The organism is Allobosea sp. (assembly GCF_035999205.1).
Classification (GTDB): domain Bacteria; phylum Pseudomonadota; class Alphaproteobacteria; order Rhizobiales; family Beijerinckiaceae; genus Allobosea.
In genome coordinates, this window is sequence record NZ_DASYHA010000025.1 from 903598 (window position 1) to 957783 (window position 54186).

The following is a 54186-nucleotide window of genomic DNA, read 5'->3' on the forward strand; positions in this document are numbered from 1 at the left end:
ACGACGCGCTGAAGAACGCCGAACTCGCCATGGCCCATGCCAAGCGCCAGGGCGGCAACAAGATCGAAGTCTTCGTGCCGGCGATGCGGACCGATCGCAACGACCGGCTGGCGCTCGAAAGCGACCTGCGCCGCGCTATCGAACGCGGCGAGATCCAGGTGATGTACCAGCCGATTGTGAGGCTGGAGGACCGCACCATCGCGGGCTTCGAGGCGCTGGTGCGCTGGGACCATCCGCGCGAAGGCCGGCTGATGCCGCAGGATTTCCTCGCCATCGCCGAGGAGACTGGGCTGATCGTCGATCTCGGCGTCTACGTGATGGACCGCACGGCGCGCGAGCTGGAGGCCTGGCAGGCGGCGCTCGAGGTCGATCCGCCGATCTTCGCCAGCGTCAACGTCTCGAGCCGGCAGCTGCTGCGCCATGACCTGCTGCATGACGTGAAGACGGTCCTGTCGCGCCGGCGTATCCTGCCGGGCACGCTGAAGCTCGAGATCACCGAGAGCCTGGTGATGGAGAACCCGGAATATGCGGCGCAGATGCTGTCGCGCATCCGGGACCTTGGCGCCGGCCTCTCGCTCGACGATTTCGGCACGGGCTATTCCTCGCTGTCCTATCTGCAGCGCTTCCCCTTCGACACGATCAAGATCGACCAGAGCTTCGTGCGCCAGATGGGCAGCGGCAAGCCGCCGGTCATCCTGCGCTCGATCGTCCAGCTCGCAGCGGATCTGCGAATGGATGTCGTGGCCGAAGGAGCCGAGAGCGAGTCGGATGCGATCGAGCTCTATCAGCTCGGCTGCCAATACGCGCAGGGCTACATCTTCGGCCAGCCGATGAGCGCCGCCGAAGCGCGCCGGCTGATGGGAGCGACCGCGGCGAGTTCAAGCGAGGCGGCTTGAGTCCTTCCCTCTCGGGAGCGAAGGACTAGGCGTGCCCGGCTTCGCTCGACAGGAAGGCGGGATCGATGCCGATCTTGTGCAGGGCGCGGCTGTATTTCGTGTCGATGCCGTCATCGAACAGCAGGCCGTGGTCGGCCGCGCAATGCAGCCAGCCATTCGCCTGGATCTCGGATTCGAGTTGGCCGGCGCCCCAGCCGGCATAGCCCAGCGCCAGGACGGCATTCTCCGGCCCGCTGCCGATCGCGATGGCACGCAGGATGTCGAGCGTCGCCGTGAGGCAGATGCCGTCGTCGATCGGCAGCGTCGCGGATTCCAGGAAGAAATCGGCCGAATGCAGCACAAAGCCGCGCTTGGTCTCGACCGGACCGCCGCGCAGCACCTGCAGGCGCTCGGCCTGGCTCGGCAGGCGGATCAGCTCCTCCGAGGGGATCACGTCGAGCTGGACCAGGAGATCGGGAAAGCGGGTATCGGCGGCCGGCTTGTTGACGATGATGCCCATCGCCCCATCTTCGGAATGGGCGCAGACATAGACCACGCTGCGGCTGAAGCGCGAGTCGGCCATGCCGGGCATCGCGATCAGGCACTGCCCATCGAGGTAGCTGCGTCCGCTGACACGCTGATTTGAGCCGATCTTCATGGAGCCATGCTAGATCACTTTGGCCCATGCTGTGAACAGCTGTCTGCGTCGGAAAATCGACCACCGCCATTGCGCCTCAATGCTGCGCCAACCTGCCTGCGGGCAGGCCCCTCACGCGATTGTTCGGCCGGCTGCGATGGTTTTGTTCGCAATTTCCAACGGGAGCGCATAAATCTCGACCGTGAAACATGTACTTTCCCTCCTGGCCTTGGTCTCAGCGCTGCTGAGCGCCCCTACGCATGCCCAGGAGGCCGCAACGTCGCCCTGGTCGAAGGGCGATCATGCGTCGTTGCGCCTGATCGCCGGAGCGACCGCGGCCTCCGGCAAGCAGCGCGTCGGCGTCGAGATCGTGATGGCGCCTGGTTACAAGACCTATTGGCGCAGCCCCGGCGATTTCGGCGTGCCACCGGTCTTCGACTGGGGCGGTTCGACCAACATCGGAGGGCTGGACGTGCGCTGGCCCGCGCCGGAACGCTTCCAGGACGTGAACGGCCACTCCATCGGCTATGTCGGCGAGGTGGTGATCCCGGTCTCGGTGCAGCCGGTCGATCCGAACAAGCCGGTCATGCTCGTGCTGAAGCTCGACTATGCCGTCTGCGACAAGATCTGCGTGCCGGTGAAGGGCGAGGCAAGGCTCTGGCTGGAACCGGGCGTGACCTCGGTCACCTCGCCGCGCCTCGAGAGCTTCGAGGCGCGCGTGCCCGCGCCGGCGAAGCTCGGCGCCCGCAAGGACAAGATCGCGCTGCTCGAGGCCAAGCTGGACGAAGGTGCCATCGAGCCAGGCCTGCGCCTCGTGCTGCAGGCTCCGCCCGAGGGCAAGATCGAGGACGTCTTCATCGAAGGCGCGGGCATGTGGTCGTTCGGCAAGCCGACGCTGAGCCAACAGCCCGACGGGACGACCGTCGCCCTGCTGCGCATCATCGATCAGCCCAAGGGCGTGGCCGGGCCGGTGCCCTTCATCATCACCGTGCGCGGCAAGCCCGGCGCGATCGAGGCACGGCTCGAACTCGACATCCCGGCGGCCAAGCCCTAATCCGTGAGCCGGGCGGCAGGCTGCCGCAGGCTTCACGGAGAACAGGCACGATGACCATCAAGGTGGGTGACAAGCTTCCGCAGGCGACGTTCCGGCTCATGACCGCTGACGGACCGGCCGCCAAGACCACGGACGACCTGTTCAAGGGCAAGAAGATCGTGCTGTTCGCCGTTCCCGGCGCCTTCACGCCGACCTGCCACAAGAACCATCTGCCCGGCTATCTCGCCAAGGCCAGCGACATCAAGGCCAAGGGCGTCGATGCGATCATGGTGACCAGCACCAACGACGTGTTCGTCATGGATGCCTGGTCGAAGGCGACCGGCGCGGCCGGCGTGATCGAGTTCCTGTCGGACGGCAATGCCGATTTCGCCAAGGAGATCGGCCTCTCGCTCGACGGCTCGGGCTTCGGCCTGGGAACCCGCTCGCAGCGTTACTCGATGATCGTCGATGACGGCGTCGTGACCGCGCTCAATGTCGAGGAAGCCGCGGGCAAGGCCGAGGCCTCCGGCGCCGAGGCGTTGCTGGCCCAGCTCTGAGCAGGCCGCGTTCCGATTCACGGCCCGCGTCTCCCTCCGGGGCGGCGCGGGGTTTTTTTTTGATTGGGGAATGTCGGGAAAGGGCCGGAAGCCGAAATTCACTTCGTTCCCCTCTCAAGTCCGCGCGTGCCAGCAAGCCGACCTTGGAAGATCACCCGAAACCGGACATTCGTCCTTGAGCCGCCGAAAGCCGGCTCCGGAACTGTTTCAGAAATCAAGCTGGGCCGCGCCACCACAGCACAGGAAGCCGTGAGCGAAGGTCAACGTGCAGGCGCGGGCGGTCGATTTTTAGGTTGCCCCCTGCAAGCCCATTCCTGTCGCCGGCCAGGCAGCCGGCGCCGGGCTAAGGTTGCGGCTGCAGTAAGAACTGCGCGACAGCGCGAGCGGCGACCAGATGTCCGTGCGCATTCCAATGCGCGTCTGAGGGAAATTCGAAACGCTGGCGTTGCTTGGCCCAGTCGGCAGCAAAGACCGGGTGCAGATCGAGAAACGGCAGCCCTTGAGCCCTAGCTGTGTCCGCAGCAATCGCGTTGAGAGCAAGTGCCGGGCTGGCGACCACGCCTGCCTGGATGGCGCCACGATCTCCGTCCATCACGAGATGCAGCGACGCACCCGCCCCGCGCGCCAAGGCTGAGAGCCGGGCAAAGGCGTGCTGCGTTGCGACGCGGATATCCGCTTCGCGAGACAGCACTTTGCCGACATCGATATTGGCGGCATAGCGCGGATCGGACGCGCGCGCGGGGCCGAGAAAAAAGTCCGCCAAGGTTTGCGGTCGCACCTGCCAGCGATACAGAAAGTACCGCGCGATCGCGGTGCGTCGTAGAAATTCCAGCGCGCCCGGGCGCCAGGGATCCGGCGGCAGTTCACCAAGAAACCTACCGTCGGCGATGTTGAATTTCAGGAAGCTCGAGGTATAGCGCCCAGGTCGCAACACGAAGCTCTCATCGAAATCATTGTGCACCAGGAGCACGACGATCCGGTCGGGCCGGAAGCGCGCGACCTCGCGCTCGACCATTTGCACGTATTGGCTGAGGGGTGCGCCTGCAATGGCGAAGCGGTAGGTCTCGACCGGACGCTCGCCCGACATCGTCTGCGCGACGCCTTCGACGAAACTCATGCCCACCGGAACCTGCAGCGCCTCGACGAAGCTGTCGCCGACAAAGGCAATGCGGGGGACGCCCGGCCGGCGCTCCGTCGTATAGTCGGCGAGCGGTGAGTTCCAGCCCTGGGCGTTGATCGAAAACGGGGCCGCGATTTCGTCCCGCACCCGCCAGATTCCGGTTTGGCCAGGTGCGTAGCGAACCACATCGTTGACGACGGCGTTGCGCGGCACGTCGCTGCCCGGCAGCACGATCCGGAAGACGACGAATTCGCAAATCGCAAGGAAGATTAGCGTGCTCGCGACAGCAAGCCCAAGGTTGAGCATAGCTTCGCGCAGCCGGCGGGGTCGGGCTGGCGTCACGACGTCAGTCGAGTTCGAAAGCGGACTTGTAGTCATGCACCAGTCCCGGATCCTGCAACTCCTTGCGGAGCAGACAATTGCCGACGATCAGCATCTCGATGTCCGAGCCCATGAAGCAGCGGAACGCGTCCTCTGGCGTGCAGACGATCGGCTCGCCGCGCACGTTGAAGCTGGTGTTGACGAGCACGCCGCAGCCGGTCGCCGCTTTGAAGGCACTGAGAAGGCCATGGAAGCGCGGGTTTGTCTCGGCATGCACGGTCTGGAGCCGCGCCGAGTAATCAACATGCGTCACCGCCGGAATGTCCGAGCGAACGACATTGAGCTTTTCGATCCCAAACAACGCCTGCTCGTCCGGCGTCATCGGGTGTCGGCGCGCCTCGACGAGGTTGGCGACGAGCAGCATGTATGGCGATGGGCCCTCATGCTCGAACCACCTGGAGACGTCCTCCGCAAGCACGGCCGGTGCGAAGGGCCGGAACGATTCGCGGTATTTGACGCGTAAATTCAGGGTCTTCTGCATGACAGGGCTGCGTGGGTCGCCCAGAATAGAGCGGTTGCCGAGCGAGCGGGGACCAAACTCCATCCTACCCTGGAACCAGCCGACGGCTTGGCCTTCGCCGAGGGCCGCCGCGGTCCTGGCGAGAAGCTCGTCCTCGCTGAGCGTCTCGAAGACGGCTCCGGCGGCTCTAAGGCGCGCTTCGGTATCCGACTGGCCGTATGCAGGGCCAAGATAGGCGCCGGACATGGCATCGAGCGTTTTCGACGGTTCGCGTGCTCCGCCAAACTGGAGGTGATGCGTCGCAAGCGCGGCCCCCAGCGCGCCACCGGCGTCTCCCGCCGCGGGCTGAACCCAAAGGTTCTTGAAACGCCCGTCGCGCAGAATCTTTCCGTTCGCGACGCAGTTCAGCGCGACTCCGCCGGCGAGGCAAAGGTTCTGCTCGCCGGTCTCAATCGACAGCGCGCGCGTCATCTTAAGGATGATCTCTTCCGCGACGGCCTGGATCGAGGCGGCGATATCCATGTGGAAAGGGCGCAGCAGAGATTCGCCCCTGCGCGCGGGTTCCCCGAACAGCGCCTCGAAACGGGCATTGGTCATGGTCAACCCGCCCATATAGTCGAAGTAGGTCTGGTCCAGCCGGAAGCTGCCATCCTCCTTCAGGTCCACGAGCCGGTCGAGAATGGTCTGCGCAAAGCGCGGTACGCCATAGGGAGCAAGCCCCATCAGCTTGTATTCGCCGGAATTGACCTTGAAGCCGGCATAATGCGTGAAGGCCGAATAGAGCAGCCCCAGCGAATGCGGGAAGTGCAGTTCCTTGACAATATCCAGGGCTGCTCCGTTGCCGAGTGCAACCGACGTCGTTGGCCACTCGCCGACGCCGTCGAGGGTCAGGACCAGTGCGCGTTCAAAAGGCGAGGGATAGAACGCGCTCGATGCATGGCTCAGATGGTGCTCGCAGAAATGCAGCCGCACCGGATCGAAGCCCCCATCGATGGCTTTGAGCTCGTCGGAAAGCAGGCGCTTCTGGAAGAGCTTCTCGCGCAGCCAGAGCGGCATGGCGGTGAGGAACTGTCGAAAGCCAGCAGGCGCAATCGAAAGATAGGTTTCGAGCAGCCGTTCGAACTTCAGGAACGGCTTTTCATAGAACACGACGGCATCGAGTTCAGAGAGACTGGCTTTCGCCTCCGCAAGACAGTAGCGAACGGCGTTCGCTGGAAAGGCGGCGTCATGCTTGACCCGCGTAAAGCGCTCTTCCTGTGCTGCGGCAAAAGGCCGGCCGTCGACCACGAGCGCCGCGGCCGAGTCATGGTAGTAGGCCGACAGCCCCAGAATGCGCATCGGCGACCCTAGAACAGGGTATAGACAAAGGGTGCGATCGCTGAGCCTTTGGTCAGGACGAGGAGACCACCCAGGAGCGCCATCAGCAATACGATTGGCATCAGCCAGTACTTCTTGCGCGCGAGCAAGAACTCGCTGAGTTCGCTCAAAAAAGACATTGCTGCGGGTTCCTCAATATTGCTTCGTCATCGGGCCTGGCGCCGTCTCCCGAGAGAGCCAGTAGCTCGCCGTCGTCCGGTCGGGCCGAAGCGGGATCGGGCGCTTGCCGAGCGTGCGCATCAAAAGGCCTATTGGCGTGATGACGACAAAAAACATCAGCCCCATGACGAGCGGATTGACGATGGCGTGAAGCAGCAGCCCAAACCGAAACCAGAGTCGGTTCAACGGGTCCAGCATTCGCGGTGCGACCAGCGTTGCCAAGCCGAAGAATGCGACGAAACTGGCCCAGATCGCCGCCCAAGCCCATGCGCCGCGCCACGATGCAATGGTGCACAGAATGGCGAAGAAGACCGCCATGACGAGGCCGAACTGCCGCGCCGAGCCGGGCTTGAGCTCATCTGCGCGATGCAACGACTCACCGGCGAGATGGCCGGAGGGCCTCTTTCTCGCACCGGTTCCGGATGGGCGTGACGTCAAGATAACTCCTGATCGATCGAAGCCGGTGCCTTACAGGACACCGCTCGCCATGGCAATCGGCTGCCGGGGGTAGCTCGGGACCGACCGGGGCCTACGAAGAGCAGGTTATGACGCGCTTGCTGGAATGTCGGAGCGGACGGCGGGGGAGCCAAGCCACACGGCGAGGCGCAGCCCACCGTTTTCCGAAGTGAGACCGGCCATGCTGCCCGGAAGCGGCCCCTCAGAAGGTCGCATAGCGGCCAACCTCGCCCGTCAGATGCGGCGCCGCAAATGTCCCACCTGGGTCGATAGCAGACACTGCCGCGGGCGGTTGGACGCGCTGCTCTTCCGGAGGCCCCTCTTGCGGACCAGTGAGTGATAGCGCCGAGCGGAAAGCCGGCCCCCGGCCAGAATGGCGGGGCCGGCGGACGCTCCGGAAGAAGCCATCAGCGATGCAGACGAGCGGGCGTGACCGGCCCTGCCTCAGCTAGCGAAAGGCATTCCCAAACATGTCCGTCTGACGCGCGGGCGCGCCAATGCCCGGCTGCATGTAGGCCGGCCCGCCCTCCCTTTTGCTGGGAACGGTTTCCTGCGTCATGCAACCGGCTGGCCCGAGAAGGAGCAGGACCACGGTGACGGCTCGTTTCAGCACGGCGAACTCCTTCGTTACAATCCGGAACCAGTGCCAGGCGTCCTCGTCGGAAAGCCTCGCTCCTAACCTACTATTCGCGCAGACTTGAAGCCGGAAAGCTGTCCATTGGGACAATCCGCTGAGGCCGGAAGCAGGCATGCCTGGCGCCAGCAACGGGTCGCTGCAAGATCATGACGATCTATTCCTGACAGCTCTCGTCGCGGCCCGAATGCAGCGGCGGCAGCCCAAGAAAGACAGGGCCGACGCTCAGGGCAACCCCGACGGGTCCGCGCGGCAACAATCCGAGCGCCTCGACCTGCAGTGATGGACCGTCAATGCCTGCCCGGCAGTCGAGCCCGTTCACCAGGCGACCGGCTAGTAAGACTTCGAATAGCCGCTGGAGGACGGATGGACCGACAGACATTCCAGCATATACATCGACTGGAGTGTTCGATTGACCGGCACGGCGCAAACCGGAGCAAGTATCGCGGCCCTGTATGGAGACACTGCGCAGCCCGCCAACAGAAATCCGCAGGCCATCAGCAGGCACGCCCGTCGCATCGTTCCCATCATCCTGGCTCCCATTGCGAACAATGTTCGATCGTTTCAGTGCCCAGTCGCGACTGCGGACTTGACCCAAGCCGATGCCCGGGATGAGTCGATCCCGGACGAAGCCTATTTATGTACAGATGCGCCGCGCCCCGCCAGCGCATTTCAAGCTCGCCCGCCCCCGCTTGATCGATCCGATATCGCCTTGTCATGAGACAGGTGCCACAGCGGGCGCTAGCCTTGCGCGCTGTTGCTGGAGCCTGCCATGTCCGAGATCACCATCCGCCCCCTCGCCGCCGCCGACCGCACCGCCTGGGAGCCGCTCTGGCAGGGCTATCTGACCTTCTACAAGGCCTCGCTGACGCCCGACATCACCGACGCGACCTTTGCCCGACTGACCGGTGGGCAGGAGCCGATGGGCGGCTTCGTCGCCGAGCGCGGCGGCAAGATCATCGGCATCGTCCATTGGGTGATCCACCGGAGCACCTGGAACATCAGGGACATCTGCTACCTGCAGGATCTGTTCACGCTGCCCGAGGCGCGTGGCACCGGCGCAGGCCGGGCCTTGATCGAGGCCGTGAAGCAGATGGCGCAGGCCAAGGGCTGCTTCCGCGTCTACTGGCAGACGCATGAGAGCAACCTGCAGGCGCAGGCGCTCTATGATAAGGTCGCAGACAAGTCGGGCTTCATCGTCTACCGCCAGCCGCTGGGCTGAGCGGGAGGCCGATCGGGACAGCTCCTCCGCCGGCCCGCCCGAGGATGCGACATGGACCTCCACATCGTCATTTCCGGGGTGGTGCAGGGCGTCGGGTACCGGCAATGGCTGTGCGGGCGCGCGCTCGCCGCGGGCGTGACCGGCTGGGTGCGCAATCGGGCCGACGGAACGGTGGAAGCCGTGATCTCGGGACCGGCCGCAATCGTGGAGGGGCTGGTCGCCGAAGCGATGAAGGGGCCGCGGGGCGCCAGGGTCGACGACATCCGGCGCAGCGAGGTCGGAACCGCGTTGCCGGATCAATCCGGCGGGACGTTCGTCATCGCCGCCAGCGCGTGATGGGAGAATCCCTCAGCGCCCCGGCTTGAACGGCGCCATGCCGGCCCGGGCCAGCGCGTCGGCGCGCTCGTTCATCTCGTCGCCGGCATGGCCCTTGACCCATTTCCACTCGATCTTGTGGCGGCCGAGCGCGGCGTCGAGGCGCTTCCAGAGTTCCTCGTTCTTGACCGGCTTCTTGTCCGCCGTCTTCCAGCCATTGCGCTTCCAGCCATGGATCCAGGCGGTGATGCCCTGGCGCAGATATTGGCTGTCTGTATGGAGCGCGACGGTGCAGGGCCGGGTCAGCGCCTCCAGCGCCGAAATCGCCCCCATCAACTCCATGCGGTTGTTGGTGGTCATGGCCTCGCCACCGGAGAGCTCCTTCTCCTTGCCCTTGTAGGACAGGATGGCGCCCCAGCCGCCGGGGCCCGGATTGCCCGAGCAGGCTCCGTCGGTCCAGACCTCGACAGCGTCGCTCATCGCTTCAGCCCGTAGTCCTGCGCATCGGCGACGCGCTGATGGAAGGCGAGCTTGCGGTCATATTCCATCGGGTCATGCGGTTTGACGAGCGCGCCTGGTGGCACGTTCAGCCAGTCGACCAACCGCGTCAGCAGGAAGCGCAAGGCCGAGCCGCGGCAGAGCTGCGGCAACGCATCGACCTCGGCCTGCGTCAGCGGGCGTACGCTCTCATAGCCCGCGAGCATGGCCTGGCCCTTGGTCAGGTTGAAGGAGTTGTCCGCCTCGAAGCACCAGGAATTCAGGCAGATGGCGAGGTCGTAGGCGAAGGCGTCCGTGCAGGCGAAGTAGAAATCGATCAGGCCGGAGAGCTTGTTCCTGATGAAGAAGACGTTGTTCGGGAAGAGATCGGCGTGGACGACGCCGCTCGGCAGGTCCTGCGGCCAGTTCGCCTCATGCACCGCGATCTCGGCATAGAGGCGCTGCAGCAGGCCGGGCGAGACCGTATCGGCAGCCGCGCCGGCCTGATCCGCCAAAGGCCGCCAGCCCGGCACCGACAGCGAGTTGACCCGCGACATCGCGAAATCGGCTCCGGCCTGATGCAACAGCGCGAGGCCGCGCCCGACCTCTGCGCAATGCATGGCGTTCGGACGGCGCACCGAGAGCCCGTCCAGGAAGGTGACGATCGCGGCCGGCCGGCCGGCGAGCCGGCCCACGGCCTGCCCTTCCGGCGTCTTCACCGGCTGCGGGCAGATCAGGCCGCGCTCGGCGAGATGCTCCATCAAGCCGATGAAGAACGGCAGATCGGTTTCGTCGACGCGCTCCTCATAGAGCGTCAGGATGAAGAAGGCCTGCGTGGTGTGCAGCAGAAAGTTGGAGTTCGAGACGCCTTCCGCGATGCCCTTGGCGGACAAGAGATCACCGATTCCATAGCGCGCGACGAAGGCCGCCATCTCGTCATCGGGAACTTCGGTATAGACAGCCAAGGGATCGCTTTCTCGGGTAGCCGCTCACTCGGCCGCGGCCGGCGCGTCGCGCAATTCGCGCGGCAGCGGGAAGAAGACATTCTCGTCCGCGGTCGAGACGGTCTCGACGCGGACCTCGTAGCGTTCGGCGAAGGCGTCGATGATCTCTTCGACCAGCACTTCGGGAGCGCTCGCACCGGCGGTGATACCGAGGCTGCGGATGTTGCCGAAGACCGACCAGTCGATCTCGTCGGTGCGCAGGACCAGCCGAGCCAGCGGACAGCCGGCACGCTCGGCTACCTCGCGCAGGCGCTGCGAGTTGGACGAGTTCGGGGAGCCGACGACGATGAGTCCGTCGACGAGCGGGGCGACCCGCTTCACCGCTTCCTGCCGGTTCGTGGTGGCGTAGCAGATGTCCTCCTTGTGGGGGGCGATCAGCTCCGGGAAACGCTTCTGCAGGGCTTCGACGATTTCGCGTGTGTCGTCGACCGAGAGTGTCGTCTGGGTCACGAAAGCGAGCGGCCTGTCGTCCGGCGGATTGAGCGATGCGACATCGTCGAGTGTCTCGATCAGCGTGATCGCGCCCTCTGGGAGCTGCCCCATCGTACCGATCACCTCGGGATGGCCGGCATGGCCGACGAGCAGGATATGGCGGCCGCGCTTGTGGTGGACCTCGGCCTCGCGATGCACCTTGGTCACCAGCGGGCAGGTCGCATCGATGGCGAAGAGGTTGCGCTGCGCGGCCTCGGCGGGGACCGATTTCGCCACGCCATGCGCCGAGAAGATCACCGGCCGCGTCGCGTCGGGCACCTGGTCGAGCTCGGCGACGAAGACCGCGCCCTTCCGCTTCAGCGATTCGACGACGTATTTGTTATGGACGATCTCATGGCGGACATAGACCGGCGCGCCATGCAGGGCGAGCGCCTTCTCGACCGCGTCGATGGCGCGCACGACGCCCGCGCAGAAGCCGCGCGGCGCGCAAAGCAGAATGTCGAGCGGCGGCTTGGTCACGAAAGGGATCCGGTGAGTGTCGCGCCTTCTTTCGGCGTCGAGCCGGCGATGTCAAGGAACGGCGGCGTCGCGGGCCGCGTGTACCGGCCGTAGCACAGCCTGCGGCGAAGCCCTCGCAGGATCACGCACGACACACTAGATTGCGCGCTCCGGCCAGCGCGCCTGCGGCGTGCCGACGACCTCCACCAGACGAGCAAGTCGCTCCAACCAGGGCAATCCATGGCCGACGCCTCCCATACCAGCTATCTGCCGCCGATTCTGACCTTCTGCGCCGGCGCAGTGGTCGCCGTGCCGCTGTTTCGCAAGCTCGGCCAGTCCGCTGTCCTGGGCTATCTGGCGGCGGGCATCGTTATCGGCCCATCGATGCTGGCGCTGATCCGCGACCCGGACACGATCCGCGGCGTGGCCGAGATCGGCGTCGTCCTGCTGCTCTTCCTCGTCGGCCTCGAACTGCAGCCGTCGCGGCTCTATTCGATGCGCAAGGACATTCTCGGGGCCGGCCTCTCGCAGATGGCGCTGAGCGCGCTCGTGATCGGCGGCGTCGGCTGGTCGTTCGGCCTGACGGTGGGCGGCGCGATCGCCGTCGGCCTGGCGCTGGCGCTATCGGCCACCTCGATCGCCCTGCAGGTGCTGGAGGAGCGCGGCGACGGCCACGAGGCCTATGGCCGGCGGACTTTCTCGATCCTGCTCTTTCAGGACATCTCGATCGCGCCGGCGCTCGCGCTGCTGCCGCTGCTGGCGACGACGGGCGCGGCGGCGGGCAGCGCGGCGCAGACTTTCAGTGGCATCGGGCTGTGTGTCCTGGCGCTCGCATTCATCGTGCTGGCCGGTCGCTATGCGCTGAATCCGTTCTTCCGCATCCTCGCCAAGGCCGGCGCCAAAGAAGTGATGACGGCAGCTGCCCTGCTGGTCGTGCTCGGCGCTGCGCTGCTGATGGAGCAAGTCGGGCTGTCCATGGCGATGGGTGCCTTCCTGGCCGGCGTGCTGCTGGCGGAATCGCATTTCCGGCACGAACTCGAAGCCGATATCGAGCCGTTTCGCGGCGTACTGCTCGGCCTGTTCTTCATGGCGGTCGGCATGTCGCTAGACCTCAGGCTGGTGCTCGACAACGCGCTGCTGCTGGCGATCGCAGCGCCGCTGCTGGTCTTGTTCAAGATCGCCGTGGCCGCGACCATCCTGCGCGTCTCCTGCTCCTCGACCGTGGAGGCGATCCGTGCAGGCGCGCTGCTTTCGCCTGCCGGCGAGTTTGCCTTCGTGCTGCTGCCGCTCGGCGTCTCGCTCGGGCTGCTCGCCCCGCCGCAGGCGGCTGTGGCGACGGCGCTGGCGGCGCTGTCCATGCTGATCGGCCCCGTCGTCGCCAAGCTGATCGACGCCTGGCTGCTGGCACGCGTGACGCCCGAGACCATCGAGGAGGATTTCTCGGATGCGGGCACGGCCTCCGTCATTGTGGTCGGCTTCGGCCGCTTTGGCCAGGTCGTGACGCAGGCGCTGCTGCTCCAGCATATCGACGTCACAGTCATCGATTCCGATGTCGAGCGCATCCGCTCCGCCGCCAAGTTCGGCTTCAAGATCTATTATGGAGACGGCACGCGGCTCGACGTGCTGCGGGCGGCCGGCGCGGAGAAGGCCCGCATCATCTGTGTGTGCCTCGACGACCGGCATGCGGCGCTGCGGATGGTCGAGATGACCAAGGCCGAGTTCCCGCAGGCGCGCATCCATGCGCGCGCCTATGATCGCGTGCATGCGATCGACCTGATGAAGGCCGATGTCGATTACCAGATGCGCGAGACCTTCGAATCCGCGCTGGGGTTCGGCCGCGTGACCCTGGAAGGACTCGGCCTGACCTATGAAGAGGCCAGTCTCGTTATCGAGCATGTCCGCGACCGCGATGCGCAGCGCATGGAGATCCAGTTCCACGAGGGCATCGCCGCCGGCCTCACCAAGGTGCCGCGCGTCACGCCGGAGCCGCTGGTGAAGCCGCAGGGCAAGTCGAAGGCGCTAACGCCCGAGACAGAGGAAGCGATCGCCGATGGCGGCGCGGAGGTCGCCGTCGGCGGCGTCGGCGAGCCGGAGCGGTGAGCATGCCCGCTGGCTCCAAAACCGCCGTATTCGTCAGCGGTTCGTTGATGCGCCATGTCGCGGTCATGACCGGAACGGGCGCGATCGGCCTGATGGCGATCTTCCTCGTCGATCTGCTGTCGCTGCTCTATGTCTCCTGGCTCGGACGCCCGGAAGCGACCGCCGGCGTCGGCTTCGCGACCATCGTCCTGTACCTGATGATCTCGATCAACATCGGACTGATGATCGCGGTCGGTGCGCTGACTGCACGGGCGCTGGGGGCTGGGGACCGGGCGGCGGCAAGGCGGCTGGCGGGCTCGACCCTGGCCTTGATGGCACTCGCCGGCCTAGCCCTCAGCGCCGTCGCGCTGCCCTGCCTGCCCTGGCTGCTGCACCTGCTCGGCGCCCATGACGAGTCCTATCGCGTCGCGCTGTCCTTCCTCTGGATCGTGCTGCCCTCGAACGTACTGATGGCCGTCGGCATGGGAGCCTCCGGCGTGCTGCGCGCCGTCGGCGACGCACGTCGCGCCATGTTCGTGACGCTGGGAGGGGGCCTCGCGACGGCCGGCCTCGACCCGCTTTTCATCTTCTGGTTCGGGCTTGGACCGGACGGCGCGGCCTGGGCAATGGTCGCCTCGCGCATCATCATGGTGGCGACGGGGCTGCATGGCGCCATCCATATCCACGGCATGGTCGCGCGACCGAGCCTCGCGGGCCTGCGACACGACACTCCCCCGACATTGCTGATCGCCGGGCCGGCGATCCTGACCAACCTTTCGAACCCGATCGCGAACGCCGTCTTCGCCAGCATCTTCGCACGCTTCGGTGATGCGGCCGTGGCGGCGCTCGCCATCATGGACCGCCTCGTCCCGGTCGCCTTCGGCGTGCTCTTCGCACTGACGGGAGCGGTCGGGCCGATCCTGGCCCAGAACTGGGGCGCGGGGCGCTTCGACCGGATGCGCCGCGGCCTGACGGCCTCGGCCTTGTTCGGGATCGGTTGCGTGGTCATCGCCGGGCTCGCGCTGGCGCTGCTGCGCGGCGGAATCGTCTCGGCCTTCGGCGCGACCGGGCTGACAGCCGAGCTGGTGATGTTCTTCTGCTTGATCGCCGGGCCAATGTGGCTGTTCGTCGGGCTGCTCTTCGTCGCCAATGCCGCCTTCAACAATCTCGGCATGCCGCTGCTGTCGACACTGTTCAGCTGGGGCCGCGCGACGCTCGGCACGATGCCGCTCGCCTTCCTCGGCGCGCAATATGCCGGTCCGAAGGGAGCGCTGCTCGGATCGGCGCTCGGCGCCGTCGCTTTCGGCATTCTGGCGCTGGTCTTCGCCTATCGCGGCATCGCCCGGCTGGAGCAAAAAGCGACAGCGACCGCGCCGCTTGCCTCGCCTCCCGACACTGCTATCGTCCCAATGCAGGCGGCGACAGACCGCGCAGCAGCCGGAGGCACGCCATGATGAATCTCTTCGAGATGATGCAGCAGGCCCAGAACGGCCAGGCGATGCAGAACCTCGCGCGTCAATACGGCCTCAGCCAGCAGCAGACGCAGGCGGCGATCGATGCCCTTCTGCCCGCCTTCTCAATGGGGCTGCAGCGCCAGACGCAGGACCCTTACGCCTTCGGGTCGCTGGCGCAGATGATGACGGCCCAGCCCTTTGGCCGGATCTTCGACGCTGATGGCGACGGCATTCCCGACAATGCGAGAGGCGCCGGCAACGACGTGCTGAGCCAGCTCTTCGGCTCGAAGGAGGTCAGCAACGCGGTCGCGGCCCAAGCGGCGGCGACGAGCGGCGTCGGCCAGGCGGTGCTGAAGCAGATGCTGCCGATCATCGCCTCGATGGTGATGGGCGGTCTGTTCAAGTCGATGAACAGCCAGGGCATGGGCGGCATCCTTGGCCAGTTTTCCGAGATGATGCGTGGGCAGATGCCGGGGATGCAGCCGGCACCACAGCCACGACCGCAGCAGGCGAGTCCGACCAATCCGCTGGAGGCGATCCTCGGGGGCCTGTTCGGCAATGCACAGGCCCCGACCAGACCCGAAACGCAGGGCGGGGGTCCGTTCGGCGGTGGCCAGATGCCCGGGGGGCAGATGGGCATGGAGCAGATGGGCGGCATGCTCGGCCAGATCCTGACCGGGATGCTGGGCGGCGGACAGGCACCCCAGGCCGAGCCGGAACCCCAGCCCCGCGCTGCACCTTCATCGCGTCGCGCTCCGGAGCCGGAGCCGGAACCAGAGCCCGAAGAAGCACCCGCCTCATCGCAAACTGGTCCCGGCTCGATCGGCCTCGATGCGCTGAACCAGATGTTCGAGCATGGCCGCAAGGTGCAGGACAGCCATCAGGACGCGCTGAAGACGATCTTCGACACGATGTTCGGAGGCCCGAAAGGGCGCTGAGCTTCGACGACGCGCATGAAAAAGGGCGGAAGCACGAAGCTTCCGCCCGCAGGAACGTGCAACCCCAAGGGGTCAGGCGCTGCACGCAATCGAATCGGTGGCTTCAACCCGCTTCGCCACGGGCCTGGAGCCGGACGGCCTGAGCGTCACGACAGGCTGTGCCTCAGCCGCCGAGAGCACCGTGACGGGCCGTTGAAAACCGGCCTCGCGCCGCATCGCCGCCACGCCCGAGCGGGCGCTCGAGCGCTCGGCCAGGATCACGGAGGGATCGGACAGCCAGGAGACGGCGAGCGCGCCGTCGAGGTCCGAGCGGACGAGGCCGATATCCTTCAGGCCGCGCTCGTCGAGTTCGCCGAGGCGCAGGACCTCGCGGCGGTGAATCAGCGCTTTCACGAGTGCCACGATCGGCGAGAATCCACGGACGGCAACACGCGTAGCACCGGCCGAGGCGGACGAGAGCGACTTCGTTGCGAATGTCATGAGCAGCATGACGAGCTCCTGTGGTTCAATGGCGACGGGCACTCCCGAGCCTGCCTGGACGCGCCGCTGGCAGGGACCGGAAACTGACTGAACGGTAGCTTTGCACTGGCCATAAGCCAAACGAATGCTTATGATGTCTCACAACACGGATATTGATGAACCGATGTGAGGTGGCGCCATGGCGCATGTGCTCGACGCGGACCAGCTCAAAACCTTCGTGGCGATCGCCGATTCCGGTTCCTTCACCCGCGCGGCCGAGATCGTCTTCAAGACCCAGTCCGCGGTTTCGATGCAGATGAAGCGGCTGGAAGAGCGTGTCGGCCGGCCGCTTTTCGGCCGCGACGGACGCCATGCCAAGCTGACCGAGGATGGCGAGCGGCTGCTCGACTATGCACGGCGCATCGTGCGGCTGAACCTCGAATGCGTCGCCAGCTTCACCGATGCCGACCTGAAGGGGCGCATCCGCCTGGGCGTGCCGGATGACTATGCCGATCGCTATCTGCCGGAAATTCTTGCCCGCTTCGCCCGCTCCAATCCGCGCGCCGAGGTCACGGTGGTCTGCGAGCCGACGCCGATGCTGGCCGAGCGGATCGCCACCGGCGACATCGACCTCGCCATCATCACCCATGTCGAGAGCCGCGGTCAGGGCGAAATCATCCGCATCGAGCCGCTGCTGTGGGTAACCTCGGCCCGTCATGCCGTGCATGAGGAGGACCCGCTGCCGCTGGCGCTGGGCCGACCGACCTGCAACTGGCGGCAGGCGGCGGTCGATGCCCTTGAAACGAAGGGACGGCGCTTCCGCGTGCTCTATGCGAGCTGGAATTCGACCGCGGTCGGCGCCGCCGTCGTCGCGGGCCTTGCGGTTTCGGTGCTGCCGGAAAGCGCGGTCAGGCCGGGCATGCGGATTCTCGGGCCGTCGGAGGGCTATGCGACACTGCCGTCCTGCAAGATCGGACTGCTGCGGACGCGCTTCGATCCCTCGGTGCTGTCGAACGCGCTGGCCGAGCACATCATCCAGAGCCTGGACAATCTGGCGAGTTTCAAGACTGCGGCGGAGTGAGGCGAGTAGGGCCGTCGAATATCCGCAGTATCAGCGAAAGCCTGCCATGACGCGCTCGGTCAGGCTGCTGACGTTCCCGCCGATCTGCGCGATCGTGGCGATCGTCGCGACCGACATCAATGCGGCGATGAAGCCGTATTCGATCGCGGTCGCTCCGCGTTCGTCGCGCACAAAGCTCGCAAGAAGGGTGGTCATCTGACGCATGGGAACACCCTAGTGCGCAAGTTTCCGCCAAAGCGTTAACGCGACCGCGCCAATCCTCCCGACCTTGCGGATTTTTGCACGAGCAAGCGCCCGAGGCCCCGCTGCGTCAGATCGCGAATTCCGAGAACACCGGGCCGACATTGCCGTCCCATTCCGCGCGATAGCGCGCGGCAAGGCGCTGCGACAGCGTGCGGTCACCAGCAACGATGGCGTCGAGCGGATCGAGGAAAACGGTTTCGTCGGCTCCAGCAGCGTTGCGACGGGCGCGACGCGTAAGGCCGCCACGGGACTGGGCAAGCACCTCGCCGGCAAGATCCCGCAGGCTTCGACCGGCAATCGTTGCGGAGAGGCCCTGCTTGGGAACCGCGTCGCGCAGCGCCTGGCGCTCCGCATTGCTCCAGCCCTTGACGAGGTCCCAGGCGGCATCGAGCGCCGACTGGTCGTAGAGCAGCCCGACCCAGAAGGCCGGCAGCGCGTTCAGCATCTCGGGAGAACCGGCATCGGCGCCGCGCATCTCGAGGAAACGCTTCAGCCGGACCTCGGGGAAGAGCGTCGAGAGATGGTTCGCCCAGTCGGAGATCGTCGCCTTCTCACCCGGCAACTGTGCCAGCTTGCCGGCGAGCAGATCGCGGAAGGACGCGCCGGCGACGTCGTGATAGGTGGCGCCGCGCTTGACGAAATACATCGGCACATCGAGCGCCCAATCGACATAAGCCTCGTAGGACATGCCCTCGTCGAAGGCGAAGGGGATCATGCCGGAACGGGCATTGTCGGTGTCGCGCCAGATCTCCGAGCGCATCGACTGGAAGCCGTTGAGCTGGCCTTCTGTAAAGGGCGAAGCTGCGAAGAGCGCGGTCGCCAGCGGCTGCAGGGCGAGCGACACCCTGAGCTTCCTGACCATGTCGGCCTCATCAGCGAAGTCGAGATTTACCTGCACCGTGCAGGTGCGGAACATCATATCGAGGCCGCGCGTGCCGACCTTCGGCATGTAGTTGGCCATGATCTTGTACCGCCCCTTGGGCATCACCGGGGTCTCTGCCCTCGTCCAGAGCGGTGAATGGCCGAGCGGCACGAAGCCGATGCCATGCGGCTCGGCGACCGCCTTCACGTCTGCCAGGTGCTGGGCCAGTTCGGCGGCGGTGTCATGCACCGTCTCGACGGGGGCGCCCGAAAGCTCGAACTGGCCGCCGGGCTCGAGCGAGATCGCGCCGCCGCCTTCGGGACCTGCAAGCCCGATGATGTGGCCGGCATCGACGATCGGCTCCCAGCCGAGCTTCGCCTGCATCCCCTCCAGCAGGTGGCGGATGCCGCCCGCGCCGGGACGCCCCTCATAGGGAACGGGCGCGAGATCGTCGCGATAGAACGGGAACTTCTCATGCTCGGTGCCGAGCCGGAAGGCAGCCGGCGGCTTTTCGCCGACGGCAATCCAGGAGATCAGTTCGTCCTTCGAACCGATCGGGGTCGTATCGGACACATCGCGAGCCATGGGCGCTCCGGCAGAAAAACAAGGCGGCCGGCTTCCACCCGCGTAGTGCGACGCGGGGGATCAGGCTCCAGGAGCGCCAGACATAGGCGAGCACGGAACGCTCGACAACGACCTCCGCCACGCGTTGGCGGACAATCGACGGACGATCAGCGCAAGACGCGGGGCGGATGCGATCAGGCGACGTCGCGCCGGCGCGCCTCCCGCGTGCTCCAGCCGGTGGCGTCAAGCCGGGTCTCCGAGGCAATCCAGTCGACGACCGCAGTGAGCCCGGCCGCCTGTCCGCCTTCGCGGTTGCGCGCCTCTTCATAGACGGCGAGCTGGACATCGGCGCTCGTGCCCAGGCTCGCGATCCGGCGGCAGGTCGCCAGTTCCGCCTGGCAGCCAAGCGCTGCCGCATCCTCTGCCAGCTCAGCGACGAGATCGTCGAGAAGGCTCGACACGCTGCGCATGCTGCGGGTCTGGGCATGCACCAGCCCACCATGGATGCCGTAGCGCTGGGCGCGCCAGAGGTTCTCCGCGGCGATAGCCCGCGATGCCGCCGTCAGATCCGCGTTCAGCTTCGGCCGGCGCAGCAGGTGGCGGACCAGGCAGCGATACAGAGCCGCGATCGCGAGCGTGTCGTCGAGACGCGTGCAACTGTCGGCGATCCGCAACTCCAGCGTCGGATGCTTCTCGGAGGGGCGGATCGCCCACCAGATGTAACTGGCATCCTTGATCGCGCCGGCCGCGACCATGGTCTCGAGATAGGCGCGGTAATCGCCGGGCTCGCTGAACAGGTCGGGAAGGCCGGTGCGCGGCAGTTCGCCATATGCGGCGAGCCGGTAGCCCATCAAACCTGTGCGCCGTCCCTGCCAGAAGGGCGACGAGGTCGAGAGCGCCAGCAGCAAGGGCAGGTACGGCATGATCCGCGCCATCAGCCGGATGCGCTCATCCTCGTCCTTCACCTCGACATGCACATGGAGGCCGCAGAGCTGGTTGCGGCTGCCGAGCATCTGCAGGTCCCGCATCAGCGCGTCGTAGCGCGCGGCGTCGGTGGCGCGCTGCCGCGACCAGGCGGCGCTGGGATGCGTGCCGCAAGCCAGGAGCAGCATGTCGTGCTCGAGGGCGAGGCCGGCCAGCCCGGTGCGCAGCGTCATCAGGGAACGGCGCGCCTGATCCATCGATTCGCAGACCGGGGTCGCGACCTCGATCTGCGACTGCAGCATCTCGCGCTGGACCTCGTCAGGAAAGACCTGCTGGGCTGCCTTGATGAATTTCGGAGAGACCTTGCGGACAATCCCCCTGCTCCCGGCATCAGACAGGAAATACTCCTCCTCGATTCCGAAGCGGCAGGCTTCTCTCATGGCATCATCCTCGTCAGGCAGATCATTGCTGGCCTGCCGGAGGTGAATCACCGGCAGGCGGCCGTCAGGCCGGCGCGCCACACTGCCCCCGAATGAGTCGAGAATGCGTCCTCTGCACGAGCAAGCAACGCCCGAGGCGGAGTGACGTTCCGCTAGCTCCTCGGCCAGTCGCCGAGCACGGCCTGGACCAGCGCCAGGGCAGCGACCGCCGCCGTGTCGCCACGCAGGATGCGCGGGCCGAGCGAGATCGGCAGCGTCGCGGGCCGCGCCAGGATGCGGCTGCGCTCCGCGTCGTCGAAGCCGCCTTCAGGGCCGATCAGCACGGCCAGCGGCCCGGGCTCGACGCCCGACAGGGCCGCGACCGGACTTTCCTGCGCCATCGCCTCGTCACAGAAGATCAGCAACCGTGCGGGGTCGAGCGCGGCGAGAGCCGCATCCAGGGTCTGCTCGGCCCGGATTTCCGGCAGGGCGAGGATCCCGCACTGCTCCGCCGCCTCGATCGCATTGGCGCGCATCCGGTCGAAATTGAGCCGCGAGACCTGGGTCCGGCGCGTCAGGACAGGCTGGATCACCCCTGCCCCCATCTCGACCGCCTTCTGGGCGATGTAGTCGAGCCGGGCGTGCTTCAGCGGGGCGAAGAGATAGTGCAGATCCGGCGGCTGCGGCTGCGGACGCGTCTGCCTCACCAGGGACAGGCTCGCCTGCTTGCGGCCCTCGACGGAGATCGCGGCCAGCCACTCGCCGTCGTGCCCGTTGAAGACCAGGACCGTATCGTCCTGCTTCATTCTGAGGACGTTGAGCAGATAGTTCGCCTGTTCGCGCTCCAGCGGCAACCGGGCACCCGCTGAGAGACCATGTTCCAGAAACAGCCTGTATCGGGCGAAATCGGGAATCGACATCGGCGGCGCGAACTCCTGTGGAGAAGAATCAGCCCGGGCGCGTAGGGCAGCACCCGGCCGCATCGCGCGAAAACCGCCACAATCCCGGTTTATCCGCAGGCGCTGGCCGGCAGGCGGCGTGGACTCGCAATGGTCCTTGGCGCTAACACACCCATGCTGGTAAGGAAATCGCGCGGACGCCAGCGCCCGCGCAGGCAATGTCGGAGCAGGAACAAGATGCGGCGTAGGTTGGCTTCCGGAATGATCGCGGCAATGGGACTCGCAGCCGCCGCCTTCATCGACGCCGCCCCCGCGCAGGCGCAGGCCTCGGGCTGCGAAAAGCTGCAGACGCTGCTCCAGGAGCGGCAGAAGATCATTGTCTCCTTGAACGCAGCGCAGAAATCGAAGACCAAGCTGACGCCCCAGCAGGCCTGCGGCAGCATGGGCAGGCTCGTCAGCAACGGCGCCTCGGCGGTCAAATTCGCGACCGACAATCAGGACTGGTGCCAGATTCCGGCGTCCTTCATCGACAACATGAAGGCCGACAACGAAAAGGCTGTGGGCATCCGCAACCAGGCTTGCAATGCTGTCAAGCAGCAGGCCGAGATGATGCGCCGGGCTCAGAAGCAGGCGCAGGGCGGCGGCAACCCGTTCGGTGGCGGCGACGCGATCACCGGCGGCGGCATGCGCATCCCCCAGGGCGCGCTCTGAGTTCCAGGACGAGTCCGTCATGCAAGAGCCTGCGCCACTCGGACCGGGGCAGGATGCTCCGCTACCCGACGCGCTGACCGGCCACTGGGTCGACACCCGCGCGCCACGGCGGATTCGACCCTTTCTCAAGCTCGCCCGAATCGAACGCCCGATCGGCTGGCAGCTTCTGCTGCTGCCGTGCTGGTGGTCGGCGGGGCTCGCGGCGATCGCGACCGGGCAGGCCTTTCCGAATCCCTGGCACTGCCTCCTGTTCCTGATCGGCGCCATCGTGATGCGCGGCGCCGGCTGCACCTTCAACGACATCGTCGACCGCAAGCTTGATGCACAGGTCGCGCGCACGCGCGGACGGCCCCTGCCCTCGGGCCAGGTCACGGTGAAGGCCGCCGCATTGTTCATGGTCGGGCTGTCGCTGGTCGGCCTGGCGGTGCTGCTGCAGTTCAACAGCTTCACCATCATCGCAGGCATCGCATCGCTGGTGATCGTGGCGGTCTATCCGTTCATGAAGCGGATCACCAACATGCCGCAGTTCGTGCTCGGCCTCGCCTTTTCATGGGGCGGGCTGCTCGGCTGGAGCGCGGTTACGGGGCGGCTCGATGCCCCGGCCTTCCTGATCTACGCCGCCTCGGTGGTCTGGACCATCGGCTACGACACGATCTACGCGATGCAGGACATCGAGGACGATGTCATCGCCGGCATCAAGTCGAGCGCGCGCTATTTCGGCGACCATGGCCGGGAGGCGATCGCGCTGTGCTTTGCGACCGCGGTGCTGTTGGCCGGGCTCGCGGTCTGGAACGCCGGCGGCGGGCCGATCGCCTTCGCCGGCCTTGCCGCCTTCGCGGGCCATCTCGGCTGGCAGGTCTCGAAGCTCAAGGGCGTGACCTCCCCGGTCGCGCTCTCCCTGTTCCGCTCGAACTGGCACGCCGGGCTGCTGCTGGCAGTCGGATTGGCGCTCGATGCGCTCGGCCGCTTCGCGTTGCAGGGCTGATCGCGTCAGTCCGTCAGCCTGTCTCCGCTCACCACGACCGGCCGTTCGGCGAGCCGCCCGGTCTTGCGCCGCACCAGGAAGCGCGGGCGGCGACCGTTGAGGAAGGCGTGGCGGCGTCTGACCCGGATGGAACCGAGCGCGACACGGCCGATCTGCGGGAAAGGCTCGGAGATTTCGCCATCGCTGGTCTCAAGCAGCAGCGGCATGCCGCTGGCCCGGCCGCAGTCGCGCCAGAGCGCCACGGCATCGTCCTGATCAACCGTCGCAACGGTGATTGAGCGGCCGTCACCGGCGGTCAGCGCGAGCTGGAAGACCTGATCCTCACCCGCCGCATTGGCCAGCCGCAGGGCGACGCCGCGCCAGCCGGCGGACCCGCGCAGGATACGCACGGAGCCGATCCGCTGGATGCGGGGTGCGTCCGGCTGCGCCGGCATCGGGTTTCTGGAAACGGTCGCGGGGTCGGTCGCGCCGCCGGAGCCGTTCGGCATGAAACCGAACTCTCCGGCGGCCGGCGTGACTCTGGCCATCGGTTTTACGCCTCTCTCTAATCCCTGCCGCTACGGAGCCCTCTGTGAAGTCCGGGGCTCTCGTGCTTGCAGGGTGAAATTGCGTCTCAGGCCTCTCCGAGCACTTAAGCGGTTGGGTTAAAGGAGCGTGTTTTGCGCCTTCCAATGGCCCCAATGGCCTGTTTCATGCATGATGATTGACGGAATCTTTCGGTGCGCGCGGGCATTTTCGGCTTGAACCGCGGCCCCGCCATTCGTACGGAACGCGCATGCCCCCTCGCCCGCTGCCCATCGCCCCGGACCTGCTCAGAGCGGTTCGCGAGAGCTGTCTGGAAGCTGGTGAGTTGGCATTCGACCTGTTCCGCCCCGGCGAGAAGACAGCCGCCAGGACCTGGGCCAAGAGCGGCGGATCACCCGTCACGGAAGCCGACATCGGTGTCGACACCTTCTTGCGGATACGGCTCTCGGCTTTGCTGCCGGAGGCGGCCTGGCTGTCGGAGGAAACCGTCGACGATGCGCAGCGGCTGTCGCGCCGTTTCGTCTGGGTCGTCGACCCGATCGACGGCACGCGTGCCTATATGAGCGGCTCGCCCGATTGGGCCGTCTGCGTCGCGCTGCTCGACGAGGGCGAGCCCATCCTGGGTGTCGTGCATGCGCCGGCCTGCGAGGCGACCTACACGACACTGCGTGGCGGCGGCGCCCAGAAGAACGGCATCGGCATCGCCGCATCGCCTGCGACGGAGCTCGACGGTGCCCGCATCGCCGGGCCCAAGCCGATGCTCGACGCGCTCGCCCGGTTCGAGAGCTTCCAGCCCGTCGACAAGATTCCCTCGCTCGCACTTCGCCTGACGCGGATCGCTGACGGATCGATCGATGCCGGGCTGATCTCGACCGATGCGCGCGACTGGGACCTCGCCGCCGCCGACCTGATCCTTCGGGAAGCCAATGGGCGCCTCAGCGGCGGCAGCGGCGAGCCCGTCGTTTATAACCGCGAAATTCCGATCCACGGCGTCTTGATCGCCAGTTGCGGCGGCCTGTCGGAACCACTACTTGCTGCGATGCAACATCTGCGCGACGGACAGCCGCAGCGGATCTGACGCCCCTTTGATTCCGATTGGCGCTATTGCTGTGCGCCATCGCGCCGTTCGGCACTCGCACACGGCGCGCGGATGGCTTAACTGATGCCGCGCGGCTCGATGGGTGAGCCGCTCGTGCTGGAGAAATCTATGGCTGCGGAACCGGAACAGAAACAGCTTCTCCACCTCGTCTTCGGCGGGGAACTGAGTTCGCTCGAGGGCGTCACGTTCAAGGATCTTGCCAAGCTCGACGTCGTCGGCGTGTTCCCGAACTATGCGACCGCGCATACCGCCTGGAAGGCGAAGGCGCAGGCGACTGTGGATCAGGCCCAGACGCGCTACTTCATCGTGCATCTGCATCGCTTGCTCGATCCCGAGAGCTAAGGGCCCGGCGCAAGCTTCAGGACCTAACTTAGATTCATGGGCTTCTCGATCCTCAAGACGCGCGTGGCGCAGGAAGCGCTCGGCCGGCTTCTCGCCGGCTATCTGCGTCTCGTGCGGCGCACGAACCGTTTCGTGGTCGAGCCGGCCGACATCTATGAGCGCGTCCGCCCCGAGCTGCCGCTGATCATCGCGATGTGGCACGGCCAGCACATCATGATCCCGTTCTCGCGGCCGGACTGGATGCCGGCCTGCTCCCTGGTCTCGCGCCATGGCGATGGCGGCTTCAATGCGGTCGCGCTGCGCGAACTCGGGATCGGCGCGATCCGCGGCTCCGGGGCGCTGGGCAAGAAGGTCCGCGAAAAGGGCGGCGCGAGCGCCTTCCTCGCCATGGTCAGGCGGCTCGCGGCCGGCGAGACCATGGTGCTGACCGCCGATATTCCCAAGCGCGCCCGCATCGCCGGACCCGGCATCATCCAGCTCGCGCGGGCGTCCGGGCGGCCGGTGCATCCGATCGCTGTGGTGACGAGCCGGCGCATCGACTTCAAGAGCTGGGACCGGGCCTCGATCGGCCTGCCCTTCGGACATGGCGCGATCATCGTCGGCGAAGCGATCCATGTTGCGCGCGATGCGGATGAGGCGACCTGCGAAGCGGCGCGGCTTGCGCTGGAAGCAGGGCTCGACGCCGTCCATGCCCGCGCCTACGAGATCGTCGGCGCCCAGGATCCCGGCGCCGGGCTGCGGCAGGCGTTTTTGGCCAGCTCGAACAGCGTCCACAAGGACCTGCCGGCATGATCGGCAAGGGCGCCATTCTGACGAGCTACCGTACCGTCACCCGGCTGCTCGAGCCAGCCGCAGCGGCGCTGCTGGTCTGGCGGCGCAGGCGCGGCAAGGAGGATCCGACGCGGCTGGCCGAACGGCGCGGATATCCCGGCGTCCGGCGGCCCAACCGCCCGCTGGTCTGGCTCCATGGCGCCAGCGTCGGCGAGACCGTGACGCTGCTGCCGCTCGTCGCCAAGCTGCAGAAACGCGGCCTCGCTGTTCTCGTCACCTCCGGCACCGTGACCTCGGCCAAGCTGCTCGCGGCGCGGCTGCCGGCGGGCGTGATCCATCAATATCTGCCGCTCGACGTACCCCGCTACATGCGGCGCTTCCTGGACTATTGGCGACCCGAGCTGGGGCTGATCTGCGAATCCGAGATCTGGCCCAACCTGCTGATCGAGGCTCGCAAGCGCGCGGTGCCGCTGGTTCTGGTCAACGCCCGCATGTCGGAGCGCTCCTTCGCGCGCTGGTACAAGGCGCCGCATACCTCGCGCTACCTGCTCTCCTGCTTCGAGTCCTGCCTCGCCCAGTCGCAGGGCGATGCCGAGCGGCTGGCGCAGCTCGGGGCGCCGCGCGTCAGCGTTGCCGGCAATCTCAAATTCGACGTCCCCGCTCCCCCCGCGGACGCCGACACGCTGGCGATCCTGGACGGGCTGACCACCGGGCGGCCGATCTGGGTCGCGGCCAGCACGCATCCGGGCGAGGAAGAGCTGGTCATCGCGGCCCATCTCGGGATCAAGCCCTATCTGCCCAATCTCCTGACGATCATCGCGCCACGCCATCCCCAGCGCGGCTTCGAGATCGAGGCACTGGCGCAGGCCAACGACATCGCCGTGGCCCGGCGCGGCGGCGGGCAGATGCCCGAGCGCGACATCGATCTCTACGTCGCCGATACGGTCGGCGAGCTCGGCCTGCTCTACCGGCTCTCGCAGGTGGCCTATCTCGGCGGCTCGCTAGTGCCGCTGATCGGCGGGCACAACCCGATCGAACCGGCCAAGCTCGGCTGTGCGCTGCTGCACGGCCCCTTCGTCCACAACAATGCCGACATCTTCGCCGCCTTCGACCAGGATGGTGGCGCGCGTGAGGTCGCCGACGCGCAGGGGCTCGCCGGCGCCGTGCATCGCTGGCTCAGCGACCCGGCCAGCGCGCGGCAGGCGGCCCGCGCCGCCGCCCAGACCAGCGCCCAGCTCGGCGGCGCCTTGAACCGGACGATGCAGGCGCTGGAGCCGCTGCTGATGCGGATCGCGCTCGGTCAACGCGGCAGCGCCTCTTGATGCGTGCCCCGGGCTTCTGGTGGCGGCCGCCCGGCGTGCTGGCCTGGCTGCTGGCACCTATCGGGAAGCTCTATGGCGCGATTACGCTGCGGCGGATGCGCCGCAACGGCGTCGATATCGGCATTCCGGTGATCTGCGTCGGCAACTTCGTCGCGGGCGGCGCCGGCAAGACCCCGACGGCGATCGCGCTGGCGGAATTGCTGGCAAGGCACGGCGAGACCCCCTTCGTGCTGATGCGCGGCTATGGCGGCTCGCTCACCGGGCCCGTCGAGGTCCATGCCTCGCATCACGCCGCACATGCGGTCGGCGACGAGCCGTTGCTGATGGCGAGGCACGTCCGCACCGTTATCGCGCGCGACCGCGTGGCGGGAGCCACGCTGGCAAGGGCGCTTGGCGCGAGCGTGGTCGTCATGGATGACGGCTTGCAGAACCCGGCCCTCGCCAAACGGTTGCGGCTCGCCGTCGTCGATGGCGCCTCCGGTGTCGGGAACGGCCATTGCCTGCCGGCCGGGCCGCTGCGCGCGCCGCTAGCCGGACAACTGGCGCAGACGGATGCCGTGCTGATCGTCGGCCCGGGAGAGCCCGGCGAGGCGGTCGCCGCGGCGGCTCGGAAAGGCGCTATCCGCGTCCTCCATGCCCGGCTGGAACCGGCGGCGGATGCGGTCGCAACGTTGCGGGGACAGACGGTGCTGGCGGTTTCGGGGATCGGCCGGCCCGAAAAGTTCACTGCCACCCTGCTGAATGCCGGAGCGCAGATCGTCGCGGAGCGCGCCTTCGGCGACCATCACGCCTATACGGCAGGCGATGTCGCAGGGCTTCTGGCCGAGGCCAAGGAGCGCAACTGCCCGATCGCCACGACGGAAAAGGACATGGTCAAGCTCGAGCCGCTCTGGCCGAGCGGGGAACGCCACCGCCTCCTGCCCGTGCCGGTCTCGCTCGACTTCGCGGAGCCGGAGCCGGTCGAGGCGCTGTTGACTGCGACGCTGTCGGCCGGATCAGGCGCGGCCCGCGCGCCGCAGCCTTAGCTGCACGGCCTCCGGCGAGGCATAGGCTTCCTGCCAGTCGGCAGACCAGTAGCGCAATTCTTCGATCCGGATCGGGACGCCAGTGACAGCGCAGCGTACGAAGGCGCCCGGCCGCACCACGCGGAACTCGCCGTGGCCATAATCGAGCACGGCTTCAGGACCGTTCAGTGGGGTGCGTTCGCTAATGTTCATGACAACTTGTCTAATATATTGCCGGAAGCGTCGATTGTCGAAATAATCCCGCTTTGTGATAACGTTCCCATCGATGATGTCCAGCCTCGTGATGCCAAGCCTCGCAACGCTAGGCCTTGCGCGCCTCGCCGCGGTTCTGACCGGGCTCGCGCTCCTCTCGACGGCAGCATTCGCTGCCGGCTACGAGCGCGTGCGCGTTCCCAGCTATGACGGCGAGCTCGACGCGGTGCTGTATCTGCCACAGGGCCCCGGGCCCTTTCCCGCCGTCGTCGCCCTGCATGGTTGCGGAGGGCTGTGGCGCGACAATGGCAAGATCTCGACCCGGCACTCCGATTGGGGCGAGCGGCTGGCGCAGGAAGGCTTCGCCGTGCTGATGCCCGACAGCTACGGCTCGCGAAAGCTCGGTTCGCAATGCGGCGTCAAGGAACTGACTGTCCGGGCCAGCCGCGAGCGGGTCGCCGACGCGGCCGCCGCGCGCTATTGGCTGCAGTCGCGCAGCGACATCCGCGCCGACAAGATCGCATTGCTCGGCTGGTCGGGCGGCGGCTCGACCGTTCTCGCTGCAGTGCGCAAGGATCGCCGGCCAGCCGACGAGAAGGCCGATTTCGCCCGCGCCATCGCGTTCTATCCGGGCTGTCGCATCCAATCGGAATCGTCCAGCTTCGCCGCACGGCTGCCGCTGATGATGCTGATGGGCGATGCCGACGACTGGACCCCGGCCGCACCATGCGACTTTCTCGCCAAGTCCGCGCGGTCACGCGGCGAAAAGGTGGAGCTGGTGATCTATCCCGGCGCGCTGCATGATTTCGATCACCCCCGGCTCGAGGTGAAGGAACGCAGCGACATCGCCTATTCCGCCACGGGGACCGGCAAGGCCATGGTCGGGACCAACCCGGCCGCACGCGAGGACGCGATCAAGCGGGTGAAGGCCTTCCTCAAGGCCCTTTGACGCAGGTTGGTCTGACGGGCGGGCGCGAGGCTCGACGCCGCCCTCAGAACAGGTCCCCTTGCCCCGACTTCGGACTCTCTGTCCTGGCGCTCTCCCGCCGCAGCGGCCGGGATGGCCGAGACGGAGCGTCGCCGCCACCCGCCACCAGGACGCCGAAGCGCCCGTCGCTCACCTGCGCAGTCAGCGCCTGACCGGGCCTAACCTGGCCGGTGGCGCGAATGAGCGCACCGGTCTCATCACGCAGCAGCGCATAGCCGCGCGCCAGGACCGCGTTCGGACCGAGCGAGGCCGCCAGGGCCCAGACGCTGTCGAGCCGGTCGCGGCGGCGCTGCAGCAGGCGCGCGAAAGCCGCCGTGAGATTGCCCGACGCCGTAGCTAGGCGATCGCCGGCTCGCCCAATCCGGTCGCGCTCGCGCCTCAGGATGTTGGCGCGGGCGACAGCCATGGCCTTGGCAAGCCCTTCGACATCCTTGCGGGCGGTCGCCAGCCGCAGCAGCGGCGAATGGCGGGCGAGGCGTTGCGAGGCCAGCGCAAGCTGCTGCTCATGGGCGCGGGCATTGCGCGCGAGCGCGGGCGCCAGCCGCGCCGCCGCGAGATCGAGCCTCTGGCGCGGGCCCGAGAGCACGGCTTCGGGCCCCGGCAGCGCTCGCGCGAGTGCGCGCAAATCGCTGCGGCGCCGATCGGAAAGACGGCGCATCGCGCCGGCCTGGCGGCGCGAGAGATCGGCTACGGCCGCCATCAGCTCGGCCCGGACGGGCACGACCTTCTCGGCCGCGCCCGTCGGAGTCGGCGCGCGCAAATCGGCGGCATGGTCGATCAGCGTGACGTCGGTCTCATGCCCGACCGCCGAGACCAGCGGGATCGAGGACGCGGCAGCGGCGCGCACCACGACCTCCTCGTTGAAGCCCATCAGATCCTCGAGCGAGCCACCGCCGCGCGCCACGATGATGACGTCAGGTCGCGGGATGCGCCCGCCTTCGGCGAGAGCGTTGAAGCCTGCGATGGCGTTGGCGACCTCGGATGCGCTGGTCTCGCCCTGCACCCTGACCGGCCAGACCAGGACATGGCGGGGGAAGCGGTCCTCCAGACGGTGCAGGATGTCCCTGATGACGGCGCCGGTCGGCGAGGTCACGACGCCGATCACCCGCGGCAGATAAGGGATCAGCTGCTTTCGCTCCTGCGCGAACAGCCCCTCGGCTGCGAGTCGCTTGCGGCGTTCTTCGAGCAACGCCATCAGCGCGCCGACGCCGGCGGGCTCAAGCGAGTCGATGATGATCTGGTAGCTCGACTTGCCGGCGAAGGTGGTGATCTTGCCGGTGGCGATGACCTCCAGCCCCTCCTGCGGTCGCGTCTTCAGGCGCCCGAAGACGCCCTTCCAGATCACGGCATCGATCTTGGCGTTGGCGTCCTTCAGCGAGAAATAGACGTGGCCGGAACCGACCGGGCCGCGATAGCCCGAGATCTCGCCGCGCACCCGCACGAAGCCGAAGGCATCTTCCAGCGTGCGCTTGAGGGCGCCGGAGAGATCCGAGACCGACCATTCGGGGGCATTGCCGGAGGGCTTCTGCGATTCGCTGTCCATGACCGGACCATAGCGGCGGGACGGCATCGGCAGAAGCGTTGCGGTCAGCGCGATCGGGAGCTATTGCCCGGGCAGGAAAGCGGAGAACGGCGATGAACATCCTTCTGATCGGTTCGGGCGGCCGCGAGCACGCGCTCGCCTGGGCGATCTCCGGCTCGCCGCTCTGCGACCGCCTCTTCATCGCCCCGGGCAACCCCGGCACGGGGCAATGCGGCGAGAATGTCGTCCTCGATATCGCCGATCATCAGGCGGTCATCACGTTCTGCAAGCTGCAGCGGATCGACTTCGTCGTGGTCGGGCCGGAGGGCCCGCTGGTCGACGGAATCGCGGATGCGCTGACAGCAGCCGGTATCAAGACCTTTGGCCCGTCGAAGGCCGCCGCCCAGCTCGAAGGCTCGAAGGCCTTCACCAAGGAACTCTGCGCCGAGTTCGGCATCCCGACCGCCGGCTTCGGCCGCTTCACCGACGCAGCTGCGGCCAAGGCCTATGTCGCGACCCAGGGCGCGCCGATCGTGATCAAGGCCGACGGGCTCGCCGCCGGCAAGGGCGTCGTGATGGCCGAGACCCTCACGCAGGCGGATGAAGCCATCGACATGATGTTTGGCGGCGGGCTCGGCGCAGCCGGCGCCGAGGTGGTGATCGAGGAATGGATGATCGGCGAGGAAGCAAGCTTCTTCGCGCTCTGCGACGGAACCCATGCACTGGCGATGGCCTCGGCGCAGGACCACAAGCGCGTCGGCGATGGCGACACCGGTCCCAATACCGGCGGCATGGGCGCCTATTCGCCTGCCCCCGTGATGACCGAGGCGCTGGAAGAGCGGGTCATGGCCGAGATCATCGCGCCGACCTTGGCTGGGATGGCCAAGCGCGGGTCGCCGTTCAAGGGCATTCTCTACGCCGGGCTGATGATCACCGCGCAGGGGCCGAAGCTGATCGAGTACAACGTCCGCTTCGGCGATCCAGAATGCGAGGTCCTGATGCCGCGCCTGAAGAGCGACATCGTGCCGGCGCTGCTCGCCGCCTGCGACGGCGTGCTCGACAATTTCGATCTGCGCTGGTCGGACGAGACGGCGCTGACGGTGGTGCTGGCGGCCGAAGGCTATCCCGGCAAGCCCAAGACGGGCACGGTCATCAAGGGGATCGAGAAGGCCGAAGCGATCGACCACGTGCTCGTCTTCCATGCCGGAACGAAGCAGGACGCGACCGGGGCGATCCTCGCCAATGGCGGGCGCGTGCTCAATGTCGTGGCCATGGCCGCAACCGTCGCCGAGGCCCAGGCGAAAGCCTATCAGGGGGTCGACGCCATCGACTGGCCGGGCGGATTCTGCCGCCGCGACATCGGCTGGCAGGCCGTGAAGCGCGAGCGCGAAGGCTGACAAATCGGCCGAAGGAACGCTATCCTTCTGGCCATGAGCAATCTCGACAGCCTCTTCCCCGCCTTCAAGGCCCATTGGATCGACGGCCCTGTCGGCAAGATCTTCGCGCGTGTCGGCGGCGAGGGGCCACCGGTCGTGCTGATCCACGGCTTCCCGCAGACTCATGCCGAATGGCATAAGATCGCGGGCGAGCTCGCCAAGACGCACACGGTCGTCTGCCCGGATCTGCGCGGCTATGGCTGGTCGGCCGCGCCACATGGCGATGGCGGCGAGCAAACCTATACGAAGCGCGGCATGGGCGAGGACATCGTCGCCGTGATGCAGGCACTCGGGCATCTGCGCTTTGCCGTCGTCGGGCATGATCGCGGCGCGCGCGTCGCCTACCGGCTCGCGCTCGACCATCCCGGCCGCGTCGAACGCCTCGCATTGCTCGACATCCTGCCGACTATCTCGATGTGGGAGGGCATGAGCGCGGCGCGCGCCATGCAAGTCTACCACTGGACGTTCCTGGCCCAGCCCGAGCCCGTGCCGGAGAACCTGATCAAGGGCGACCCGCTGGGCTGGCTCGACCACACCATTGCGAGCTGGACGCGGGCGAAGTCGCTCAAGCTGTTCGATCCGCTGGCGCTGCAGGCCTATGGCGAATCCTTCAACGACCCAGCCCGCATCCACGCGGCTTGCGAGGACTACCGCGCCGGGGCGACCACCGATGTCGCGCATGACAAGGCGGATCTTGCGGCCGGCAAGCGCATCCTCTGCCCGACCCTGATTCTCTGGGGCGAGGCCGGCATCCCGGCCAAGGGTGCGAGCCCGCTGGAAATCTGGCGCGAGAGCTTCGCACCCCAGGCGGAAGGGCTGGCGATCGACAGCGGCCATTTCCTGCCGGAGGAGAACCCGGCTGCGACGCTGGCGGCATTGATACCTTTTTTGTCCAAGACCGGCGTCTGACCGGCTGGCGATGATGCAGGCGGCGGCCGCGCATCAACCCGGCCGAAGCGATCTGGAGTCCCCGATGAAGCTGACCGATTTCAACACCCTGACCTTCGACTGCTACGGCACGCTGATCGACTGGGAGGGCGGCATGGTCGCGGCGCTGGCGCCGCTGGTGGCGAAGGTCGGCCGGCCGCTCAGCCGCAACGCGGTCCTGGAGGCCCATGCCCGGCACGAATCCGGCCAGCAGCGCCACACGCCGACGAAGCGCTACAGCGAGCTGCTCGCGATCGTCTACAAGCGCCTGGCCGAGGAATGGGGCGTGCCGGCGGCCTGGGACGAGTGTCAGGCCTATGGGCGCTCGGTCGGAAACTGGCCGGCCTTTCCGGACACGGCCGCAGCCCTGCAGGTTCTGAAGCGGCACTACAAGCTCGTGATCCTGTCCAATGTCGACAATGAGTCGTTCGCGCTCAGCAACCGCCGCCTCGGCGTGACCTTCGACGCGATCTACACCGCCGAGGATATCGGCAGTTACAAGCCGGCGGCGGCGAATTTCGACTACATGCTCGAGGCGCTCTCTGCCCACGGCGTCGGCAAGGGCGACATCCTGCACACGGCGGAGAGCATGTTCCACGACCACAAGCCGGCGAATGCGGCCGGCCTCGCCTCCTGCTGGATCTACCGCCGTCATGCCGACGAGGGTTTCGGCGCCACGATGAACCCGGGCGCGATGCCGAACTACAATTTCCGCTTCAACAGCCTCGGCGAAATGGCCGAGGCTGTGCAGAAGGAAGCTGGCAGCGCCTGAGCTGCGGAGCGGGGACGGAACCGGCACGATGGCGCAAGCGAGCCGCAAATCCATCGTGCGTCAGGCCGGGACAGGGCCCGAGCTGGTGCTTGTTCTGGGTGCCGGCGGGGCGCGCGGGCTCAGCCACATTCCGGTGCTGGAGGCACTCGACGAACTCGGCGTCAGACCGGCCTTCATCGCCGGTTGCTCGATGGGCGCAATCGTCGGAGCCGCCTATGCGGCCGGCCTCTCCGGCCGCGACCTGCGCGAGCACGTCGCCGACACCTTCCGCGACCGCGCCCGGGTGATCGCCCGACTGCTCGATGCGCGCGTCGGCAAGTTCACCGACCTGATGCGCGGGCTCGGCAACCCCGTCCTGATCGATGGCGAGCGCATGCTCGACCTGTTCTGGCCCGAGGCGGTGCCGGACCGCTTCGAGGAACTAGGCGTGCCCTTCGCCGCGACGGCGACGGACTACCATCTCCATGCCGAGGTCTCGCTGAGCCATGGCCCGCTGACGCCGGCGGTCGCGGCCTCGCTCGCGATTCCGGGCCTGGTACGTCCCGTCGTCATAGAGGGCCGGGTCCTGATCGATGGCGGCGCGATCAATCCCCTGCCCTATGACAGGCTGATGGCGCCGGGACGGATCGTCCTGGCGGTCGACACCAGCGCGCCTGCGACGATCAGCGAGACGCGCGTGCCTGAACCGCTGGAGGCGATGCTCGGCGTCAGCCAGATCCTGACGCGGACGATCGTGCAGCGCATGATCGAACGGCAGCCGCCGGACATCCTGATCCGCGCCGGAGCGGACGGCATCGGCGGGCTCGACTTCTTCAAGGCAAGGACGATCCTCGAAGCTGCCGAACCCGTGAAGGACGAGGTCAAGCGAAAGCTGGCGCAGGCGCTGGAACGGCGGGGCTGACGGGCTCCGGCGCATCGCAACGGAAACCCGGCAGCGCGGTGGTGAGCGCCGCCCTGCCCACCTCGGTCAAGGTCACCGCGCGGCTATCCTTGCGACGCTGAACCCACCCTGTCTCGAAGCAGCGGCAGGCCAGCGCGGCGGCGAGCGAGCCCGCCAGATGCGGCCGCCTCTCGCTCCAATCCAGACACGGGCGCAAGGCGGCGCGCCGGCTCGTCTTGTTTGCTGGCGCGACACCCAACGCGGCGAAGATCGCCTCCCCTGAGCCGGTCAGGCCATAGCCGCCATCGGCCACAGTGAGATGGCCGCCGGCGACGAGCGCGTCATGGATGGCGATACCGAGGCGGCCGGCGAAATGATCGTAGCAGGTACGGGCCTCGCTCAGCTCCGCCCCGACGCGCGAGGGCAGACGCCGGCGCCCAGTCTCGGTGCCGGCCAGCACCATCAGCCCTTCCAGCGCCTGCGCGACCTCGGGACCGGCCAAGCGGAAATAGCGGTGGCGGCCCTGCACCGCGACCGTGAGCAGGCCGCCCTGCATCAGCTTCGCGAGATGGCCGCTCGCCGTCTGCGGGGCGACGCCCGCCAGCCAGGCAAGCTCCTTGGCCGTCAGCGCCCGGCCATCCATCAGCGCGTGCAGCATGTTGGCGCGGGCCGGGTCTCCCATCAGATGGGCGATCTCGGCGAGATAGGGGCCATGCGTGCTCATCGGTGCATGATGCTCCCGTAGTGCCGGCACGCAAAGCGCGAACGCTACGGCCGCGAGCGTAGCATCCGGCAGCGACAGAACGCATCGGCAATGCCACAACCTGGTCATGACCGACCTCAGCCTCATTCTCTTCATCGCCGCGACCTTCCTGCTCGCCGGCTTCGTCAAGGGCGTCATCGGGCTCGGCCTGCCGACCATCGCGGTCGGCATTCTCGGTGTGGTGATGGTCCCGGCACAGGCGGCCGCACTGCTCGTCGTGCCCAACCTGATCACGAATGGCTGGCAGATCGCGAGCGGCCCCAGGCTGACGACGATCCTGCAGCGGCTCTGGCCGATGCTGGCGGGCATCTGCGCTGGCACCTGGGCGGGCGCGGGGCTGCTGGAGCAGCAGAAGAACGGCTCGGCCACGCTCTGGCTCGGCGTCGCGCTGGTGCTCTACGCATTGGTCGGCCTCAAGGCCGCGAAGCTGCGTGTGCCGGCGGGCATGGAAGGCTGGCTCGGGCCGGCGATCGGCATCGCGACAGGCGTCGCGACTGCCGCGACCGGCGTCTTCGTGCTGCCGGCGGTGCCCTATCTCCAGGCGCTCGGCCTCGACAAGGACGAGCTGGTGCAGGCGCTCGGGGTGTCCTTCATCGTCTCGACACTGGCGCTCTCGATCGGGCTGGTCGGGGCCGGCGCGCTGGACATGCAGGTGGCCTGGAACTCCCTGCTGGCACTGGCTCCGGCGCTCGCGGGGATGGCGGCCGGCACGGCCATCCGAAACCGCATCTCGGCGGCTGCGTTCAAACTCTGCTTCTTCGCCGGGCTGCTGGCGCTCGGCGCCTATCTGGTGCTGCGGGCGGCTGCCTGAGCGGCCGCCCGGCACGTCGCCTCAGCGGTTATAGGCCAGGCGGCGGTTGTTGCCGCGCTTGTGGCCGTACCACGAGATCTGAAGCTCGCCGACATCCACGTGCACGAGACCGTTCGAATAGGTGCCGACGCCGCCGACATTGGTGAGCGTCTTGGCGACGGCGGCCGCCTTGCGGGGCGAAGTGGCGCGCGGGCGGAAATCGATCGCGTTGCCGCTGTAGTGCTGCGAATGCCTGGCGTGGCGTCCGCCGCAGGTCGAGGTGATCTGGATCGGGCCGATCTTGTCGGTCAGTTCCTTGATCATGGCGATGGTCTCGGGCTTGAGGCAGCCCAGTCCCTTCACCTGCGGTTGAAACGAAACCTGCTTGATCGACGATTCCGCGTGGGCAAGCACAGGCACGGAAGCCGCCAAGATAACAGCCGCAACAATACTACGCATTACTAACCTAACAACAGTGGGGAAATGGAAGGCTACAGCCACCATCGCTTGGTCTGGCTGAGCAGTTCGCCGTGCCAATAGTTTGGCCAGAAGGCCAAAAAAAGGCACACCCCATTCTGATGATCTGAGACTATAGCCACGCATGGTCAACGCCCGAGACGCGCATACTCGAAAATGGACGATACGACCCCAGAACACGGCGGTTTTGCATTTCGCCTGGATGCGACAGCGCGATTGGCCGTCCTATTGGTGCATTTTCGAGCACATGCGCCTGAAACGCGAAGCGCTGCTCGCATTTGCCGAATCCACTTCGATCCGCGCCCGGATCGATGCGCGCCGGCGTGCAACCCGGCGCCATACTGGCGCCGGGCAGCGTTCGATCACCCGGCCTTCTTCGCCACGATGGTCAACTCGCCGGCCTCGTCGATCTGGGCGATGACCACGTCACGCGACGAAAACCCCTTGCCCTCGAGCGCCGATTTCGCGGCGGGGACACCTTCGATCGCCTGACGCAGACGCTCGAGCTGATCGGCAGAGCGCGACGCGGCGAGCTTGTTGACCTGGCTCTTCGTCTCCTCGGGCAGCTCGTCCAAGGCAACGACGCTCACGGTCTTGATGGCGGGGGTGGATGCGGGCGCCTGCGGCGCGGCGGCTGGCGGCGCGCGCTCCGTCGAAGGAGCCTGTGAGGGGGCCTGCGCGTTCACGGGGCCGGCCAAGATGAACGCGGCCCCTGCGGCCGCCAGCATGATCATGCGCATCGGATGTCCTTCCATCGGTTACGGATGGGCGCGATCTAGCCGGGCGAATGGGTCGGGAAACCGGGCGGGATCGGGTCATTCCATGACCATGTCGCGGCCGGAATGCGTTGTGCTGGGGCGGCGACGATCGGCACGCGGACGATTTTTCGGATTGAGTTGACGACCGGCTAACCGACGCTTCGTCAGCTCCGCGCAAGCTTCCGGCCTGCATGATAGTCTGGGCCCGTTGCGTATGTTCCGTCAGGGAGGCGTGGATGGCCGACGAGGTGCAGGACTACCTGACTTCGGAGATGGAGACCCTTCGCAGCGCGGTCTTTCGAGCCGGGGCGCTGAATGCCAAGACGCTCGGCCCCTGCACTGAGGCGCATCTGGACAACGTCCTTCGTTTCGTCGCCGACTCGCACGAGTTGGAGGAAGCGACGTTCCTGACCGTCTCCCATATCGCCCTGCTCGCGCGGGCGCTCTATGGCCAGGCCGGCATCGGCGAAACCGAGCAGGTGCGCAAGGCTGCGCTGCTCGCGATCGACACGCTCGCAATCATCCTGAGCAGGTCGGAACGAAGCGGTGCTTCCGTCTTCGATCAGCGCTCCATCGCCGAGCAAAGGGTCCTCGCCTGAGGCCGTGAAGCCAGGCGCAGGCGAGCTGACCGCGTGGATTCGCACGCGCCATGCGCCTGCGCTCAGCGCCGGCCCTGGAAGAAACCGCGTAGGAGATCCGCCGCCTCGCTCTCGCGCAGCCCGCCATAGACCTCCGGCGCATGGTGGCAGGTCGGGCTGGCATAGAACCTGACGCCATTCTCGACGGCCCCGCCCTTGGCGTCGCCCGCGCCGAAATAGAGACGGCGGATGCGCGCGAAGGAGATTGCGGCCGCGCACATCGGGCAGGGTTCGAGCGTGACATAGAGGTCGCAGTCGATCAGGCGCTCGGAGCCGATCGCCTCGCAGGCCAGGCGCAGTGCCAGCATCTCGGCATGGGCGGTCGGGTCCTTCAGTTCCAGCGTGCGGTTGCCGGCGCGGGCGAGCATGACGCCTCCCCGCGTCACGACGGCCCCGACCGGTACCTCCCCGCGTGCGGCCGCCGCCCGCGCCTCGTCGAAGGCGAGCGCCATGGGGTCGCATGGCTTCGCGTCGGCCGGATTGGCCTTGGGTTCCGGCGATAGGCGCATCTGCGGCATGCGGTCTCCGTTTTGGCGCTCGCAGGCGCGGGGGCGCTCTGCTACAAGCGCCGGCTACACCAAGAATTCGAGCCTGTCCCTTTTCGCGAAAGTGCCTGTCACTTTCGGCGCGGCACGCTCAGGAGCAGTCATGAGCGACGACAACAATCAGAAAAGCCGGGGCCCGCGCAAGGGCGGCGGAACCGGCGGCCGTGGCGGCGGACGCGATGGCGGCGGCTTCGGCGGCAAAGGTTCAGGCGGCAAGGGGCCGCGCTCCGGTGGGACGGGCGGTGGCGAACGCAAGCCGTTCCGCGGCCGCAGCGAAGGCGCCGAGCGCCCCGCCCGCGGCTTCGGCAAGCCGGAAGGCGGCCGTGCTCCCTTCCGCGAGCGCGCAGGTGGCGAGCGCCCCGGCCGCGAGGGCGGCGCGGAGCGGCCGTTCCGGGCGAGATCCGAGGGCGAGCGCAGCGCGAGCCGGCCGCCGCGCGAAGGCTTTGCGCCGCGCGGCGAACGGGCCGGCGGCAAGCGCTTCGACCGGCCTCGCCCCGAGCGGGCCGAACGGCCGCGCCGGCCGCGTGAGGAGGCTGCAGCCTCCGAAGCCAAGCTGCTGCCCTCGCTGATCCAGGAGCCGGAGCGTATCGCCAAGGTGATGGCGCGCGCCGGCGTGGCCTCGCGCCGCGACTGCGAAGCGATGATCGCGGAAGGCCGCGTCAGCGTGAACGGCACGGTGTTGGAGAGCCCAGCGCTCGATGTCGGCCCCGACGACGTCGTGCTGGTCGACGGCGAATTGCTGCCGGCGCGCGAGCGTACGCGGATGTGGCTCTACCACAAGCCGCGTGGCCTAGTGACGACCAACCACGATCCTGAGGGACGGCCGACTGTCTTCGACGCGTTGCCGGAGGACCTGCCGCGCGTGCTCTCCATCGGGCGGCTCGACATCAACACCGAAGGCCTGCTGCTGCTGACCAATGATGGCGGGCTGGCGCGCATGCTGGAACTGCCGGAGACCGGTTGGCTCAGGCGCTATCGCGTGCGCGCCTTCGGCTCGGTGACGCAGGACAAGCTCGACACTCTGCGCGACGGCGTCACCATCGACGGCGTCCATTACGGCCCGGTCGTCGCGCGCTTCGAGCGCCAGCAGGGCTCGAACACCTGGCTGACCGTCGATCTGCGCGAGGGCAAGAACCGCGAGGTCAAGACGGTGCTGGAGCATCTCGGCCTCGACGTGAACCGGCTGATCCGGGTCTCGTTCGGGCCGTTCCAGCTCGGCGACCTGCCCGAAGGCGAGGTCGACGAGCTGCGCTCGCGCGTGCTCAAGGACCAGCTCGGCGAGGAGCTGATGGCGAAGGCCGGCGTCGACTTCGAAGCACCGCGCCGTGACGAAATGCCTGCCGCACCGCCTCGCCCCCCAAGCGGCGACGATCGCCCGCGCCGGCGCGAGACGGGCGACCGCGACGACCGGCCCGAACGCGAGCGCTGGGAGAGCGACGTCGTTCGCACGCCCTCACGCGACGACCGCAGCGACAAGCCCTGGAAACGCACCGTCTGGCGCGACGAGGAGGCCGAACCGCAGCGCGCGCGCAAGGCGCCGCCGCGCCGCGGCGCCGACCCCAGGATCGAACGCCAGGCGCGCGAGGCGACCGGCGAAGTGGTACGCCGGCGCGACAAGGCGATCGAGGATCCCAATGGGCGGCGCGTGCTGGTCGAGCGCGTCAGCGTCTCGGTGCGGGAAGAGCCCCGCGAGGCAAGAGCCCCCCGCGAAGGTGCGACCCCGAAGCGCCGGCCTGACCGCCTGCCGCGCAGCGAGCGCGGCGCGGCCGAGGGGCGCCCGGCCCGGGCACGGGACGGCGGCAGCGAACGGCCGATGCGCCGCCCGCGTGTCGACAGCGGCGAGCGTGATCGCACGCAGAAGCGCCCCTGGGAGGAAGCGGCCGAGCGGCCCGAACGCGCCCCGCGCGGCGACAGGCCTGCGCGCGTGCCGCGCGAGGGTGGCGAGCGCCCGCCCCGGCGCTTTAGCGAACGGTCTGGTGAGGAACGCGGCGGTGAAAGGCGGCATGGCGGCCGCAGCTTCGGCGACAAGCCCGGCGGAGCGGGTCGGGGCTTCGGCGGCAAGTCCTTCGGCGGCAAGCCGTTCGGCGGCAAGCCCGGTGGCGGCGGTCGTTCCGGAGGCGGTCGGCCTGGCGGCAAGGGTCCGCGCCCCGGTGGCAAGCGGGGCTGAAGGCTAGCCGATGCGGATTGTCGGCGGGCGTTTGCGCGGGCGGTCGCTGGCCGGCCCGAAGCCGGGGATCGGGAGCATCCGCCCGACCTCGGATCGCCTGCGCGAATCTCTCTTCAACGTGCTGGCCCACGCCTATGACGACCCGCTCGACGGGGCGCGCGTGCTCGACCTTTTCGCGGGCACCGGCGCGATGGCCTTCGAGGCGCTGTCGCGCGGGGCGGGCTTCGCGCTCCTGGTCGATGACGGCACCGAAGCGCGCGGGCTAATCCGCGAGAACCAGATGGCGCTCGGCCTCGCCGGCCATAGCCGCGTCTTCCGGCGCGATGCGACCAAGCTCGGGCCGATCGGCCCGATGGCCCCCTTCGCCGTGGCCTTCTGCGACCCGCCCTATCGCAAGGGGCTTGGGGAGACGGCGCTGACCTCGGCGCGCGACGGTGGCTGGCTGGAGCCGGGTGCCCTTGTCGTGCTGGAGGAAGCCGCCGACGTCGAGATCGTGCTGCCGAAGGGGTTCGAGGAACTCGAGCGGCGGGCCTATGGCGAGACGCAGGTCATCCTGCTGCGGGCGACCGTCGGCTGAAGGCGCAGTTCCCGCTTCGCCCGGTGGCGCTTCGCCGTTTCAGGTCTCCGTCCGCGCGGCGTGGTGCCGCGCGAGATGGATCCGGTCGTCCAACGTCGAGCAGAGCACGGCGATCACGATGCCGATGCAGGCGCCCAGCATCGTATCCAGAACACGCTCGGGGGCCATTGCCACGCTTGCCGCGTGCGGCGCCGCGAGATGGCTCATCAGCAGTGCCATAGGCGTGACCAGGATCTGCCCTAGGCCGTAATTCGTCCCGATGATCAACTCGGTCGCAAACTGCAGAACAGCCAGGATGGCGATGGCCGTCCAAACCGAGGGGGCCTGCATCAGGAGAAGCCAGACCAGGAGGGCGCCGAGCGCCGTCCCCGCCATGCGCTGAAGGGCCCGGCCCATCGTGACGTGCAGATGCGCGCCCTGCAGCACCGCGACCGCGCCCATGGCGGCCCAGGCCGGGTGGGCAGCGCCGGCCGCGTCACTCGCGAAAATGGCGATCGCCGCCCCCAAGGCGAGGCGCACCGCAGCCAAGAATCTATGGCCGACCGGGCGAGGCGGCTCCGCGGGAAAGCCCCGCTCGGGCGTCGCTGGATGGCGGAAAGCCTCCGTCACCGCACAGATCACCCAGGCGAGCACCGAGACGACAGCGGTCGCGGCCACCCGCTCCAGAATCTCCTGCCCCGACCCGACGGCGCCCATGGCGGCTCCGGCCGCGAAAACGAAGATCAAGGCTCCCGGCGGTCCGAACCCGCCGGCCGTGCTGACGAAGGAGTAAAAGCCACAGAGGAGTGCCAGCAGCACGAACATGGTCGGCTCGGACGCTCCAAGCCATGACGCGGCGGACATGAGCAGGACGGCAAAGGTCTGGCAAAGGCCGCAGAGGAAGACGATGCGGTTGCGGCTCCTCGACGGCGCAAAGCGCCCGAAGAGCGCGGTCAAGGCGCCAAGCGAAGCAAAGCCGATTAGGTGCGGCCAGGGCGAGAGGTGAACAAGGGGCAAGGCGATCGCCACCGTCACCGCAGCTTGCAGGCCGGCAAGGCCCGAGTTGCGCAGTGACGGCTGCTTCGCCAGGGCGAGACTCTCACGGACGAGGTGCCGATGAAGAAGATGACGCGCGGCATCGATGCGGCGGGCTGCCGGGATTGCGGACGCGGCTGCGGTTGCGGGCGACTTGGCAGGCGCCATCACCGGACCTCTTCTGCTTGGCGCCGGGCCTGCCTAGCGGTCAGGCGCTGCTCGATCCGGTCGAAATGGCCGAGCATTGTGACGATGTCGGCGTCGGACAGGTCCGCGAGGAGCTCCTTTTCCTCCTCGGCCAAGTCCTGCCGGATTTCGACGACGCGTCGCTCGCCGGCAGCGGTCAGGTAGATCAACCGCGCACGCCCGTCGGTTTCATCCGGCCGCCGCTCGAGCAGGCCTTCGCGCGACAGGATGTCGAGCACGCGCACCAGACTGGAACCGTCGATCCCGACAAGCGCGGCGAGCTCCTTCTGGGTGATGCCGCCTCCCGTCTCCTGGAGATGGATCAATGGCACCCAGGTGGCATCGGACAGCCCGCCGGCTGCCAGCCCGGCATCCAGTGCCCTGCGCCAGCGGCGTGCGAGCAACGAGAAGCGAATTCCGAAGCGGAAACGCGGAGAGGGTGAAGCTGATTCCATGGGCCATATCGACCATGATTTAATTTGCATTGCAAATCAAATTATATTGATCAGCCTTGGCGTCACCGAAACGCCGCCTCCCGCGCATCACCCCAACGCTGAAATGACATGACGGCCGCTGCTTCTCCTCCCGCATAGTCCCGCTATGCCCCAGACACCCGGCCGTTCACTTCTCCTCGTCCCGCTGCTCGGGCTGCTCTGGGGCTTCAACTGGCCCGCCGTGCGGATTTCGCTCACCGAGCTCGCCCCCTGGACACTGCGGTCAGGGGGTATGACCTTTGCCGGACTGACGCTGGTCGCGATTGCGCTGGCACGTGGCCTGCCGCTCGCCGTGCCCCGCCAGCAATGGCCGAGGCTCGCGATCGCAGGCTTCCTTTCGATCGCCGCCTTCAACGTGCTGCTCGCCTTCGCCCAACTTGCGGCGCCAACCTCGCGGGCGGCCATCCTGACGTTTACCATGCCGATCTGGGCGACGATCCTCGCCCGTTTCATCCTGACCGAGCCCTTCGACCGGCAAAGACTCATCGGACTTGGCCTCGGCGTGAGCGGTCTTGCCTGCCTCGGCCTGCCACTGATCGCGAGCGGAAGCCTCTCTGTGGGCCTGCTCTATGCACTGATCGCCAGCGTCAGCTGGGCGCTCGGCACCGTCGTCAGCAAGCGCTGGCCCGTCGACGCGCCGGCGGTAACCATCGCTGCCTGGCAACTCCTGATCGGCGGTGCGGCAGCCGGGATCGGCATGCTCGCCTTCGAGGGCGTGCCGGTGCCGAAGCTGCTCGAACCGCGAACCGTGGCGGCACTGAGCTTCCATATCCTCGGTGCCCAGGCGTTGGCCTATTTCCTCTGGTTCACGGTGATCGCGCGGCTGCCGGCCGGCATCGCCAGTCTCGGCACGCTGATGGTGCCCGCCGTCGGCGTGCTCGGCTCGGTCCTGCTGCTCAGCGAGCGCCCGACGCCGAGCGACTGGCTCGGCCTCGCCCTGGTGATGTCGGCCTCGGGTTCGATCATGCTTCCGACGCGGCGCGAAGCGGCTGCGTAACGCAGCTTCGGTGACAGAGGGCAGACTGCGTTCCCACGTGCCCTTCGACGAAGGCGAAACGAAGGGGCGGATCCGCGCACGCGGCCGCTTCGCCGGCTGCGGGGACAAGAACGCATCTTATCCCCCGCCTCTATTGCCTGCTTAATCTCCGCATCCGTCGCGGAGATCAAACGCACGGATGCCATTACCCTCATCGATACGACAGGACGAGCGGGCCACCCGCCTCCAGCGCAACAGGCTGAAGTCTCATATCGCCAGCAAGCGCATGATGCTTGCGCTCGCGCAGTTGGGCAAGCTCATCGAGAAGGCCGGCTTCAGAGAGGATCAACCGCGCGTTCCCGGAGGCAGCGGGGCCGGCAGCGGCCAGTGGATGTATGTCGAAGGTTATGCTCAAGGCCGGCCGCCGGGCATGGGCGACAATGGCGGGCCATCACTCGATCCGCCCGAGCCGCCAAAGGATCCGCCCAAGGACAAGATCTCGAAGACCCAGGCGGCCAAGGCTCTGGCGAAGGAAATCGCTCGTCAAACGCTGCGGCGCGCCGGGCCTGTCGGTGCGGTCTTCATGGCGATCGAGGCCGCGCATTGGCTGTATTCCGAGCGGCATTCGATCCGATCCTATCAGGACGAGCCCAAGTCGCTGGCGGAGCTTCAACAGAACGCGGGTCAGAGCCGAGCGGGTTACGAAAATCACCACATCGTTGAACAGGGCGCGGCAGAATCCGAAAGGTTTCCACGCTCGATGATCGATGGGATCGATAACGTGGTCAGCGTCCCGAAATACAAGCATCATGAGATTACGGCGTGGTATAGCAAGCCTAACCAGAGTTTCGGCATGCAGTCACCGAGAGCCTATCTCCGCGGCCGCGATTGGTCCGAGCATGTTCGTGTCGGCCACGATGCAATGCGCCAAACTGGAGTACTCAAATGAAAGGGACAACGGTCTTAAGTGCCCTGTCGAGCGCCGAGATCATTCAACAGTTCGAACGCCTGTGCATCGAGCAATACGACGCGATGGAACGCGAGGAACAAGCGCGCGTCAATCGTCTCGTCTGGCGCGTCCACGCCCTTGAGATGGAATTAAAATCCCGGGTCGGCGATCAACGGCGCCTGCTCAATCGGTTCTTTGGGCACCCCAACATGCAGGTTCGCCTATCGGCGGCTCAGGCTAATCTGGCGATAGACTATCTCGCGGCGCGACGCGAAATACAGGAGATCGCCGACTCGCGCTGGGGCCCGCAATGCCTCGACGCCGGCATGACGCTGGTCAATCTTGACAACGGCATCTACCGTCCGAGCTAAAGTAGAGGTTTTTCACCTTCTCCCGAACAGCTTCTCGATGTCGCTTAGCTTCAACTCGACATAGGTCGGGCGGCCATGGTTGCACTGGCCCGAATTGGGCGTGACCTCCATCTCGCGCAGGAGGGCGTCCATCTCCTCGGGGCGCAGGCGGCGGCCGGCGCGGACGGAGTCGTGGCACGCCATCGTCGCCAGCACATGGTCGAGCCGGCGCTCCAGCGAGCCGGCCGTGCCGTGCTCGGCCAGGGCGTCGGCAACGTCCCGGACCAGCTTCTGGAGATTGCCGCCGGCGAGCTGCTGGGGCGCCTCGCGGACGAGCACAGCGCCCGGCCCGAAGGGCTCGATCCGCAGCCCCAGCGTTTCCAGTTCCTCGCTCGCCGCGTTCAGGCGGTCGGCGTCGACCGGGTCGAGTTCGACGACCTCGGGCAGCAGCAGCGGCTGGCGGGCGATGCCGTTGCGGGCACGCTCGGCCTTAAGCCTCTCATAGACCAGCCGCTCATGGGCGGCATGCTGATCGACGATGACGACGCCTGCCCGCGTCTGGGCGACGATATAGGTCTCGTGGAGCTGGGCGCGAGCAGCCCCGAGCGGACGGTCAAGGGCGTCGGCAGCGGGCTCGGCGAGATGCGCGCGGGCGTCCGCCGAAGAGACCTCGAAACCGGCGAAGCCCTGCTGGGGACGGGCGTCGAAGCCCGTTGTCGGTGCGGTCCAGACGGGCGTGGCGGGCAGGTTTGGACGCAGCGGTGTGCTGCTTTTGCCCGCACCGGCGAAAACGGCCCGGAAGGCTTCCAGCGTGCGGGCGCCGCCTGTCGTGGTGGCGCGGTGGCCAGCCTCGGCCAGCGCTGCCTTCAGTCCGGAGACGACAAGGCCACGTACCAGCGCGGGATCCCGGAACCGGACCTCGCTCTTGGCCGGATGGACGTTGACGTCGACCAGGCGCGGATCGCAGGCGACATCGAGGAAGAGCACGGGGTGCCGGTCGGAGGGCACGACATCGGCATAGGCGCCGCGCACGGCCGAGAGCAGCAGCTTGTCGCGCACAGGACGGCCATTGACGGCGAGATGCACGCCGGCCGAGGTGCCGCGATGAAATGTCGGGAGGCCGGCGAAGCCGGTGACGCGGAAGCCCTCGCGCGCCGCATCGAGCCGCAGCGCGTTCTCGGGAAAGTCGCGGCCCAGCGCGCGGCCCAGCCGGCGCAACTGCCCGTCCTCTCCCAGCGCCTCGGCGGGCCAGTCGAAGGGCGAGACATGCTCGCCCTCGAGCGAGAAGCGGATCTCCGGGTGGGCGATGGCGAGGCGACGTAGCATCTCCGAGACGGCCTGCGCCTCGGCCCGGTCGCTCTTCAGGAATTTCAGCCGCGCCGGGGTGAAGGCGAAGAGGTCACTGACCTCGATGCGCGTGCCGGGAGCCGCCGCGACCGGTCGCACGACGCCTTTTTCGCCAGCCTCGACGACGAGGCCAGAACCCTGCGGCGCATCATGGCGGCGGGTCGCGATCGACAGGCGCGCGACCGAGCCGATCGAGGGCAGCGCCTCGCCGCGGAAGCCGAGCGAGTTGATCGCGAAGAGATCGCCGTCCGGCAGCTTCGAGGTCGCGTGGCGTTCGACCGCCAAGGCGAGATCATCGGGCGTCATCCCGGCGCCGTCATCGACGACACGGATCAGCTCGCGCCCGCCGGCCGCGATCGTGACCGCTATGGCCCGCGCGCCAGCGTCGATCGCATTCTCGACCAGTTCCTTCACGGCGGCAGCCGGCCGCTCGATCACCTCGCCAGCGGCGATGCGGTCGACCAGGACGGGATCGAGGCGGCGGACGGACATGGGAATTCCGGGTGGGCGAGGTGTGCGGCAGCGAATCGTGCCGCCGCCGTCAGCGAGGATAGCGGGTCGGCGTGTCCGGCGCTCCCGTCCACGCGCTCGTCCCGGACAAGCCGCGTCGGCGGCGCCGCCTCAAGCCAGATCGACCGGCCGGCCCACAGCCTGCACCAGCAGGCGCGGGTCGCCGAAGAGGCGCTGCGCCACGCGCCTGACATCGGCCAGCGTCACCGCCGCGAAGAGGCGGTTGCGCTCGCCGAGATACTCCGGCTCAAAACCATTGATCGCAAGGCCAAGCAGTTCGGCAGCAATCTTCGGCGAGGTGTCGAAGCGCAGCGGATAGGAGCCGATGATGTAGCGCTTGGCCTCCTCGACCTCGTGCTCGCTCGGCCCGTCAGCCGCGAGCTTGGCCATCTCCTCGCGGATCACGGTCATCGACTCGGCCGCGCGCTCGTTCTTGGTCGCGGTGCCGCCGACCAGCATGGCGCCCTCGCGCAACGGCAGTAGGCTCGACGAGACACCATAGGCGAGGCCGCGCTTCTCGCGGACCTCCATGAACAGTCGCGAGGTGAAGGCCGAGCCGCCGAGGATGTGGTTCAACACGCTGCCGGCGATGAAATCGGGGTCATGCCGCATCAGCCCGGGACCGACGAAGCGCAGCACGGTCTGCGGCACGTCGAGATCGATGACATGGGTCTGGCCCAGCCCCTGGATCGGCAGGGGCTCGCCCGGAAGCGCACGCGGCAGACCTGCCGGCAGCCCGCCGAAGACCTCATCGAGGCGGCGGGAAAGTTCGTCTGCCGTAATGTCGCCGACGACGACCACCTTGAGCCCGGCGCGGACAAGCAGATCGCGCGAGAGCGCCTTCAGCGCGGCTGGCTCGAGCCGCGAAACGCTGTCGACATCGCCCTTCTCGGGGCGGGCGTACGGGTGGCCGGCAAAGGCGGCCGCATAAAGCGCGTTGCGGCAGAGCGTCTCGGGGTTCTGCGCCTGGCGCTGCAGACCGGAAATGACCTGCCCCTTGACGCGAGCAACGGCATCAGCGTCGAAGCGCGGCGCGTTCACGGCAAGCGCCAGGAGCTCGAAGGCCGTGTCGCGATGGTTCGACAGGGTCTGGACATGGCCGTGGAAATCGTCACGGCGCGCATCGAAGCCCAGGCTGATCGCGTGGTCGGCGAGCTTGCCGTGGAAGGCCTCCGCGTCGAGATCGCCGGCACCTTCGTCGAGCAGGCCAGAGACGAGATAGGCGCTGCCGGCGGCGTTATCCGGATCGCGCGTGGCGCCGCCGTCGAAGGCGAAATCGACCGCGATCAGCGGCAGGCTGTGCTCCTCGACCAGCCAGGCCTCGACACCCGCAGGCGAGCGGACCTTCTGGACGGGGACGGAGGGCCCGGCGAGGCCGGAGACGGCGGCGGGGATGGGTGCGTTCATGTCATGTCCTGACGCGGGTCATGTTCTGACGGCGGATCCGGGCCCTGCCCTTTCCGGCAAGGCGCGGCCGGTTCAGGCCGAGGGCAGCAGCAGGCCGGTGACGCAGCGATCGGGCCGGAGATAGCGGCGGGCCGCCTCGACCACGGCCTCGCGCGGAACGGCCTCGATTCGCGACGGCCAGGCCAGCACATCCTCGACGGTCTCGCCCACGGCGAGCGAGGCGCCGAAGATCCGCGCCAGCGAGGACTGGTTGTCGCGGGCGAAGATCGTCTCGGCGACGAGGCGCGTGCGCGCACGGGCGAGTTCGAGTTCGGTCGCCCCGTCGCGGAGGAAGGTCGCGAGCGCCGCGTCGAGCCCGGCCTCCAGCGCCGTCATCTCGACGCCGGGGCGCGGGCTGGCGGAGACCTGGAAGGCAGCGCGATCGACCATCGAGCCCATGAAGTAGGCGCTGGCGCCCGAGGCGAGTTCGTCCTCGACACAGAGCTTGCGGTACAGCCGCGAGGTCGTGCCGCCGCCGAGGATCTCGGCCGCAATCTCGAGCGCGAAGACCTCGGCCTGATCGCCGCTGCAATAGGTCGGCGTCAGCCAGCCGCGCCGCAGCGAGGGCTGGCGCACGCGCGGGTCGCTCAACGTGATGCGGCGCGCCGCACGCGGGGCGGGCTCGGCCGGGCGCTTGCGGACGGGCATCTCGCCGCGCGCCGGGATTGCGCCATAGGTTTCCTCCGCGAGACGCCGCACGGTCGCCGCGTCGGTATCGCCGGCGACGACCAAGATCGCGTTCTCGGGCGTGTAGAAGCGCTGGTAATAGGCGAAGGCGTCGTCACGGCTGAGCTCCTCGATCTCGTGCTCCCAGCCGATGATCGGCGTGCCATAGGGGTGATGCACGAAGAGCGCCGAGGAAAACTCCTCGCCGAGCTGGGCGGCGGGGTCGGAATCGACACGCATCTTGCGCTCTTCCAGGACGACGTCGCGCTCGGGGCCGACGACGCTCTCGTCAAAGGCCAGCCCCGTCATGCGGTCGGCCTCGTAATCCATCATCGCGCGCAGATGCTCCTTCGGCACGCGCTGGAAATAGGCGGTGTAGTCGAAGGAGGTGAAGGCGTTTTCCTGGCCACCGAAGCCGGCGACGATCTTTGAGAACTCACCCGCCGGCCAACGGGCGGTGCCCTTGAACATCAAGTGCTCGAGAAAATGCGCGATGCCGGACTTGCCGGCCGGATCATCGGCCGAGCCGTTGCGATACCAGACCATATGGGTGACGACCGGCGCACGGCGATCCGGCACGACGACGACGTCCATGCCATTGGCGAGGCGGAACGACTCCACCAACTGGGCGGCCTGGGTCTGTTGCGAATGCACGTTCACCTGAGGCCGTCTCCATTGTCTCGCGCGGATCCGGATCCGCGCGACTGCGTCATGCGCAAGGGATTATCGGCACGCCAGCCTGGCCGGGCGCCGGAATGTTCGATCTCCGCAGATAGGGAGGCCTGGCGCCGAACACCAGAGCCGCCCGCCTTGGCGTGCCCGAAGCGGCCCCGCCCTTACTGCTGGATCGGGACCTTCCCGGCGAGGAATTCGTGCTGAGCGGTGGACTGCTTGTCCTCGACCGGGCCGCCGCGGCCGGGACCGAGCGCCGCAGTGCCGGCCGGGCGGCGATAGCCGACCGGAGGCTCGGAGAGCAGCCGCCGCGGCGGCTCTTCGCCGCTGAGCTGGAGGTCGGCGGCAGACTGGTTGCGGCGGGCCGCCAGTTCCTTGCCGATGATGATCGGCTTGATCTGGTTGTTGTAGTTGTTCGCTTCCTCGGGAAAGCTCGGCGCGGCATTGCCCGTCGAGCGGACACGGCGGAGCTCCTCCTGCGACAGCATCGGATTGTTGCGCCAGTGCGGGTTCGTGCCTGCGGGGGCACGGGCGGCGGCAGCGTCCTCGCGGCGCTTGGCCACGTCGGGATCGTTCGGCCAGGCCGCGGTGCGGTTGCTCGCCGGGGTCTGCGGGCGCGGCAGCGCCGAGCTCGGCGGAACCACCAGCGGCGGACGCTGGCGGTATTCGATGTCGTCACCGGACTTGCCGCCAATGACGCCTTCGAGCAGGTTCTTGAAGAGCACGCCCTCCTGAGCCTGCGCGGGCTGGACCGCCAGAAGAAGGCCGCCGGCCAACAGCAGATGCGTCACGCGGATGCGGTGAGCCATGTCAAACCTCCCTTGAGGAAATCTCTTCCCCGCCTCAAACCCCAGACGAACGGCAAAACGATGGCGAAGATCGCTTCAAGCCGTCTTTTCTGCTCCGGGGCGGAAGGACTCATATAGCAGCCCGACCACCCCGACAACGATGGCCACGTCGGCAATGTTGAAGATGTACCAACTGAAGTCGCCATAATGCAGGTGAACGAAGTCGACGACGGCACCATAGACGGCGCGGTCGAGCCCGTTGCCGAGAGCCCCGCCGACGAGCAGCGCGAGGCTGACCACCGTCAGGGTCCGCGGCTCGCGCCACATCCAGCGTCCAAGCCAGACTGCCGCGACGATCGAGATCACCACGAGGCCCCAGCGTCCGATATCGGTGCCCTGCTGGAACAGCCCGTAGGAGATGCCGCGGTTCCAGGCGAGCACGATGTTCATGAACGGCGTGACCGCGAAGGGCCCGGTCTCGGCCAGGCGCAGGCCGAAGAGCAGCCAGAGCTTGAGGGCCTGGTCGGCCAGGAAGACGACCAGGGCGATCGAGACACCGAGACGGCGGGCGGAGCTCACTGCGCGCCCCGGCCCAGTTCGCGCAGCGCCTTGGCGTCACGCGGCGTCACCGCCGGATAGGCCGCATCGGCCGTCTGCGGGTCGAAGTACTTCCACGAGCGGGCGCATTTGATGCCGTCGGCCCGATGCGGCACAACCGCGACGCCCGGCACCTCGGCGAGGCGGAAGGCGTCGGCCGGCCCCTCCCCGTTCTCGATGCGGATGCCGGAGGTGATGCTGATCTCGGCGAGATCGACGCCAGACAGTGCAGCGAGAAGATCAGCGTCCGTGACAAAGACCTGCGGCGCGGCTTCCAGCGAGGACCCCAGCCGCTTGGCGGCGCGCTCCAGTTCCAGCGCGCCGGTGACGACGCGGCGGACCTTGCGGATTTTGCTCCAGCGCTCGGCCAGCTCCGGATCGAGCCAGTCGGCGGGCGCCTTCGCGAAGAGTTCGAGATGGACCGAACCGTCGAGCGTCTTCGCCTCGGGATAGCGTTCGAGCCAGGCCTCCTCGGCCGTGAAGACCAGGATCGGCGCGAGCCAGGTCGTCAGGCAGCGGAAGAGATGGTCGACGACGGTGAGAGCGCTCTTGCGGACTTGGCTGGAGAGCGGATCGCAATAGAGCGCGTCCTTGCGCACGTCGAAGTAGAACGCCGACAATTCGGTGTTCATGAACTGCGACAGCAGGAAGACGACCTTCTTGTAGTCGTAGGTGCGATAGGCCTCCTCGACCTGCGGGCCGAGCTCGGCGAGCCGGTGCAGCATCAGCCGCTCCAGCTCCGGCATCGTCTGCGGGCCGGAAACGCGAATGTCCTCGCTGAAATGGGCGAGCGTGCCGAGCATCCAGCGCATCGTGTTGCGCAGCTTGCGATAGGTCTCGACGAAGGTCTTGAGGATCTCCTTGCCGATGCGCAGATCGTCGGAATAATCGGCCGCCGCGACCCAGAGGCGCAGGATGTCGGCGCCCGAATCCTTGATGATGTCCTGCGGGGCTGTGACATTGCCCTTCGACTTCGACATCTTCTCGCCCTTCTCGTCGAGGCAGAAGCCGTGCGTCAGCACGATGTCGTAGGGCGCGCGGGCGCGCGTGCCACAGCTTTCCAGCAGCGAGGAATGGAACCAGCCGCGATGCTGGTCCGAGCCTTCGAGATACATCACGCGGTCATTGCCGCCGTCGCCGCGTCGGCGGGCGCGCAGGTCGTCGCGCTTCTCCAGAGTGAAGGCGTGGGTCGAGCCGGAATCGAACCAGACATCGAGCACGTCGGTGACGCGCTCATAGGCCGCCGGATCGTAGCCGAAGGGCTTCAGGAAGCGGGCGCCGTCGGTATCGGTGAACCAGGCATCGGCGCCTTCGGCCTCGAAGGCCTCGGCGATGGCAGCGTTGACCTTGGCGTCGACGAGGATCGCCTTCGTCTCCTTCTCGACGAAAACGGTGATCGGCACGCCCCAGGCGCGCTGGCGCGAGACCACCCAGTCCGGACGGTTGGCGATCATGCCGTTGATACGGTTCTCGCCGGCGGCAGGGACCCATTCGGTGTCCTTGATCGCGCCGAGCGCGACCTCGCGCAGCGTGCGGTTACCGAGCGTGTCGACCGCCTTGTCCATGGCGATGAACCATTGCGGCGTGTTGCGGAAGATCACCGGCTTCTTCGAGCGCCAGCTATGCGGATACTGGTGCTTGAGGCGGCCACGCGCGATGATGTTGCCGGCCTCGACCAGCGCCTTGATGACGACGTCGTTGGCGTTGCCCTTGTCGCCCTTGTCGGTGATGACCTGCGCACCCTCGAAGCCCGGCGCCTCCTTGGTAAAGCGGCCGTCCGCGTCGACGGTGTAGGGGATGCGGGTTTCGATGCCTCGCTCGGCGAGCTGGCGGCCATGCGCCATCCAGACGTCGAAGTCCTCGCGACCATGGCTCGGCGCGGTGTGGACGAAGCCGGTGCCGGCATCGTCGGTGACGTGGTCGCCGTCGAGCAGCGGGACGTCGAAGTCGTAGCCGTGACCGCGCAGCGGATGGGCCACGGTGAGCGCAGCGAGCTGCTCAGCGGGAACGTCCGCAACGTGCTCAAAAGCCTCGACCTTCGCCGCCTTGAAGACGCTCTCGGCGAGGTTCTTCGCGAGCACATAGCTCGCGCCGACTTTGGCCCAGTTGTTCTCCGCCGCCGCCGTGACCCTGTAGAGACCGTAAGCGACCTTTTGGCTGTAGGAGATCGCGCGGTTGCCGGGGATCGTCCAGGGCGTCGTCGTCCAGATGACAACAGAGGCTGCCTTCAACAGCGTCTCGAAGGACGCCTTGTCAAAACGGGCGCCGTATTCCTCGTATTGGCTAGGAAGGATCTGAACGATCGGGAACGCCACGAAGATCGTGTCGCTCGTGTGCTCTTCGTACTCGACCTCGGCTTCGGCCAGCGCCGTCTTCTCGACCACCGACCACATCACCGGCTTGGAGCCGCGATAGAGCTG

At 67.4% G+C, this 54186-nt stretch carries 57 protein-coding genes (2 of these 57 cut by a window edge); 29 read left to right on the top strand and 28 right to left on the bottom strand.

Annotated elements, in window-relative coordinates; genetic code table 11:
- On the top strand, nt 1–896 hold the final stretch of the coding sequence (locus VGN82_RS19665; protein WP_414644335.1) for an EAL domain-containing protein. The gene continues 2047 nt to the left of window position 1, outside the view; only the last 896 of its 2943 coding nucleotides appear in the window; the start codon falls outside the window, past its left edge; its stop codon occupies nt 894–896.
- A gap of 25 nt (nt 897–921) precedes the next feature.
- On the opposite strand, the gene VGN82_RS19670 is transcribed toward VGN82_RS19665, so the two are convergent.
- Complete coding sequence (locus VGN82_RS19670; RefSeq protein WP_327528730.1) at nt 922–1533, bottom strand: YqgE/AlgH family protein; 612 nt, start codon at nt 1531–1533, stop codon at nt 922–924.
- A 181-nt stretch (nt 1534–1714) separates the two neighbouring features.
- On the opposite strand from VGN82_RS19670, the gene VGN82_RS19675 reads away from it, so the two are divergent.
- Both VGN82_RS19675 and VGN82_RS19680 read left to right on the top strand, forming a co-directional pair.
- A complete protein-coding gene (locus VGN82_RS19675; RefSeq protein WP_327528731.1) occupies nt 1715–2566 on the top strand; it encodes a protein-disulfide reductase DsbD domain-containing protein in 852 nt (283 codons plus the stop codon).
- 50 nt (nt 2567–2616) lie between these two features.
- Entirely contained in the window at nt 2617–3102 is a 486-nt protein-coding gene (locus tag VGN82_RS19680; protein ID WP_327528732.1) for a peroxiredoxin, read from the top strand.
- A 343-nt stretch (nt 3103–3445) separates the two neighbouring features.
- On the opposite strand, the gene VGN82_RS19685 is transcribed toward VGN82_RS19680, so the two are convergent.
- From VGN82_RS19685 to VGN82_RS19700, 4 genes are read right to left on the bottom strand one after another with little or no spacing between them, the layout of a single operon-like run.
- The gene (locus VGN82_RS19685; protein WP_327528733.1) at nt 3446–4528 is read right to left on the bottom strand and encodes an alginate O-acetyltransferase AlgX-related protein; all 1083 of its coding nucleotides are present in this window, start codon (nt 4526–4528) and stop codon (nt 3446–3448) included.
- Nucleotides 4529–4568: 40 nt separating this feature from the next.
- Nucleotides 4569–6401: a carbamoyltransferase family protein gene (locus tag VGN82_RS19690; RefSeq protein ID WP_327528734.1), complete on the bottom strand. Its 1833-nt coding sequence runs from the start codon at nt 6399–6401 to the stop codon at nt 4569–4571.
- Nucleotides 6402–6409: 8 nt separating this feature from the next.
- The gene (locus tag VGN82_RS19695) at nt 6410–6559 is read right to left on the bottom strand and encodes a DUF5989 family protein (protein WP_327528735.1); all 150 of its coding nucleotides are present in this window, start codon (nt 6557–6559) and stop codon (nt 6410–6412) included.
- A 13-nt stretch (nt 6560–6572) separates the two neighbouring features.
- Nucleotides 6573–7037 carry an SxtJ family membrane protein gene (locus tag VGN82_RS19700; protein WP_327528736.1) on the bottom strand — a complete coding sequence of 155 codons (465 nt, stop codon included), beginning with the start codon at nt 7035–7037 and terminating at the stop codon, nt 6573–6575.
- A gap of 767 nt (nt 7038–7804) precedes the next feature.
- Between VGN82_RS19700 and VGN82_RS19705 the strand changes: the two genes are divergently transcribed.
- The 3 genes from VGN82_RS19705 (at nt 7805) to VGN82_RS19715 (ending at nt 9247) form a co-directional block, all read left to right on the top strand.
- Nucleotides 7805–7972 (top strand): hypothetical protein, encoded by a 168-nt coding sequence (locus VGN82_RS19705; RefSeq protein ID WP_327528737.1) that lies wholly within the window; start codon nt 7805–7807, stop codon nt 7970–7972.
- Nucleotides 7973–8461: 489 nt separating this feature from the next.
- Nucleotides 8462–8911 (top strand): GNAT family N-acetyltransferase, encoded by a 450-nt coding sequence (locus VGN82_RS19710; RefSeq protein WP_327528738.1) that lies wholly within the window; start codon nt 8462–8464, stop codon nt 8909–8911.
- A gap of 51 nt (nt 8912–8962) precedes the next feature.
- Nucleotides 8963–9247: an acylphosphatase gene (locus tag VGN82_RS19715; RefSeq protein ID WP_327528739.1), complete on the top strand. Its 285-nt coding sequence runs from the start codon at nt 8963–8965 to the stop codon at nt 9245–9247.
- 12 nt (nt 9248–9259) lie between these two features.
- Here VGN82_RS19715 and rnhA read toward each other — a convergent pair whose 3' ends face one another.
- Genes rnhA through ispH form a run of 3 tightly spaced genes read right to left on the bottom strand, consistent with a single transcriptional unit; the run spans nt 9260 to nt 11658 of the window.
- Nucleotides 9260–9706 (bottom strand): ribonuclease HI, encoded by a 447-nt coding sequence (gene rnhA, locus VGN82_RS19720; RefSeq protein WP_327528740.1) that lies wholly within the window; start codon nt 9704–9706, stop codon nt 9260–9262.
- Nucleotides 9703–10668, bottom strand: a complete 966-nt coding sequence (locus tag VGN82_RS19725) for a homoserine kinase (RefSeq protein ID WP_327528741.1) — start codon at nt 10666–10668, stop codon at nt 9703–9705. Before VGN82_RS19725 ends, rnhA begins: the two co-directional genes overlap by 4 nt.
- A gap of 24 nt (nt 10669–10692) precedes the next feature.
- Nucleotides 10693–11658 carry a 4-hydroxy-3-methylbut-2-enyl diphosphate reductase gene (ispH, locus tag VGN82_RS19730; RefSeq protein WP_327528742.1) on the bottom strand — a complete coding sequence of 322 codons (966 nt, stop codon included), beginning with the start codon at nt 11656–11658 and terminating at the stop codon, nt 10693–10695.
- Between the two features lie 219 nt (nt 11659–11877).
- Here ispH and VGN82_RS19735 point away from each other — a divergent pair, with 219 nt between their 5' ends.
- From VGN82_RS19735 to VGN82_RS19745, 3 genes are read left to right on the top strand one after another with little or no spacing between them, the layout of a single operon-like run.
- Entirely contained in the window at nt 11878–13737 is a 1860-nt protein-coding gene (locus VGN82_RS19735; protein ID WP_327528743.1) for a monovalent cation:proton antiporter-2 (CPA2) family protein, read from the top strand.
- Between the two features lie 2 nt (nt 13738–13739).
- Complete coding sequence (locus VGN82_RS19740) at nt 13740–15170, top strand: MATE family efflux transporter (RefSeq protein ID WP_327528744.1); 1431 nt, start codon at nt 13740–13742, stop codon at nt 15168–15170.
- Entirely contained in the window at nt 15167–16108 is a 942-nt protein-coding gene (locus VGN82_RS19745; RefSeq protein WP_327528745.1) for a DUF937 domain-containing protein, read from the top strand. Before VGN82_RS19740 ends, VGN82_RS19745 begins: the two co-directional genes overlap by 4 nt.
- A 72-nt stretch (nt 16109–16180) precedes the next feature.
- Here VGN82_RS19745 and VGN82_RS19750 read toward each other — a convergent pair whose 3' ends face one another.
- Nucleotides 16181–16597, bottom strand: a complete 417-nt coding sequence (locus tag VGN82_RS19750) for a DUF1127 domain-containing protein (protein WP_327528746.1) — start codon at nt 16595–16597, stop codon at nt 16181–16183.
- 169 nt (nt 16598–16766) lie between these two features.
- On the opposite strand from VGN82_RS19750, the gene VGN82_RS19755 reads away from it, so the two are divergent.
- Complete coding sequence (locus tag VGN82_RS19755) at nt 16767–17648, top strand: LysR substrate-binding domain-containing protein (RefSeq protein WP_327528747.1); 882 nt, start codon at nt 16767–16769, stop codon at nt 17646–17648.
- A gap of 30 nt (nt 17649–17678) precedes the next feature.
- Here the strand turns inward: VGN82_RS19755 and VGN82_RS19760 are convergent, their stop codons facing one another.
- From VGN82_RS19760 to VGN82_RS19775, 4 genes are all read right to left on the bottom strand, one after another.
- Entirely contained in the window at nt 17679–17852 is a 174-nt protein-coding gene (locus VGN82_RS19760; RefSeq protein ID WP_327528748.1) for a Flp family type IVb pilin, read from the bottom strand.
- 106 nt (nt 17853–17958) lie between these two features.
- Nucleotides 17959–19338: a glutamate--cysteine ligase gene (locus tag VGN82_RS19765; RefSeq protein ID WP_327528749.1), complete on the bottom strand. Its 1380-nt coding sequence runs from the start codon at nt 19336–19338 to the stop codon at nt 17959–17961.
- A gap of 173 nt (nt 19339–19511) precedes the next feature.
- Nucleotides 19512–20681, bottom strand: coding sequence for a carboxylate-amine ligase (locus VGN82_RS19770; protein WP_327528750.1), 1170 nt, complete (start codon nt 20679–20681; stop codon nt 19512–19514).
- A 152-nt stretch (nt 20682–20833) separates the two neighbouring features.
- Nucleotides 20834–21580: a 16S rRNA (uracil(1498)-N(3))-methyltransferase gene (locus tag VGN82_RS19775; RefSeq protein ID WP_327528751.1), complete on the bottom strand. Its 747-nt coding sequence runs from the start codon at nt 21578–21580 to the stop codon at nt 20834–20836.
- Nucleotides 21581–21832: 252 nt separating this feature from the next.
- Between VGN82_RS19775 and VGN82_RS19780 the strand changes: the two genes are divergently transcribed.
- Nucleotides 21833–22270, top strand: coding sequence for a hypothetical protein (locus tag VGN82_RS19780; RefSeq protein ID WP_327528752.1), 438 nt, complete (start codon nt 21833–21835; stop codon nt 22268–22270).
- Nucleotides 22271–22289: 19 nt separating this feature from the next.
- On the top strand, nt 22290–23255 hold the full coding sequence (ubiA, locus tag VGN82_RS19785) for a 4-hydroxybenzoate octaprenyltransferase (protein ID WP_327528753.1): 966 nt from the start codon (nt 22290–22292) through the stop codon (nt 23253–23255).
- A 5-nt stretch (nt 23256–23260) separates the two neighbouring features.
- On the opposite strand, the gene VGN82_RS19790 is transcribed toward ubiA, so the two are convergent.
- On the bottom strand, nt 23261–23782 hold the full coding sequence (locus VGN82_RS19790) for a DUF6101 family protein (protein ID WP_327528754.1): 522 nt from the start codon (nt 23780–23782) through the stop codon (nt 23261–23263).
- A gap of 248 nt (nt 23783–24030) precedes the next feature.
- Between VGN82_RS19790 and VGN82_RS19795 the strand changes: the two genes are divergently transcribed.
- The 5 genes from VGN82_RS19795 (at nt 24031) to lpxK (ending at nt 28339) form a co-directional block, all read left to right on the top strand.
- Nucleotides 24031–24858, top strand: coding sequence for a 3'(2'),5'-bisphosphate nucleotidase CysQ (locus tag VGN82_RS19795; protein WP_327528755.1), 828 nt, complete (start codon nt 24031–24033; stop codon nt 24856–24858).
- A 129-nt stretch (nt 24859–24987) separates the two neighbouring features.
- Nucleotides 24988–25221, top strand: a complete 234-nt coding sequence (locus tag VGN82_RS19800) for a DUF4170 domain-containing protein (RefSeq protein WP_327528756.1) — start codon at nt 24988–24990, stop codon at nt 25219–25221.
- A 36-nt stretch (nt 25222–25257) separates the two neighbouring features.
- The gene (locus VGN82_RS19805; protein WP_327528757.1) at nt 25258–26013 is read left to right on the top strand and encodes a lysophospholipid acyltransferase family protein; all 756 of its coding nucleotides are present in this window, start codon (nt 25258–25260) and stop codon (nt 26011–26013) included.
- Entirely contained in the window at nt 26010–27314 is a 1305-nt protein-coding gene (locus VGN82_RS19810) for a 3-deoxy-D-manno-octulosonic acid transferase (RefSeq protein WP_327528758.1), read from the top strand. Before VGN82_RS19805 ends, VGN82_RS19810 begins: the two co-directional genes overlap by 4 nt.
- Nucleotides 27314–28339, top strand: a complete 1026-nt coding sequence (gene lpxK, locus VGN82_RS19815; protein WP_327529186.1) for a tetraacyldisaccharide 4'-kinase — start codon at nt 27314–27316, stop codon at nt 28337–28339. Before VGN82_RS19810 ends, lpxK begins: the two co-directional genes overlap by 1 nt.
- On the opposite strand, the gene VGN82_RS19820 is transcribed toward lpxK, so the two are convergent.
- Entirely contained in the window at nt 28310–28531 is a 222-nt protein-coding gene (locus VGN82_RS19820) for a DUF2093 domain-containing protein (protein ID WP_327528759.1), read from the bottom strand. The two genes, lpxK and VGN82_RS19820, sit on opposite strands and share 30 nt — an antisense overlap.
- A 73-nt stretch (nt 28532–28604) precedes the next feature.
- On the opposite strand from VGN82_RS19820, the gene VGN82_RS19825 reads away from it, so the two are divergent.
- Nucleotides 28605–29480, top strand: a complete 876-nt coding sequence (locus tag VGN82_RS19825) for a dienelactone hydrolase family protein (protein ID WP_327528760.1) — start codon at nt 28605–28607, stop codon at nt 29478–29480.
- A gap of 43 nt (nt 29481–29523) precedes the next feature.
- On the opposite strand, the gene xseA is transcribed toward VGN82_RS19825, so the two are convergent.
- Nucleotides 29524–31062, bottom strand: coding sequence for an exodeoxyribonuclease VII large subunit (gene xseA, locus VGN82_RS19830; RefSeq protein ID WP_327528761.1), 1539 nt, complete (start codon nt 31060–31062; stop codon nt 29524–29526).
- 92 nt (nt 31063–31154) lie between these two features.
- Here xseA and purD point away from each other — a divergent pair, with 92 nt between their 5' ends.
- The 4 genes from purD to VGN82_RS19850 all read left to right on the top strand — a co-directional run bounded on the left by purD (nt 31155) and on the right by VGN82_RS19850 (nt 35077).
- A complete protein-coding gene (purD, locus tag VGN82_RS19835) occupies nt 31155–32438 on the top strand; it encodes a phosphoribosylamine--glycine ligase (protein ID WP_327528762.1) in 1284 nt (427 codons plus the stop codon).
- 33 nt (nt 32439–32471) lie between these two features.
- The gene (locus VGN82_RS19840; RefSeq protein WP_327528763.1) at nt 32472–33386 is read left to right on the top strand and encodes an alpha/beta fold hydrolase; all 915 of its coding nucleotides are present in this window, start codon (nt 32472–32474) and stop codon (nt 33384–33386) included.
- 64 nt (nt 33387–33450) lie between these two features.
- Nucleotides 33451–34176 (top strand): haloacid dehalogenase type II, encoded by a 726-nt coding sequence (locus VGN82_RS19845; protein ID WP_327528764.1) that lies wholly within the window; start codon nt 33451–33453, stop codon nt 34174–34176.
- Nucleotides 34177–34204: 28 nt separating this feature from the next.
- Nucleotides 34205–35077, top strand: a complete 873-nt coding sequence (locus VGN82_RS19850) for a patatin-like phospholipase family protein (RefSeq protein ID WP_327528765.1) — start codon at nt 34205–34207, stop codon at nt 35075–35077.
- Here VGN82_RS19850 and VGN82_RS19855 read toward each other — a convergent pair.
- Nucleotides 35037–35780 carry an ArsR/SmtB family transcription factor gene (locus tag VGN82_RS19855; protein ID WP_327528766.1) on the bottom strand — a complete coding sequence of 248 codons (744 nt, stop codon included), beginning with the start codon at nt 35778–35780 and terminating at the stop codon, nt 35037–35039. The genes VGN82_RS19850 and VGN82_RS19855 overlap by 41 nt on opposite strands.
- Nucleotides 35781–35886: 106 nt before the next feature.
- Between VGN82_RS19855 and VGN82_RS19860 the strand changes: the two genes are divergently transcribed.
- Nucleotides 35887–36630, top strand: coding sequence for a sulfite exporter TauE/SafE family protein (locus tag VGN82_RS19860; RefSeq protein WP_327528767.1), 744 nt, complete (start codon nt 35887–35889; stop codon nt 36628–36630).
- Between the two features lie 21 nt (nt 36631–36651).
- On the opposite strand, the gene VGN82_RS19865 is transcribed toward VGN82_RS19860, so the two are convergent.
- Together VGN82_RS19865 and VGN82_RS19870 are read right to left on the bottom strand one after the other, a co-directional pair.
- Nucleotides 36652–37029, bottom strand: coding sequence for a peptidoglycan L,D-endopeptidase MepK (locus VGN82_RS19865; protein ID WP_327528768.1), 378 nt, complete (start codon nt 37027–37029; stop codon nt 36652–36654).
- Between the two features lie 419 nt (nt 37030–37448).
- On the bottom strand, nt 37449–37826 hold the full coding sequence (locus VGN82_RS19870; RefSeq protein ID WP_327528769.1) for a hypothetical protein: 378 nt from the start codon (nt 37824–37826) through the stop codon (nt 37449–37451).
- 254 nt (nt 37827–38080) lie between these two features.
- Here VGN82_RS19870 and VGN82_RS19875 point away from each other — a divergent pair, with 254 nt between their 5' ends.
- Nucleotides 38081–38443, top strand: a complete 363-nt coding sequence (locus VGN82_RS19875) for a hypothetical protein (protein WP_327528770.1) — start codon at nt 38081–38083, stop codon at nt 38441–38443.
- A gap of 62 nt (nt 38444–38505) precedes the next feature.
- Here VGN82_RS19875 and VGN82_RS19880 read toward each other — a convergent pair whose 3' ends face one another.
- The gene (locus tag VGN82_RS19880) at nt 38506–38934 is read right to left on the bottom strand and encodes a nucleoside deaminase (protein ID WP_414644355.1); all 429 of its coding nucleotides are present in this window, start codon (nt 38932–38934) and stop codon (nt 38506–38508) included.
- Between the two features lie 196 nt (nt 38935–39130).
- Between VGN82_RS19880 and VGN82_RS19885 the strand changes: the two genes are divergently transcribed.
- Complete coding sequence (locus VGN82_RS19885; RefSeq protein ID WP_327528771.1) at nt 39131–41194, top strand: pseudouridine synthase; 2064 nt, start codon at nt 39131–39133, stop codon at nt 41192–41194.
- Nucleotides 41195–41204: 10 nt separating this feature from the next.
- Nucleotides 41205–41771, top strand: a complete 567-nt coding sequence (gene rsmD, locus VGN82_RS19890; RefSeq protein ID WP_327528772.1) for a 16S rRNA (guanine(966)-N(2))-methyltransferase RsmD — start codon at nt 41205–41207, stop codon at nt 41769–41771.
- A gap of 39 nt (nt 41772–41810) precedes the next feature.
- Here rsmD and VGN82_RS19895 read toward each other — a convergent pair whose 3' ends face one another.
- Nucleotides 41811–42575 carry an FUSC family protein gene (locus tag VGN82_RS19895; protein ID WP_327528773.1) on the bottom strand — a complete coding sequence of 255 codons (765 nt, stop codon included), beginning with the start codon at nt 42573–42575 and terminating at the stop codon, nt 41811–41813.
- 377 nt (nt 42576–42952) lie between these two features.
- The gene (locus tag VGN82_RS19900; protein ID WP_327528774.1) at nt 42953–43426 is read right to left on the bottom strand and encodes a MarR family winged helix-turn-helix transcriptional regulator; all 474 of its coding nucleotides are present in this window, start codon (nt 43424–43426) and stop codon (nt 42953–42955) included.
- A gap of 145 nt (nt 43427–43571) precedes the next feature.
- Between VGN82_RS19900 and VGN82_RS19905 the strand changes: the two genes are divergently transcribed.
- The 3 genes from VGN82_RS19905 (at nt 43572) to VGN82_RS19915 (ending at nt 45761) form a co-directional block, all read left to right on the top strand.
- The gene (locus VGN82_RS19905) at nt 43572–44462 is read left to right on the top strand and encodes a DMT family transporter (protein WP_327528775.1); all 891 of its coding nucleotides are present in this window, start codon (nt 43572–43574) and stop codon (nt 44460–44462) included.
- A 265-nt stretch (nt 44463–44727) separates the two neighbouring features.
- Nucleotides 44728–45390 (top strand): hypothetical protein, encoded by a 663-nt coding sequence (locus VGN82_RS19910; protein ID WP_327528776.1) that lies wholly within the window; start codon nt 44728–44730, stop codon nt 45388–45390.
- Nucleotides 45387–45761 (top strand): DUF2019 domain-containing protein, encoded by a 375-nt coding sequence (locus VGN82_RS19915; protein WP_327528777.1) that lies wholly within the window; start codon nt 45387–45389, stop codon nt 45759–45761. Before VGN82_RS19910 ends, VGN82_RS19915 begins: the two co-directional genes overlap by 4 nt.
- 12 nt (nt 45762–45773) lie before the next feature.
- Here the strand turns inward: VGN82_RS19915 and mutL are convergent, their stop codons facing one another.
- The 6 genes from mutL to ileS all read right to left on the bottom strand — a co-directional run.
- Nucleotides 45774–47579: a DNA mismatch repair endonuclease MutL gene (mutL, locus tag VGN82_RS19920; RefSeq protein ID WP_327528778.1), complete on the bottom strand. Its 1806-nt coding sequence runs from the start codon at nt 47577–47579 to the stop codon at nt 45774–45776.
- Between the two features lie 129 nt (nt 47580–47708).
- Complete coding sequence (locus tag VGN82_RS19925) at nt 47709–49004, bottom strand: M16 family metallopeptidase (RefSeq protein WP_327528779.1); 1296 nt, start codon at nt 49002–49004, stop codon at nt 47709–47711.
- A gap of 72 nt (nt 49005–49076) precedes the next feature.
- On the bottom strand, nt 49077–50369 hold the full coding sequence (locus tag VGN82_RS19930) for a M16 family metallopeptidase (RefSeq protein WP_327528780.1): 1293 nt from the start codon (nt 50367–50369) through the stop codon (nt 49077–49079).
- 176 nt (nt 50370–50545) lie between these two features.
- Nucleotides 50546–51190, bottom strand: a complete 645-nt coding sequence (locus VGN82_RS19935; protein WP_327528781.1) for a hypothetical protein — start codon at nt 51188–51190, stop codon at nt 50546–50548.
- Between the two features lie 75 nt (nt 51191–51265).
- Nucleotides 51266–51748, bottom strand: coding sequence for a signal peptidase II (gene lspA, locus VGN82_RS19940; protein WP_327528782.1), 483 nt, complete (start codon nt 51746–51748; stop codon nt 51266–51268).
- On the bottom strand, nt 51745–54186 hold the 3' portion of the coding sequence (gene ileS, locus VGN82_RS19945; protein WP_327528783.1) for an isoleucine--tRNA ligase. The gene runs 579 nt beyond the window's last position; only the last 2442 of its 3021 coding nucleotides appear in the window; its start codon lies off the right edge, out of view; the stop codon is at nt 51745–51747. The genes lspA and ileS overlap by 4 nt, the downstream gene beginning before the upstream one ends.

Excerpts from the sequence above, each read along its gene's own strand:
- VGN82_RS19670 (WP_327528730.1), bottom strand. The coding sequence starts at position 1,533 with ATGAAGATCGGCTCAAATCAGCGTGTCAGCGGACGCAGCTACCTCGAT.
- VGN82_RS19680 (WP_327528732.1), top strand. The coding sequence starts at position 2,617 with ATGACCATCAAGGTGGGTGACAAGCTTCCGCAGGCGACGTTCCGGCTC.
- VGN82_RS19685 (WP_327528733.1), bottom strand. The coding sequence starts at position 4,528 with ATGCTCAACCTTGGGCTTGCTGTCGCGAGCACGCTAATCTTCCTTGCG.
- VGN82_RS19690 (WP_327528734.1), bottom strand. The coding sequence starts at position 6,401 with ATGCGCATTCTGGGGCTGTCGGCCTACTACCATGACTCGGCCGCGGCG.
- VGN82_RS19695 (WP_327528735.1), bottom strand. The coding sequence starts at position 6,559 with ATGTCTTTTTTGAGCGAACTCAGCGAGTTCTTGCTCGCGCGCAAGAAG.
- VGN82_RS19705 (WP_327528737.1), top strand. The coding sequence starts at position 7,805 with ATGCCTGGCGCCAGCAACGGGTCGCTGCAAGATCATGACGATCTATTC.
- VGN82_RS19710 (WP_327528738.1), top strand. The coding sequence starts at position 8,462 with ATGTCCGAGATCACCATCCGCCCCCTCGCCGCCGCCGACCGCACCGCC.
- VGN82_RS19715 (WP_327528739.1), top strand. The coding sequence starts at position 8,963 with ATGGACCTCCACATCGTCATTTCCGGGGTGGTGCAGGGCGTCGGGTAC.
- rnhA (WP_327528740.1), bottom strand. The coding sequence starts at position 9,706 with ATGAGCGACGCTGTCGAGGTCTGGACCGACGGAGCCTGCTCGGGCAAT.
- VGN82_RS19735 (WP_327528743.1), top strand. The coding sequence starts at position 11,878 with ATGGCCGACGCCTCCCATACCAGCTATCTGCCGCCGATTCTGACCTTC.
- VGN82_RS19740 (WP_327528744.1), top strand. The coding sequence starts at position 13,740 with ATGCCCGCTGGCTCCAAAACCGCCGTATTCGTCAGCGGTTCGTTGATG.
- VGN82_RS19745 (WP_327528745.1), top strand. The coding sequence starts at position 15,167 with ATGATGAATCTCTTCGAGATGATGCAGCAGGCCCAGAACGGCCAGGCG.
- VGN82_RS19750 (WP_327528746.1), bottom strand. The coding sequence starts at position 16,597 with ATGCTGCTCATGACATTCGCAACGAAGTCGCTCTCGTCCGCCTCGGCC.
- VGN82_RS19755 (WP_327528747.1), top strand. The coding sequence starts at position 16,767 with ATGGCGCATGTGCTCGACGCGGACCAGCTCAAAACCTTCGTGGCGATC.
- VGN82_RS19760 (WP_327528748.1), bottom strand. The coding sequence starts at position 17,852 with ATGCGTCAGATGACCACCCTTCTTGCGAGCTTTGTGCGCGACGAACGC.
- VGN82_RS19765 (WP_327528749.1), bottom strand. The coding sequence starts at position 19,338 with ATGGCTCGCGATGTGTCCGATACGACCCCGATCGGTTCGAAGGACGAA.
- VGN82_RS19770 (WP_327528750.1), bottom strand. The coding sequence starts at position 20,681 with ATGAGAGAAGCCTGCCGCTTCGGAATCGAGGAGGAGTATTTCCTGTCT.
- VGN82_RS19775 (WP_327528751.1), bottom strand. The coding sequence starts at position 21,580 with ATGTCGATTCCCGATTTCGCCCGATACAGGCTGTTTCTGGAACATGGT.
- VGN82_RS19780 (WP_327528752.1), top strand. The coding sequence starts at position 21,833 with ATGGGACTCGCAGCCGCCGCCTTCATCGACGCCGCCCCCGCGCAGGCG.
- ubiA (WP_327528753.1), top strand. The coding sequence starts at position 22,290 with ATGCAAGAGCCTGCGCCACTCGGACCGGGGCAGGATGCTCCGCTACCC.
- VGN82_RS19790 (WP_327528754.1), bottom strand. The coding sequence starts at position 23,782 with ATGGCCAGAGTCACGCCGGCCGCCGGAGAGTTCGGTTTCATGCCGAAC.
- VGN82_RS19795 (WP_327528755.1), top strand. The coding sequence starts at position 24,031 with ATGCCCCCTCGCCCGCTGCCCATCGCCCCGGACCTGCTCAGAGCGGTT.
- VGN82_RS19800 (WP_327528756.1), top strand. The coding sequence starts at position 24,988 with ATGGCTGCGGAACCGGAACAGAAACAGCTTCTCCACCTCGTCTTCGGC.
- VGN82_RS19805 (WP_327528757.1), top strand. The coding sequence starts at position 25,258 with ATGGGCTTCTCGATCCTCAAGACGCGCGTGGCGCAGGAAGCGCTCGGC.
- VGN82_RS19810 (WP_327528758.1), top strand. The coding sequence starts at position 26,010 with ATGATCGGCAAGGGCGCCATTCTGACGAGCTACCGTACCGTCACCCGG.
- lpxK (WP_327529186.1), top strand. The coding sequence starts at position 27,314 with ATGCGTGCCCCGGGCTTCTGGTGGCGGCCGCCCGGCGTGCTGGCCTGG.
- VGN82_RS19820 (WP_327528759.1), bottom strand. The coding sequence starts at position 28,531 with ATGAACATTAGCGAACGCACCCCACTGAACGGTCCTGAAGCCGTGCTC.
- VGN82_RS19825 (WP_327528760.1), top strand. The coding sequence starts at position 28,605 with ATGATGTCCAGCCTCGTGATGCCAAGCCTCGCAACGCTAGGCCTTGCG.
- xseA (WP_327528761.1), bottom strand. The coding sequence starts at position 31,062 with ATGGACAGCGAATCGCAGAAGCCCTCCGGCAATGCCCCCGAATGGTCG.
- purD (WP_327528762.1), top strand. The coding sequence starts at position 31,155 with ATGAACATCCTTCTGATCGGTTCGGGCGGCCGCGAGCACGCGCTCGCC.
- VGN82_RS19840 (WP_327528763.1), top strand. The coding sequence starts at position 32,472 with ATGAGCAATCTCGACAGCCTCTTCCCCGCCTTCAAGGCCCATTGGATC.
- VGN82_RS19845 (WP_327528764.1), top strand. The coding sequence starts at position 33,451 with ATGAAGCTGACCGATTTCAACACCCTGACCTTCGACTGCTACGGCACG.
- VGN82_RS19850 (WP_327528765.1), top strand. The coding sequence starts at position 34,205 with ATGGCGCAAGCGAGCCGCAAATCCATCGTGCGTCAGGCCGGGACAGGG.
- VGN82_RS19855 (WP_327528766.1), bottom strand. The coding sequence starts at position 35,780 with ATGAGCACGCATGGCCCCTATCTCGCCGAGATCGCCCATCTGATGGGA.
- VGN82_RS19860 (WP_327528767.1), top strand. The coding sequence starts at position 35,887 with ATGACCGACCTCAGCCTCATTCTCTTCATCGCCGCGACCTTCCTGCTC.
- VGN82_RS19870 (WP_327528769.1), bottom strand. The coding sequence starts at position 37,826 with ATGCGCATGATCATGCTGGCGGCCGCAGGGGCCGCGTTCATCTTGGCC.
- VGN82_RS19875 (WP_327528770.1), top strand. The coding sequence starts at position 38,081 with ATGGCCGACGAGGTGCAGGACTACCTGACTTCGGAGATGGAGACCCTT.
- VGN82_RS19880 (WP_414644355.1), bottom strand. The coding sequence starts at position 38,934 with ATGGCGCTCGCCTTCGACGAGGCGCGGGCGGCGGCCGCACGCGGGGAG.
- VGN82_RS19885 (WP_327528771.1), top strand. The coding sequence starts at position 39,131 with ATGAGCGACGACAACAATCAGAAAAGCCGGGGCCCGCGCAAGGGCGGC.
- rsmD (WP_327528772.1), top strand. The coding sequence starts at position 41,205 with ATGCGGATTGTCGGCGGGCGTTTGCGCGGGCGGTCGCTGGCCGGCCCG.
- VGN82_RS19895 (WP_327528773.1), bottom strand. The coding sequence starts at position 42,575 with ATGTTCGTGCTGCTGGCACTCCTCTGTGGCTTTTACTCCTTCGTCAGC.
- VGN82_RS19900 (WP_327528774.1), bottom strand. The coding sequence starts at position 43,426 with ATGGAATCAGCTTCACCCTCTCCGCGTTTCCGCTTCGGAATTCGCTTC.
- VGN82_RS19905 (WP_327528775.1), top strand. The coding sequence starts at position 43,572 with ATGCCCCAGACACCCGGCCGTTCACTTCTCCTCGTCCCGCTGCTCGGG.
- VGN82_RS19910 (WP_327528776.1), top strand. The coding sequence starts at position 44,728 with ATGATGCTTGCGCTCGCGCAGTTGGGCAAGCTCATCGAGAAGGCCGGC.
- VGN82_RS19915 (WP_327528777.1), top strand. The coding sequence starts at position 45,387 with ATGAAAGGGACAACGGTCTTAAGTGCCCTGTCGAGCGCCGAGATCATT.
- mutL (WP_327528778.1), bottom strand. The coding sequence starts at position 47,579 with ATGTCCGTCCGCCGCCTCGATCCCGTCCTGGTCGACCGCATCGCCGCT.
- VGN82_RS19925 (WP_327528779.1), bottom strand. The coding sequence starts at position 49,004 with ATGAACGCACCCATCCCCGCCGCCGTCTCCGGCCTCGCCGGGCCCTCC.
- VGN82_RS19935 (WP_327528781.1), bottom strand. The coding sequence starts at position 51,190 with ATGGCTCACCGCATCCGCGTGACGCATCTGCTGTTGGCCGGCGGCCTT.